Source organism: Kribbella sp. NPDC002412, assembly GCF_053592935.1.
Map to the genome: position 1 here is coordinate 1 of NZ_JBSFBL010000021.1, position 54,040 is coordinate 54,040.

General features: G+C 69.5%; 57 protein-coding genes. 20 read left to right on the top strand and 37 right to left on the bottom strand.

Annotated features, from left to right (window positions below):
• From ACWCOV_RS18455 to ACWCOV_RS18465, 3 genes are all read right to left on the bottom strand, one after another.
• Positions 1 to 295, bottom strand: a 295-nt coding sequence (locus ACWCOV_RS18455) for an FAD:protein FMN transferase (RefSeq protein ID WP_449830483.1), incomplete at its 3' end; no start/stop codon positions are given.
• On the bottom strand, positions 292 to 591 hold the full coding sequence (locus ACWCOV_RS18460; RefSeq protein ID WP_449830484.1) for a hypothetical protein: 300 nt from the start codon (positions 589 to 591) through the stop codon (positions 292 to 294). The genes ACWCOV_RS18460 and ACWCOV_RS18455, both read right to left, overlap by 4 nt.
• 135 nt (positions 592 to 726) lie before the next feature.
• Positions 727 to 1,218: a MarR family winged helix-turn-helix transcriptional regulator gene (locus tag ACWCOV_RS18465; protein WP_449830485.1), complete on the bottom strand. Its 492-nt coding sequence runs from the start codon at positions 1,216 to 1,218 to the stop codon at positions 727 to 729.
• 94 nt (positions 1,219 to 1,312) lie between these two features.
• Between ACWCOV_RS18465 and ACWCOV_RS18470 the strand changes: the two genes are divergently transcribed.
• A complete protein-coding gene (locus ACWCOV_RS18470; RefSeq protein ID WP_449830486.1) occupies positions 1,313 to 2,275 on the top strand; it encodes an NmrA/HSCARG family protein in 963 nt (320 codons plus the stop codon).
• Between the two features lie 88 nt (positions 2,276 to 2,363).
• Here ACWCOV_RS18470 and ACWCOV_RS18475 read toward each other — a convergent pair whose 3' ends face one another.
• The 4 genes from ACWCOV_RS18475 to ACWCOV_RS18490 form a co-directional block, all read right to left on the bottom strand.
• Entirely contained in the window at positions 2,364 to 3,161 is a 798-nt protein-coding gene (locus tag ACWCOV_RS18475; protein WP_449830487.1) for an ABC transporter permease, read from the bottom strand.
• Positions 3,158 to 4,054, bottom strand: a complete 897-nt coding sequence (locus ACWCOV_RS18480; protein WP_449830488.1) for an ABC transporter ATP-binding protein — start codon at positions 4,052 to 4,054, stop codon at positions 3,158 to 3,160. Before ACWCOV_RS18480 ends, ACWCOV_RS18475 begins: the two co-directional genes overlap by 4 nt.
• A gap of 128 nt (positions 4,055 to 4,182) precedes the next feature.
• Positions 4,183 to 4,848, bottom strand: a complete 666-nt coding sequence (locus ACWCOV_RS18485; protein ID WP_449830489.1) for a response regulator — start codon at positions 4,846 to 4,848, stop codon at positions 4,183 to 4,185.
• Positions 4,845 to 6,014, bottom strand: a complete 1,170-nt coding sequence (locus ACWCOV_RS18490; RefSeq protein ID WP_449830490.1) for a sensor histidine kinase — start codon at positions 6,012 to 6,014, stop codon at positions 4,845 to 4,847. The genes ACWCOV_RS18485 and ACWCOV_RS18490 overlap by 4 nt, the downstream gene beginning before the upstream one ends.
• A gap of 158 nt (positions 6,015 to 6,172) precedes the next feature.
• Here ACWCOV_RS18490 and ACWCOV_RS18495 point away from each other — a divergent pair, with 158 nt between their 5' ends.
• Positions 6,173 to 6,346 (top strand): hypothetical protein, encoded by a 174-nt coding sequence (locus ACWCOV_RS18495; RefSeq protein ID WP_449830491.1) that lies wholly within the window; start codon positions 6,173 to 6,175, stop codon positions 6,344 to 6,346.
• A 101-nt stretch (positions 6,347 to 6,447) separates the two neighbouring features.
• On the opposite strand, the gene ACWCOV_RS18500 is transcribed toward ACWCOV_RS18495, so the two are convergent.
• On the bottom strand, positions 6,448 to 7,518 hold the full coding sequence (locus ACWCOV_RS18500; RefSeq protein ID WP_449830492.1) for an Ig-like domain-containing protein: 1,071 nt from the start codon (positions 7,516 to 7,518) through the stop codon (positions 6,448 to 6,450).
• Between the two features lie 211 nt (positions 7,519 to 7,729).
• Between ACWCOV_RS18500 and ACWCOV_RS18505 the strand changes: the two genes are divergently transcribed.
• On the top strand, positions 7,730 to 8,335 hold the full coding sequence (locus tag ACWCOV_RS18505) for a hypothetical protein (protein WP_449830493.1): 606 nt from the start codon (positions 7,730 to 7,732) through the stop codon (positions 8,333 to 8,335).
• On the opposite strand, the gene ACWCOV_RS18510 is transcribed toward ACWCOV_RS18505, so the two are convergent.
• The gene (locus tag ACWCOV_RS18510; protein ID WP_449830494.1) at positions 8,336 to 9,757 is read right to left on the bottom strand and encodes a S8 family peptidase; all 1,422 of its coding nucleotides are present in this window, start codon (positions 9,755 to 9,757) and stop codon (positions 8,336 to 8,338) included.
• A 41-nt stretch (positions 9,758 to 9,798) separates the two neighbouring features.
• On the opposite strand from ACWCOV_RS18510, the gene ACWCOV_RS18515 reads away from it, so the two are divergent.
• Positions 9,799 to 12,414 carry a CHAT domain-containing protein gene (locus ACWCOV_RS18515; protein ID WP_449830495.1) on the top strand — a complete coding sequence of 872 codons (2,616 nt, stop codon included), beginning with the start codon at positions 9,799 to 9,801 and terminating at the stop codon, positions 12,412 to 12,414.
• 5 nt (positions 12,415 to 12,419) lie between these two features.
• On the opposite strand, the gene ACWCOV_RS18520 is transcribed toward ACWCOV_RS18515, so the two are convergent.
• Positions 12,420 to 12,902 carry a hypothetical protein gene (locus ACWCOV_RS18520; RefSeq protein ID WP_449830496.1) on the bottom strand — a complete coding sequence of 161 codons (483 nt, stop codon included), beginning with the start codon at positions 12,900 to 12,902 and terminating at the stop codon, positions 12,420 to 12,422.
• Complete coding sequence (locus ACWCOV_RS18525) at positions 12,899 to 13,498, bottom strand: RNA polymerase sigma factor (RefSeq protein WP_449830497.1); 600 nt, start codon at positions 13,496 to 13,498, stop codon at positions 12,899 to 12,901. Before ACWCOV_RS18525 ends, ACWCOV_RS18520 begins: the two co-directional genes overlap by 4 nt.
• Positions 13,499 to 13,796: 298 nt before the next feature.
• Between ACWCOV_RS18525 and ACWCOV_RS18530 the strand changes: the two genes are divergently transcribed.
• A complete protein-coding gene (locus ACWCOV_RS18530; protein ID WP_449830498.1) occupies positions 13,797 to 14,366 on the top strand; it encodes a hypothetical protein in 570 nt (189 codons plus the stop codon).
• Here the strand turns inward: ACWCOV_RS18530 and ACWCOV_RS18535 are convergent.
• The 11 genes from ACWCOV_RS18535 to ACWCOV_RS18585 all read right to left on the bottom strand — a co-directional run bounded on the left by ACWCOV_RS18535 (position 14,335) and on the right by ACWCOV_RS18585 (position 25,518).
• Complete coding sequence (locus ACWCOV_RS18535) at positions 14,335 to 14,700, bottom strand: ArsR/SmtB family transcription factor (RefSeq protein ID WP_449830499.1); 366 nt, start codon at positions 14,698 to 14,700, stop codon at positions 14,335 to 14,337. The two genes, ACWCOV_RS18530 and ACWCOV_RS18535, sit on opposite strands and share 32 nt — an antisense overlap.
• Positions 14,700 to 16,625, bottom strand: a complete 1,926-nt coding sequence (feoB, locus tag ACWCOV_RS18540) for a ferrous iron transporter B (protein ID WP_449830500.1) — start codon at positions 16,623 to 16,625, stop codon at positions 14,700 to 14,702. The genes ACWCOV_RS18535 and feoB overlap by 1 nt, the downstream gene beginning before the upstream one ends.
• Positions 16,622 to 16,852, bottom strand: coding sequence for a FeoA family protein (locus ACWCOV_RS18545; protein ID WP_449830501.1), 231 nt, complete (start codon positions 16,850 to 16,852; stop codon positions 16,622 to 16,624). Before ACWCOV_RS18545 ends, feoB begins: the two co-directional genes overlap by 4 nt.
• A gap of 3 nt (positions 16,853 to 16,855) precedes the next feature.
• Complete coding sequence (gene groL / locus ACWCOV_RS18550; protein ID WP_449830502.1) at positions 16,856 to 18,505, bottom strand: chaperonin GroEL; 1,650 nt, start codon at positions 18,503 to 18,505, stop codon at positions 16,856 to 16,858.
• 19 nt (positions 18,506 to 18,524) lie between these two features.
• Positions 18,525 to 19,550 (bottom strand): NAD(P)-dependent alcohol dehydrogenase, encoded by a 1,026-nt coding sequence (locus tag ACWCOV_RS18555; RefSeq protein ID WP_449830503.1) that lies wholly within the window; start codon positions 19,548 to 19,550, stop codon positions 18,525 to 18,527.
• Entirely contained in the window at positions 19,547 to 20,275 is a 729-nt protein-coding gene (locus tag ACWCOV_RS18560; protein ID WP_449830504.1) for an iron-sulfur cluster assembly protein, read from the bottom strand. Before ACWCOV_RS18560 ends, ACWCOV_RS18555 begins: the two co-directional genes overlap by 4 nt.
• Positions 20,272 to 21,303 carry an amidohydrolase family protein gene (locus ACWCOV_RS18565; protein ID WP_449830505.1) on the bottom strand — a complete coding sequence of 344 codons (1,032 nt, stop codon included), beginning with the start codon at positions 21,301 to 21,303 and terminating at the stop codon, positions 20,272 to 20,274. Before ACWCOV_RS18565 ends, ACWCOV_RS18560 begins: the two co-directional genes overlap by 4 nt.
• A gap of 11 nt (positions 21,304 to 21,314) precedes the next feature.
• The gene (gene mimD, locus ACWCOV_RS18570; protein ID WP_360530992.1) at positions 21,315 to 21,650 is read right to left on the bottom strand and encodes a propane 2-monooxygenase effector subunit MimD; all 336 of its coding nucleotides are present in this window, start codon (positions 21,648 to 21,650) and stop codon (positions 21,315 to 21,317) included.
• 2 nt (positions 21,651 to 21,652) lie between these two features.
• On the bottom strand, positions 21,653 to 22,750 hold the full coding sequence (locus ACWCOV_RS18575; protein ID WP_449830506.1) for an aromatic/alkene monooxygenase hydroxylase subunit beta: 1,098 nt from the start codon (positions 22,748 to 22,750) through the stop codon (positions 21,653 to 21,655).
• A 1-nt stretch (position 22,751) separates the two neighbouring features.
• The gene (locus tag ACWCOV_RS18580) at positions 22,752 to 23,792 is read right to left on the bottom strand and encodes an FAD-binding oxidoreductase (RefSeq protein WP_449830507.1); all 1,041 of its coding nucleotides are present in this window, start codon (positions 23,790 to 23,792) and stop codon (positions 22,752 to 22,754) included.
• A 79-nt stretch (positions 23,793 to 23,871) separates the two neighbouring features.
• Complete coding sequence (locus ACWCOV_RS18585) at positions 23,872 to 25,518, bottom strand: hypothetical protein (protein ID WP_449830508.1); 1,647 nt, start codon at positions 25,516 to 25,518, stop codon at positions 23,872 to 23,874.
• A gap of 186 nt (positions 25,519 to 25,704) precedes the next feature.
• Between ACWCOV_RS18585 and ACWCOV_RS18590 the strand changes: the two genes are divergently transcribed.
• Positions 25,705 to 27,393 carry a sigma-54-dependent Fis family transcriptional regulator gene (locus ACWCOV_RS18590; RefSeq protein ID WP_449830509.1) on the top strand — a complete coding sequence of 563 codons (1,689 nt, stop codon included), beginning with the start codon at positions 25,705 to 25,707 and terminating at the stop codon, positions 27,391 to 27,393.
• 111 nt (positions 27,394 to 27,504) lie between these two features.
• On the opposite strand, the gene ACWCOV_RS18595 is transcribed toward ACWCOV_RS18590, so the two are convergent.
• Positions 27,505 to 28,473 carry an alpha/beta fold hydrolase gene (locus ACWCOV_RS18595; RefSeq protein ID WP_449830594.1) on the bottom strand — a complete coding sequence of 323 codons (969 nt, stop codon included), beginning with the start codon at positions 28,471 to 28,473 and terminating at the stop codon, positions 27,505 to 27,507.
• Positions 28,474 to 28,538: 65 nt separating this feature from the next.
• Here ACWCOV_RS18595 and ACWCOV_RS18600 point away from each other — a divergent pair, with 65 nt between their 5' ends.
• Complete coding sequence (locus ACWCOV_RS18600; RefSeq protein WP_449830510.1) at positions 28,539 to 29,141, top strand: TetR/AcrR family transcriptional regulator; 603 nt, start codon at positions 28,539 to 28,541, stop codon at positions 29,139 to 29,141.
• Here ACWCOV_RS18600 and ACWCOV_RS18605 read toward each other — a convergent pair.
• Genes ACWCOV_RS18605 through ACWCOV_RS18615 form a run of 3 tightly spaced genes read right to left on the bottom strand, consistent with a single transcriptional unit; the run spans position 29,122 to position 31,739 of the window.
• Positions 29,122 to 30,426 carry a sensor histidine kinase gene (locus tag ACWCOV_RS18605; protein ID WP_449830511.1) on the bottom strand — a complete coding sequence of 435 codons (1,305 nt, stop codon included), beginning with the start codon at positions 30,424 to 30,426 and terminating at the stop codon, positions 29,122 to 29,124. The genes ACWCOV_RS18600 and ACWCOV_RS18605 overlap by 20 nt on opposite strands.
• 2 nt (positions 30,427 to 30,428) lie before the next feature.
• The gene (locus ACWCOV_RS18610; RefSeq protein ID WP_449830512.1) at positions 30,429 to 31,109 is read right to left on the bottom strand and encodes a response regulator transcription factor; all 681 of its coding nucleotides are present in this window, start codon (positions 31,107 to 31,109) and stop codon (positions 30,429 to 30,431) included.
• Positions 31,110 to 31,133: 24 nt separating this feature from the next.
• Positions 31,134 to 31,739 carry a hypothetical protein gene (locus tag ACWCOV_RS18615; protein ID WP_449830513.1) on the bottom strand — a complete coding sequence of 202 codons (606 nt, stop codon included), beginning with the start codon at positions 31,737 to 31,739 and terminating at the stop codon, positions 31,134 to 31,136.
• Positions 31,740 to 32,141: 402 nt separating this feature from the next.
• Between ACWCOV_RS18615 and ACWCOV_RS18620 the strand changes: the two genes are divergently transcribed.
• Entirely contained in the window at positions 32,142 to 33,680 is a 1,539-nt protein-coding gene (locus ACWCOV_RS18620; protein ID WP_449830514.1) for a sensor histidine kinase, read from the top strand.
• Positions 33,677 to 34,354 carry a response regulator transcription factor gene (locus tag ACWCOV_RS18625; RefSeq protein WP_449830515.1) on the top strand — a complete coding sequence of 226 codons (678 nt, stop codon included), beginning with the start codon at positions 33,677 to 33,679 and terminating at the stop codon, positions 34,352 to 34,354. Before ACWCOV_RS18620 ends, ACWCOV_RS18625 begins: the two co-directional genes overlap by 4 nt.
• A gap of 311 nt (positions 34,355 to 34,665) precedes the next feature.
• On the opposite strand, the gene ACWCOV_RS18630 is transcribed toward ACWCOV_RS18625, so the two are convergent.
• On the bottom strand, positions 34,666 to 35,487 hold the full coding sequence (locus ACWCOV_RS18630; protein WP_449830516.1) for a tryptophan 2,3-dioxygenase: 822 nt from the start codon (positions 35,485 to 35,487) through the stop codon (positions 34,666 to 34,668).
• Between the two features lie 81 nt (positions 35,488 to 35,568).
• On the opposite strand from ACWCOV_RS18630, the gene ACWCOV_RS18635 reads away from it, so the two are divergent.
• From ACWCOV_RS18635 to ACWCOV_RS18660, 6 genes are all read left to right on the top strand, one after another.
• The gene (locus ACWCOV_RS18635; RefSeq protein ID WP_449830517.1) at positions 35,569 to 36,015 is read left to right on the top strand and encodes a hypothetical protein; all 447 of its coding nucleotides are present in this window, start codon (positions 35,569 to 35,571) and stop codon (positions 36,013 to 36,015) included.
• Between the two features lie 9 nt (positions 36,016 to 36,024).
• A complete protein-coding gene (locus ACWCOV_RS18640) occupies positions 36,025 to 36,405 on the top strand; it encodes a hypothetical protein (RefSeq protein ID WP_449830518.1) in 381 nt (126 codons plus the stop codon).
• Positions 36,406 to 36,467: 62 nt separating this feature from the next.
• Positions 36,468 to 37,502: an ArsR/SmtB family transcription factor gene (locus tag ACWCOV_RS18645; RefSeq protein ID WP_449830519.1), complete on the top strand. Its 1,035-nt coding sequence runs from the start codon at positions 36,468 to 36,470 to the stop codon at positions 37,500 to 37,502.
• Position 37,503: 1 nt separating this feature from the next.
• Positions 37,504 to 38,202 (top strand): DedA family protein, encoded by a 699-nt coding sequence (locus ACWCOV_RS18650; protein ID WP_449830520.1) that lies wholly within the window; start codon positions 37,504 to 37,506, stop codon positions 38,200 to 38,202.
• A gap of 178 nt (positions 38,203 to 38,380) precedes the next feature.
• Entirely contained in the window at positions 38,381 to 38,869 is a 489-nt protein-coding gene (locus tag ACWCOV_RS18655) for a DUF2505 domain-containing protein (protein WP_449830521.1), read from the top strand.
• A gap of 72 nt (positions 38,870 to 38,941) precedes the next feature.
• Entirely contained in the window at positions 38,942 to 39,139 is a 198-nt protein-coding gene (locus tag ACWCOV_RS18660; protein ID WP_449830522.1) for a hypothetical protein, read from the top strand.
• On the opposite strand, the gene ACWCOV_RS18665 is transcribed toward ACWCOV_RS18660, so the two are convergent.
• Positions 39,136 to 39,993, bottom strand: a complete 858-nt coding sequence (locus tag ACWCOV_RS18665; RefSeq protein WP_449830523.1) for an esterase/lipase family protein — start codon at positions 39,991 to 39,993, stop codon at positions 39,136 to 39,138. The two genes, ACWCOV_RS18660 and ACWCOV_RS18665, sit on opposite strands and share 4 nt — an antisense overlap.
• A 139-nt stretch (positions 39,994 to 40,132) precedes the next feature.
• Here ACWCOV_RS18665 and ACWCOV_RS18670 point away from each other — a divergent pair, with 139 nt between their 5' ends.
• Complete coding sequence (locus tag ACWCOV_RS18670) at positions 40,133 to 40,777, top strand: TetR/AcrR family transcriptional regulator (protein WP_449830524.1); 645 nt, start codon at positions 40,133 to 40,135, stop codon at positions 40,775 to 40,777.
• Here the strand turns inward: ACWCOV_RS18670 and ACWCOV_RS18675 are convergent.
• Positions 40,774 to 41,841: a hypothetical protein gene (locus ACWCOV_RS18675; RefSeq protein ID WP_449830525.1), complete on the bottom strand. Its 1,068-nt coding sequence runs from the start codon at positions 41,839 to 41,841 to the stop codon at positions 40,774 to 40,776. The genes ACWCOV_RS18670 and ACWCOV_RS18675 overlap by 4 nt on opposite strands.
• Positions 41,842 to 41,918: 77 nt before the next feature.
• Positions 41,919 to 43,631 (bottom strand): L-glutamate gamma-semialdehyde dehydrogenase, encoded by a 1,713-nt coding sequence (gene pruA / locus ACWCOV_RS18680; RefSeq protein WP_449830526.1) that lies wholly within the window; start codon positions 43,629 to 43,631, stop codon positions 41,919 to 41,921.
• A gap of 154 nt (positions 43,632 to 43,785) precedes the next feature.
• On the opposite strand from pruA, the gene ACWCOV_RS18685 reads away from it, so the two are divergent.
• Positions 43,786 to 44,655 carry an alpha/beta fold hydrolase gene (locus ACWCOV_RS18685; RefSeq protein WP_449830527.1) on the top strand — a complete coding sequence of 290 codons (870 nt, stop codon included), beginning with the start codon at positions 43,786 to 43,788 and terminating at the stop codon, positions 44,653 to 44,655.
• Here the strand turns inward: ACWCOV_RS18685 and ACWCOV_RS18690 are convergent.
• From ACWCOV_RS18690 to ACWCOV_RS18705, 4 genes are read right to left on the bottom strand one after another with little or no spacing between them, the layout of a single operon-like run.
• A complete protein-coding gene (locus ACWCOV_RS18690; RefSeq protein ID WP_449830528.1) occupies positions 44,652 to 45,140 on the bottom strand; it encodes a VOC family protein in 489 nt (162 codons plus the stop codon). The two genes, ACWCOV_RS18685 and ACWCOV_RS18690, sit on opposite strands and share 4 nt — an antisense overlap.
• Positions 45,137 to 46,063: a non-homologous end joining protein Ku gene (ku, locus tag ACWCOV_RS18695; protein WP_449830595.1), complete on the bottom strand. Its 927-nt coding sequence runs from the start codon at positions 46,061 to 46,063 to the stop codon at positions 45,137 to 45,139. Before ku ends, ACWCOV_RS18690 begins: the two co-directional genes overlap by 4 nt.
• Positions 46,064 to 46,082: 19 nt before the next feature.
• Positions 46,083 to 46,613 (bottom strand): DUF6912 family protein, encoded by a 531-nt coding sequence (locus tag ACWCOV_RS18700; protein WP_449830529.1) that lies wholly within the window; start codon positions 46,611 to 46,613, stop codon positions 46,083 to 46,085.
• A complete protein-coding gene (locus ACWCOV_RS18705; protein ID WP_449830530.1) occupies positions 46,610 to 48,076 on the bottom strand; it encodes a WS/DGAT/MGAT family O-acyltransferase in 1,467 nt (488 codons plus the stop codon). The genes ACWCOV_RS18700 and ACWCOV_RS18705 overlap by 4 nt, the downstream gene beginning before the upstream one ends.
• A 271-nt stretch (positions 48,077 to 48,347) precedes the next feature.
• Here ACWCOV_RS18705 and ACWCOV_RS18710 point away from each other — a divergent pair, with 271 nt between their 5' ends.
• The 3 genes from ACWCOV_RS18710 to ACWCOV_RS18720 are packed head-to-tail and all read left to right on the top strand — an operon-like array spanning position 48,348 to position 50,910.
• Positions 48,348 to 48,839, top strand: coding sequence for a cupredoxin domain-containing protein (locus ACWCOV_RS18710; RefSeq protein WP_449830531.1), 492 nt, complete (start codon positions 48,348 to 48,350; stop codon positions 48,837 to 48,839).
• On the top strand, positions 48,836 to 50,164 hold the full coding sequence (locus ACWCOV_RS18715; RefSeq protein ID WP_449830532.1) for a hypothetical protein: 1,329 nt from the start codon (positions 48,836 to 48,838) through the stop codon (positions 50,162 to 50,164). The genes ACWCOV_RS18710 and ACWCOV_RS18715 overlap by 4 nt, the downstream gene beginning before the upstream one ends.
• Entirely contained in the window at positions 50,164 to 50,910 is a 747-nt protein-coding gene (locus ACWCOV_RS18720; protein WP_449830533.1) for a nucleotidyltransferase domain-containing protein, read from the top strand. Before ACWCOV_RS18715 ends, ACWCOV_RS18720 begins: the two co-directional genes overlap by 1 nt.
• On the opposite strand, the gene ACWCOV_RS18725 is transcribed toward ACWCOV_RS18720, so the two are convergent.
• From ACWCOV_RS18725 to ACWCOV_RS18735, 3 genes are all read right to left on the bottom strand, one after another.
• Positions 50,867 to 52,096, bottom strand: a complete 1,230-nt coding sequence (locus ACWCOV_RS18725) for a glycosyltransferase 87 family protein (protein ID WP_449830534.1) — start codon at positions 52,094 to 52,096, stop codon at positions 50,867 to 50,869. The two genes, ACWCOV_RS18720 and ACWCOV_RS18725, sit on opposite strands and share 44 nt — an antisense overlap.
• Positions 52,097 to 52,101: 5 nt before the next feature.
• Positions 52,102 to 52,773: an HAD family hydrolase gene (locus ACWCOV_RS18730; RefSeq protein WP_449830535.1), complete on the bottom strand. Its 672-nt coding sequence runs from the start codon at positions 52,771 to 52,773 to the stop codon at positions 52,102 to 52,104.
• A 364-nt stretch (positions 52,774 to 53,137) separates the two neighbouring features.
• The gene (locus ACWCOV_RS18735; protein WP_449830536.1) at positions 53,138 to 53,926 is read right to left on the bottom strand and encodes a DUF4097 family beta strand repeat-containing protein; all 789 of its coding nucleotides are present in this window, start codon (positions 53,924 to 53,926) and stop codon (positions 53,138 to 53,140) included.
• Between the last annotated feature and the right edge of the window lie 114 nt (positions 53,927 to 54,040).

The window sequence follows — 54,040 nt, forward strand, 5'->3', positions numbered from 1 at the left end:
AGGAACCACAACACGAGCTGACGACGGTTGCGCTTGTGCGACCTGACCCGACAATGGACGCGGCGACCAGGCTGACGTCGACCAGGTCGACCAGCAGCCGCGAGACCGGCACCATCGCGCCGGCCCGGGAGTTCACGATCGACAGCTCGGAGTCCGGCCGGAACCGGCTGGCCGCCTTGTCGACCCGGTCCATCAGCGCCTTCAGCTCACCACAGGCGGCGCCGAGTACTGCGGGGTCGTCGACCGTCAGCCGGACCGTGCAGCTCCACGCGGTCCAGGTCCGGGACGCGCTCATGATCCGTTGCTCCCACCCTGCGAGGTGGAACCCGATGACGCCGACCCGAGACCGCTGCCGCTGCTCGAGTCGTCCGTGCCCGAGCTGCTGCTACCCGAGCCTGAGTCGTCGGAGCTGGTGGAGCTCACCGTGGTGCCGCTGCTGCCGGAGTCGGCCTGCCGGGCGGACACGACGGCAACCGACAGACCGGTGCCGCCGATCCCGAGCACCGCTGTCGCGATCGCGGCCGCGGAGGCCCGGCGCAGCCAGCGCCGGCGGGAGGAGTGGGACGCTTCGAACGCATCTGTGGTGACCATGGCCGCAAGCCTCGCGGGAGGCTGCTCAGCCGCACTCCAAGAGAACGTCAAGCGACGATCAAGTTCTCCTGAAAGCTCGCTGAGAACGCTTCTCAGCCCGGCCCCGTCGGCCCAGACCCGGTCAGCTCAGGCCCGTCAGCTCAGGCCGCTGACCTCCGGCGGGCAGTCGACGTCGCAGTGCCTGCCGATGGTCTCGAGGATCTCGTCGGAGGCCTCGCCGAGGGCGACCATCCGGTCCGCGCCGAGCACGTCGACGAAGAACTCGCGGACCCGGGCGGCATGCGCCGGGGCACACGCCTTGATCGCGGCCATGCCCTCCTCGGTGATCACGATCTCGGGGTAGCGGGAGTCACAGGCCTCGCGCCGGATCAGGCCGCGCTTCTCCATCCGGGTCAGGTGGTGCGACATCCGGCTCTTCTCCCACTGCGTCGCCCGGCCCAGCTCGAACGCGCGCATCCGGCCGGACTCCGACTCGGACAGGTTGACCAGGATCTCGAAGTCGGAGCTGGACAGGCCGAACTCCCGCTGCAGGTGACGCTCCAGGTGCGTCGTCAGCGTCTTGTTCATCAGCAGATAGCTGCGCCACGCGGTCTGCTCGTCGTCGTTCAGCCACGGTCCCTTGCTCACGCACCCCATCCTACCCGCATGGGTTGACACATCAACCCAGCGCGCTATGCTGGCCGGGAGTTGACACATCAACCTGAATCGTGGAGTGAACGATATGAGTAAGAAGCTGATCGCAGTCGTCGGCGCCACCGGAGCACAGGGTGGCGGGCTCGCCCGGGCGATCCTGGAGGACGGCGAGTTCGCCGTACGTGCGCTGACGCGGGACCCGCAGTCCGCCAAGGCGCAGGCGCTCGCGGCGGCCGGCGCCGAGGTGGTCGCGGCCGACCTGGACGACGAGGCGAGCGTGCGAGCCGCCTTCGAGGGCGCGTACGGCGCCTTCGTCGTGACGAACTACTGGGCTCCGCGCAGCCCCGAGCAGGAGGCGGCGCGGACGGCCGCGGAGATGGAGCTGTTCCAGGCGGAGACCGCCGCGCGGGCTGCTCGCGATGCCGCCGTACAGCACGTCATCTGGTCGACGCTCGACGACACCCGCCCGTTCTTCGACGGCCGTGACGACGTGCCGTGGCTGGACGGCGACCGGTACACCGTCCCGCACTTCGACGCCAAGGCCGAGGCGGACGAGCTGTTCACGAAGTACGCCGTACCGACGACCTTCCTGCGGACGACGTTCTACTTCGACGCCTTCACCGGCGGCATGGAACCGGTCCGCGGCGAGGACGGCACGCTGACCATCTCGATGCCGATGGCCGACAAGCCGCTGTCCGGGATCGCCGCCGACGACATCGGCCGCACCGCCCTCGCCGTCTTCAAGGACTCCGGCCTGATCGGTGACACGATCAGCATCGCCGGCGACCACCTGACCGGCGACCAGTACGCCGCCGCCCTCACCGAAGCCCTCGGCGAGAAGGTTGCCTACCGCCCGCTCCCCTGGCCCACCTACCGCAACCTCGGCTTCCCGTACGCCGTCGAGTTCAGCAACATGTTCCAGTACTACGCCGAGAACCACGAACAGTTCACCGGCGACCGCAACCTCGACAAGGTGCGGGAGCTGAACCCGGCGCTGCAGTCCTTCACCGACTGGCTGGCCAAGCACAAGGACGCCATCCCGGTGAAGTAGCTCAGCTCCGACCGTCGAGGACTGACCGAGCTCGGGCCCTGCCGCTGAGGCGAGCGGCAGGGCCAGAGTCGGTCTGGGCGGGGTGGTGTCACTTGACCTCTGACTTCATGACCAGGCGAAGTCCGAGGAGCGCCGGCAGGAGGATCCAGGCTGAGGCTGTGACGGCGACGTTGGCCCACTGCTCGGCGGTGAGGGTGCCTTCGAACAGGGCAGCCTGGGCATAGTTCAGGTCCACCCACGGCTGCAGGTCGCGGAACGACTCCTGGCTGGCGGCCAGCACTCCGGAGACGGTGGGCAGCAGGAAGGCGTAGACGAAGTACGCCACCAGTGCCCCCGCCGACCTGCGGATCAGCATGCCGAGCATGGTGCCGGTCAGCAGGCAGAGCAGGCTGCCCAGCACGATGCTCAGGCCCTCGGCGACCGACACGTCCCACACCAGGTCCGTCCCGGCGATCGCGGTTCCGACCACGTTGCCGACGGCTCCGATCACGAAGGCGAACAGCATCGAGACGACGGCCACGGCGACCGACGAGACCACCTTGGCCGCGACGATCCGGGTACGGCGGGGAACCAGCGTGAACGTCGTCAGACCGCTGCGCTGGCTCCACTCACCGGTGATCGACAAGATCGCGATCATCGGCAGCACCACCGTCATCGGGAATCCGATCGCCTTGGCGAAGGTGTAGTACGTGAGGCTCGCGTCGGGAGCGAACGCGATCGTTCCGATCGTGGTCAGCAGGGCGGTGATGACGATGCTCGCCATCAGCCAGAAGCCGGAACGGGTGTCGAACATCTTGCGCAGTTCGACGCTGACGACCCGTCCGAACGGTACGGCGCCGACGTCGGCGCGCCGGTCGGTCTCGGGGCGGACGGCGATGGCGGTCATGCTGCTTTCCTTTCTCGTTGGGTGTCGGCGGTGAGCTGCAGGAACATCTCCTCCAGTCCGCCGTCGGCGGTGCGCAACTCGACGAGAGCCACGCCCGCCTCCTGAGCCACTCGTCCGACCCGCGTCGGGGGCGCGTCGGTGCGCAGGGCGCCGTCGTCGGAGACGGTGGTGTCGACACCGGAGATGTCGAGGGCCCGCTTGAGGGCGTACACGTCCGCGGCCCGGGCGACGGTGCCCGCGGTCTGCAGGAGCTGTGCCTTGGAGCCCTGGCAGACGATCTTGCCCTTTCCGATCATCACGATGTCGTCGGCGACGACCTCGATCTCGCGCAGCAGGTGCGAGGACAGCAGGACGGTCCCGCCCTGGTCCGCGTAGTCGCGGAGCAGGTCCCGCATCCAGCGGATGCCGGCCGGATCGAGCCCGTTGGCCGGCTCGTCCAGAATCAGCACGGCCGGGTCGCCGAGCAGGGCGGTGGCGATGCCGAGCCGCTGGCGCATCCCGAGCGAGTAGGTGCCCACCCGACGGTCGGCCTCGGTGTCGGCGAGGCTGACCAACTCGAGCATCTCGTCGACCCGGCGGCCGGGCAGGCCCATCATCCGCTGCGCGATGGTGAGGGTCTCCCGCCCGGTGCGGCCGGCGTGCTGGGCGGAGGCGTCGAGCATCACGCCGACCTCACGTCCCGGGTTCGGGAGATCCGCGAACCGGCGGCCGGCGATGGTGGCACGGCCCGAGGTCGGCGTGGTGAGGCCGACCATCATCCGCATCGAGGTCGATTTGCCGGCCCCGTTCGGCCCGAGGAAACCTGTCACCCGGCCGGGCGGGGCGACGAAACTGATGGTGTCGACGACCGTGGTGCCGCCGTACTTCTTGGACAGCGAGTCGATGGTGATCATCGGCGACTGCTCCTAGCGTGGTTGGGATTGGTTGCCCCCGTACCTCAAACGCTAGGAACGCGACGGCCTGAGCGCGTCGTCACGAGGTCGCGACCACCTCAGACCAGCCGACGAGCCGGATGTCCTACTCAAGGAGGACCCGGATCGGAGGCGTCGAACAGGCCCGTCTGGTAGGCGAGCACGATCGCCTGCGCCCGGTCGCGCAGGTCGAGCTTCTGCAGCAGGCGCGTGACGTGGGTCTTGACGGTCGTGTCGCTGATGAACAGCTGCTGCCCGATCTCGGCGTTGGAAAGGCCCTGCGTGATCAGGCGGAACACCTCCAGCTCGCGAGTGGTCAAGGTGTCCACGGCCTTCGGCGGCGCCTGGGGGTGCAGGCGGGTGAAGTGCTGGATCACGCGCTTGGTGATGGTCGGCGACAGCAGCGCGTCCCCGCGGGCAACGGTTCGCACCGCGGCGATCAGCTGTTCGGGAGGGTCGTCCTTGAGGACGAAGCCGCTCGCGCCGGCGCGCAGCGCCTGGTAGACGTAGTCGTCGAGGTCGAAGGTGGTGAGGATCAGAATCCGCGCGGACGCATCGGCCGCCAGGATCCGCCGGGTCGCCTCGAGACCGTCGAGCTCGGGCATCCGGATGTCCATCAGGATGACGTTCGGGTGGAACCGGGCGGCCTGGGCCACGGCCTCGCGGCCGTTGCTCGCCTCGGCCACCACCTCCAGGTCGGGTTCATCGGCCAGTAGCAGCCGGAATCCCGCCCGGACCATCGACTGGTCGTCAACCACGAGAACGCGGATGGTCATCTGCCACCGCCGTCCAGCGGAAGCCGTGCGCGGAGCACGAAGCCGCCGCTCTGCGCAGCACCCGCGGTCATGTCCCCGCCGAAGATCTTGACCCGCTCGCGGACGCCGACCAGCCCGTGGCCGAGACCGGCTTCGGCGGACGGTCCACCCGGGCCGTCGTCGCGGACTTCGAGCACGAGCTCGGTGGCGGAGTAGTCCACGTCGACCTCCGCCTGGCTCGCGCGGGAGTGCTTGAGGGCGTTCGTGAGCCCCTCCTGCACGATGCGATAGGCGGACAGGTCGAGGCCTGGCGGCAGCGGGAACGGTTCACCCCGGATCTCGACCTTCACCGGCAGCCCAGCGGCCCGTACGTCGTCCACGAGCGAGTCGAGGTTGTGGAGCCCCGGGTGCGGCAGGAGTTCCAGCTCTTCCCCGTCCTGCCGCATCGCGCTGAGCAGTCGGCGCATCTCCGCGAGCGCCGTACGTCCGGCCTGCTCGACGTTACTGAGGGTCTCCCGATCCTCCGTATCGGTGACCGGCATCCGGTGCCGCACGGCTCCCACTTGGAGGACCATCACGCTGACGGCGTGCGCGACGACGTCGTGCAGTTCTCGCGCGATCCGACCGCGCTCCTCGGCCACCGCGACGCGAGCTGCCGCCTCCCGTTCCCGCTCGGCCCGCAGCGCGCGTTCCTCGGCGGCCTCGGTCCGCTCGGTGCGCTGCCGCAGCGCGAAGCCGAGGAGCCAGCCGATCGCGAACAGCACCGGCGTGAAGATGACGTCGGCGGGCTGGTGGTACGGGTCGTTGTAGACGACGACCGCCGCGCCGCTGAGCACGATCGCCAGCCCGGCCCGTGCCTGCCGGTCGTTGCGGGAGTTGCCGAGCAGCAGGGCGGCGCCCATGCCGGCGAGGAACAGCCCGGCCTTGTCGACGATGAGCCGTCCATCCGCGAAGGACAGCGCCGCACTCGCCAACCAGGTGACCGCCGGTGCGGCGAACGGGAAACGGCGGCGGGCGAGCAGAGTCAGAACGATCGCGGCGACCGCCAGCACCTCGAGCCACAGCACCAGGCCGGTCGGGTGACCCGGGTCGTCGCGCAGCGCCGTACCGATCGCGCTCTCGACCGCCGCGATCACAATCAGCAGGTCGAGACCGTTCTTCGAGAAGAACAGCCGCGCTCGGCTCACCTCGTCAACGTACGACAACACAACGTTGTCTGCGTCCTACCAAGGTAGTACTGCCGTTCATCGCTTGGTGCCCGCGCGGACACGGCCTTCCGACGACGCGCCGCAAGGTGCCGGCGGCCTAGCGTCGTGACCATCGGAACCTGAAGGAGGTGGACGAGATGACAGGATCGTTGATCGTCGAGATCGAGACTGGCACCTGGACCGGTTCGCTCCACCCGCACAACGGCTACTACGCCGGCGACTTCAGCGACGCTCCCGCACCCACGCAGACCGATCTGGACGCAATGACCACCGTCTGCCGCGACCTGACCCAGGCGCACCCGCACTCCTGACCGAGAGGATCGACAGCGGTCAGCAGGAAGCCTTCGGCACTTGGGTCACGAGGAGAACTGACGGGCGGATCGGGCTCCCACCACCCGACCCGCCCGCAGGCTTAGTGGGCTACTCGCTCTGAGTGCAGCTCGTTGAGGCGTTGAGCGGCGGTGCGCTCTTCCGGGGTGACGCAGATGTGGTCGCCGGAGACGGCTTCGCGCCAGACGTAGCCGTCGACGCAGGTGCCGTCGGTAGTGGCGAGGTGACCTCTGATGTGAGCGCTGTTCTGTTGCTGGGTGAGGGCTCGCTCGTCCGGGGTCACGCAGACGGTGTCGTCCGGGGTCGCGCGACGGAAGAGGTAACCGGTCAAGCAGGCGCCGGTCTCGGAGCCGGTGGCATTGCCGGTGATGGTGACGCGGCGCTCGACATTCCCGGGATTCAGGCGTACGACGAGGACGGCTTCGTGGGCGCCTACTCCCATCGGCTCGAAGCGCAGTCGGATCGAGCAGGCCGTGCCCGGCTTCAGGGTGCCGTTGCACACCTTGGTGAGGGTGAAGGCGGAGGCCTGGTCGCCGTCGAGGCTGACGGTGGCGATCTCGACATTGGCGCTGCCGGTGTTGCGGACTCCGATCTGCTTGCAGGTCTTGGCCTCGCCGGCCGGCACCTCGGGACACTGGCGGTTCACCGGCAGGTCGACCAGCAGTCCTGTCGGCGAGGCCGGCGGGGTGGTCGGAGCCGGCTTGCTGGTGGGCTGCTGCGTCGGCTGCTGCGTCGGCTGCGTGATCGTTGTGGGTTTCCTGGTGGGCGGTGCCGCCTGGGTTTGCGGTGGTGTCGGCGTCGGGCCGCGTTTGGTGGTCACGAAGGTGCCGGAGCCGGTTGCGGTCAGGGATCCGTTGCCGGCGATCGCCTCCGGAATCGTGAACCCGCTGATCGTGATCAGGAGCGCGATCGCGCTCAGCGAAGCGATCCCGATGCTGCGGGCCAGCCCTGGTCCCTGCGTGCTGATGACGGCCACGACCAGCGGACTGAGCGCGGCGCCGAGCACCGTCGCGGTCCGTCCTGCGCCCAGCGCCGGAACGATCGCCGAGCACACCACGGACGACAGGACCGCGAAGAACAGCGACTTGCCGCTGAAGCAGTGCGTGTCCTTGATCTGCCGGCCGAGCGGCCGGCGGTTCTGCTGCGATTCCATGGTCTTCCACCCCCGAAGACGGCCTTCGCCGACCGGAGGCCCGGCCACTCGTTCAAATACGTCCGCCGGCCGATGTATTTGACGGCCGGTTCCCGACTCCGACTATCAAGTCCGGGGGGAGGGCTGGCGCGGTGCGCGGGTCGCCTGGTGACACACCAGGGGGAGGCGGCTCCGCACCGCGTCGGGGAACCAAGGAAGCAGAGGGATCGACGTGACCACCACAGCAGCACCAGGGCCGCGGCCGCGGCGCGCACCGGCGATGAAGCCGTTCACCCGGCGGATGATCGGCACCATCAACTTCGCCGAAGCCATCCTGACCCTCGTCGGCCTCGTCGCCGCGTACGGGATCGCCGAGCGGCTGGTCTCCGCGCAGGAGCTTGCCGGACCGGGCGATGTCGCGACCCGGACGGTGCACTGGTGGGGGCCCGACTTCACCACCACGCTGAACATGTCGCTGCTGATCGTCGGGGCAGCGGCCGGCGCAGTCGGCAGCGTCATCCACCAGAGCATGGTCTTCGCACAGCGAGCCGGTCTGGAGACGCTCGAACGCGGCTTCGTGTGGTGGTACCTGCTCCGCCCGGTCTGGTCCGCACTGCTCGGCGCAGTCGTCGTCGTTGCCGTCAACACCGGACTGATCAGCATCGGCGACGAGACGACCTCCACGGCCGGCGTCACGGTCCTGGTGATGATGGGCTGCCTGGCCGGCCTGTTCACCGACCAGGCAATGCGCCGCCTCCGGCCGATGCTCGGCGCGACCCCGCCCGAGGAAACCCAGGTCCCCGACGACGAAACCGACCCAACCACCGACCGGCGATGACTACTCCGGGAGCAGCACGGCTCCGACACCTGCTTGTGCCGCCGCCTGAGCCTCGGCGATGAGGGCGGCGGCCGCGTCCTGGCCGTTCTCACCGGTCCGCGACATCCGGGCCGCGATCAATCCCGAGACGACCGGCGTGCTGAACGACGTGCCACTCCACTTGGCCATCCCGTAGAACTGCTCGACCCGCGGTGGTTGTCCGGTGATGGCGTGCGGCGGCTCGTCGTACGTGTAGGTCCCGACGGGGAACGCGTTCACCAGGTCCTGGCCGGGCGCGTAGACGTCGACCCAGCCGCCGAAGTTGCTGAAGTCCGCGCGACCCCGCCAGTAGGTGCCGAGCGCGCCGACCGACACCGTGTACGGCGCGGCGGCCGGCCAGAACGGCTTCCGGTCACTGTCGTTGCCCGCCGCAACCACCATGACGACGCCCTTGTGGTGGCTCAGCCGGCGTTCGTGGAACACCGGGAAGGTCAGCAGCCCGGTCGCGTCGTAGGTGTACGTCCCGGCCGACATGCTGATGATGTCGGGGTGGTGCTCCTCGAGTACGTCGTCCAGCGCCTGCACCAGATCGGACTCCAGCACCCCGTCCCCGAAGCCGAACACCCGTTTGACGTAGACCTCGGCCTGCGGCGCGATGCAGCGGATGATCCCGGCGATGAACGTCCCGTGCCCGGCGTACTTGTCCACGGTCGTGCCGTCCGCGCCGAGGTCGCGCTGGCCCCGCACGCCCTTCAGCCACCTGCTCCGTTGTCGCGCCGACCTGTCGAGACCGGTGTCGACGACAACCACCTTCACCCCCTCGCCGGCGCACCGATCGGAGGTGAAGCCGGGGTACGGCGCACTCCCGGCCGGCATCGGCTCGGGTTCAGCCGCGGGGCAGCCGCCGCCGTTGCCGGTGATGTGCATGAGATGGTTCAGGTTGGCCGCGCCCGCGCCGAGGCCGGTGACGATGACCCACGGCCGGTCGTCGTACCCCTCCGCTCGCTCGACCTGCTCCGGACCGCCTTCCGGCTGGGGCCGGTTGATCTGGATGGCGCCACCGTCGCGGATCAGGTTCAGCACCTCGATCGTGTCCAGTTGCGGGTTGACGTCCGTGCGGAAGCGGATCAGCCGGATACCGGCCACCACGGGCTCCGGTCGCCGGCCGTCGCCCACCGGGAACAGGTAGAGCTGTTCGAGGATGAGCCGCACCTGCTCGAAATGCTCTTCCCGCACGAGCAGGGCGCCCTGCTCGTACAGGAAGTCCGCCCCTGTCGTGGTCTTGCGGCTCCGCCCCTCGTCCACCTTCCGCCGCTCCTTGGCGTCGCGGTCGAAGGTGTCGCGCAGCCGCTTGCGCTGAACGTGCTGTCGTGTGCCGGTCAGGTCGTCCGCACCTGTCACTGCAGGCTCGTCCCCCGTGCCGGTCGTGTCGTTCGATGCCATTGCCCCTCCCAGTTCCGCATCGAGTTCCTTAGACTCCTTGAATGTCAGCCGGCCGGAGGCAGGAAGGTCACGAGTACCTGCTGCCGCTCGCGCTGTCCCGGCCCGCCGAAGCCTTCACCTCCGCCACCGCGCTGCTCGACGGGTCGCCGGACGCCGCGACCGCGTCGATCGCCCATCAGGCCAAGGCGATCGTGCTGCGCGACTCCGGCCGTCAGGCCGAGGCCGTCGCCGAGCTCCGCCGTGCCTTGCGCCAGGCCGAGAAGTCCACGGATCCGGCCCGCATCGCCGACGTCCAGGCCACGCTCGGTCTCACCCTCGGCCTCGGCGGCAGACCCAACGAGGGTCTCGCCATACTCGGACAAGCGATCGCCAACAGCAAGGGAGTCGCCGCTGGGCGGGTTCTGACGCGGCGGGGGTATCTGCTTCGGGTGGTCGGGCGGTATGACGAAGCGCTTGCGGACTTGCGGCAGGCGATCACGTTGCTGCGGCGTGGTGGTGATCAGGTGTGGGAGGCCCGGGCCCGCACTCATCGGTTTCTTGTGTACGCCGCCATGGGACAGGCAGCCCACGCTGACCGCGATCTGGTGGTGGCCGAACGTCTGTCGGCAGCCACCGGGCAGGAGCTGGAGTCGGCGATGCTCGTGCACAACCGCGCGGACGTGGCCTTCCAGGCCGGTGATCTGCCCGCGGCGCTCGGCTTCCTCGACGAGGCGGCTGCACGCTACGCCGCGCTGCAGACCGAGTGGACGAGTCTCGCGATCGACCGCTGCGCCGTACTCCTCGCTGCCGGCCTCGCGACCGAAGCGGTGACGGCGACCGAGAATGTCCTGCAAGACCACTTGCATCGCCGCAGCAAAGGGGCCGAGACAGCCGAGTTGCTGTTCGCCGCGGCGCAGGCCGCGCTGGCCGCCGGCCGACTCGATCTCGCCGAGGAACGCGCGCTGGCCGCCGCCGAACTCTTCCGGCGACAGGACCGGCAAGGCTGGCTCGCCCGCGCGACATTCGTCATGCTCCAGGCGCAGTACGACGCCGGACAGCATGGCGCCCGCCTCAGCGCCAAGGCCGGGCGACTCGCCGACCAACTCGACGAGCTGAACGCATCGGAAGCACCCGCGGCGCACCTGCTGGCCGGCCACCTCGCCGCCGCCGGCCACCCGGAGGACGCCGACCGGCATCTGGCCCGCGCAGCACGCTTCCGCCATCGGGGCCCCACCTTCGGTCATGCGGCCGGCTGGCTTGCCCAAGCACTGCGTGCCGAGGGCCGCGGCGCCACGGCGGCGACTCTGATCGCCTGCCGGCACGGGCTCGAAGCGGCCGCCGACCATCAGCGATCGCTGGCCGCGCCGGAGTTGCGCGCCCACGCTGCGGGCTACGGCATCGAGCTCGCTGCCCTGGCGCAGCGGCACGCCGTACGACGGAACGACGCGCGGATGCTGTTGCGCTGGAGCGAGCAATGGCGGGCAAGTGCGCTGGCGTTGCCGCCGGTCCGCCCGCCGGACGATCCGGAGCTGGCGGCGGACCTCGCGGCGCTGCGCAACGTGGCGCGCCGACTGGACGCGGCGCTCGGAGCGGACGGAGACACTGATCGCCTCCGGCTCGAACGCAGCCGGCTCGAGTCGTCCATCCGGGCCCGGACCAGACGCCTTCGCACTCGCGAGTCCGATGCGCAGCGGCGCGACAGCACAGCCGATGTCGGCGCGGTGGTCGACGGACTGGGCGACCACCGGCTGGTCGAGCTCGCCGCCGTCGACGGCCTGCTCTACGCGATCACGGTCGTCGGGCGGCGGGTGCGGATGTATCCGGTCGGCCCGGTCGGCACCGCCGTACGGGAGCTCGAGCTCGCGTTGTTCATGCTGCGCCGGCTCGCCCATGGCCGAGTGCCTGCTGGGGCTCTCGAACGACTGGATGCTGCGGGGCTGCGGCTGCAGCAGGTGCTGTTGGGACCGGCCGCTGATCGTCTCGGCGACGGGCCCGTCCTGGTCGTGCCGCCGGCGGCGTTGCATGCGGTGCCCTGGGCGATGTTGCCGGCGTTGCGATCGACTCCGGTCGTGGTCGCGCCTTCGGCGTCGGTCTGGTTGCGGGCCGGCCGGCTGCCGGTCCCCCGGCACCGCCGGGTCGCGCTGGTCGTCGGCCCCGGGCTCGACGGCGGGCGGAGCGAGATGAAGGAGATCGGGCGCGAGTACCCGGGTTCGGTCGTCCTCACCGACGGCCAGGCCACCGCTGACAACACCCTCACCGCTTTGGACGGCGCGTGGACCGCGCATATCGCGGCCCACGGACTCTTCCGGCGCGACAACCCGCTGTTCTCCGCGATCGCGTTGGACGACGGTCCGCTGACGCTCTACGACCTCGGCAGGCTCCGGCGCGCGCCGCTGCGACTCGTATTGTCCAGTTGCGAGTCCGGCGTCGCGGCTCCGATCGGCGCGGATGAGCTGCTCGGTGCGGTGTCCGCCTTGGTCCCGCTCGGGACCGCCAGCTTGCTGGCCAGCGTCGTCCCGGTCAACGACAAGACGACCGCTGCGTTGATGGTCGACTTCCACCAGCAGTTGCGTGATCGGGCCTCGTTCGGCGTCGCCCTCCACGAGGCCCGCAGCAGGGTCGACGACGACCCGGTCGCGGTCGCGACGGCTTTGTCGTTCGTGGCGCTCGGCCGGTGACGGCGTCACAGGTTGACCCAGGAGGTGGTGACCGGACTCCCGCGGACGGATCGGCACCTGATCCGCACCGGACCACCCCGCCTCCGATCGAGCAGGAAGCGCCCGAGCTCGTCCAGCTCCAGCGATTCGCGGCGGCCGTCGCCGTACTCGAGCTCGCAGCCGTCCGGTGCTGCGCCGACCAGCTGGCCGATGACCGTCAGCCCGTCGTCGCTGGGCATGATCTCAAGCTCGGCCCGGACCCCACCGCCTTCGAACGACAGCAACCGGTCCGCGGTCGCGTCCGGCGTCGCGCGTCGTACGACGTCGTACTGCAGGTCCGGGGTAGCGCCGGACGAGTCGGCGATCAGCTCGGCGAGCTCACCGTCGAGGTCGCGCATCGTGATCGCTTCGCGCGCGGCGGCGCTGACCACCTCCGGCAGCGGGTCCGCCTCGTTGGCGACCTGCCGCAACCACGCGAGCAATGCCTCGTCGTCGTGGTCGGCGCTCATCGGAGGTCACCGCCGCCGGCCTCGGTCATGCCGGCGTCGAACGGGTACGAGCCGGCCACCATGATGTCGCGGAGAGATGACAAGCACCGCTGCCGGGTCGGGCCGACACTTCCGAGCGGCATGTCCAGCGCGGCCGCGACTTCGGTGTAGCTCGGTGGCGGGTCGACCATCAGCACCCGCAACAGCGTTTGGCAGCGCGGCTTCAGGGACCGGAAGGCACGCCACAGCGCCGAGTCCTGCTCGCGTTGCAGCAGCCCGTCGTCCAACGGGTCGGCATCATCCGCGAAGTCTTCCCAGGTCTCCGAGACAACCACTCTGGATCGGCGTCGCAGGGCCGCAAGGCATTCGCGTCGCATCGTGGTGGCCAGCCAGCTGCCGATGCTCTCCGGCTGCCGGACGGTGTCGATCCGCTCCACCAGGCGCAGCCAGGTGGTCTGGATGGCGTCGGCCGCATCCTCTTGGTTGAGGCGCATTCCGCGCGCGATGAACCACAGCAGATTCGTGTAGCGATCCGTCAGCGCCGCCCAGGCGGCGGGGTCGTCGGAACGCACTCCCGCGACCAGCGCAAGATTGTCGAGCTGCCGTTTCTGGTCCATCGCAGTGGCCCCCGGACGGTCGGCTGCCATTCGCCCCCTCCGGCATTCTTGCCGAGAAGAACAGGGCCGTCCACAGGCAGCACTTCGCCCGCAGTTCCGTCGGTGCCGGGCGGTGACGGCGGTGCCGCACGTCGGTCTGGCCATCTCGAACCTCCTTGCGATCGCCGTGATGCCGACAAGAGTCCGAGCCGCTCTTTCTGATACCAGTCCCGTCAAAAACATGCGTTTGAGCGATCTGAATTCAGGTGGTATTTCCGGCGCGCTCCGGACCTCCGCTCGGGTGAAAAGGGAGGGCGCAATGAGCACACCGAACCCCAATCCCCCGGTGAAAGAGAACTGGTGGACCCGCATCGGCACCATGGGCCAGGCGCTGACCGCCGTGGTCGGGCTGATCGCCGCCCTGGTGCCGATCCTGGTGAAGACCGGCCTCCCGGGCCGGGCCGACGACCCGGCGCCGCCGCAGACCCGGATCGTCACCACCCAGACCCCGCAACAGCCCCTGCAACAGACGGTGCAACCCGTGCCGCCGACGGAGCGACGGCAGATCAGCCTGACCGTCTCCGACCAGCTCACCGAAGGCGCGGAAGAGGAGATCATCGTGGTCAGCCTGGAGGGAAAGCAGGTCGCCAGACTGCACGCCACCCGCGAGCGGCCGATCGTGACCAAGCGGATCACCGCGACGAAGGCCGGCAACTACAGCTACGTCCTCGACGCCTCGATCAGGTGGTACGACGCCACCGGCACCGAGCACCTGACGAACGCGACCGGCCGCGGCAGCGTCGCCATCCACGACGGCATGCGACTCGACGTCTACCTGCACGAAGAGCCCAGTGGATTCAGCCTCTCACTCCAGTCAGCCGCCGAGTAACCCGCTCGCGGTCGAGCCGGGGTGGGTTCGGGGCGAGGGTGCCGGTGGGGGTGATGTGGGCGAGGATCTGGTCGACCAGCGTGAGGATGTGGGGGTCGTCGACGGTGTAGATGTGGCGGCGGCCTTCGCGGCGGGCGGTGATCAGGCCGGCCAGGCGGAGTTTGGCCAGGTGCTGGCTCGCGGTGGTGATGCTGACGCCGGCACGGTCGGCCAGGGTGCCGACGTCGTACTCGCCGTCGATCGCGAGCCAGAGCAGGTGCAGCCGGACCGGCGCGACGAGGAGTGCGAGGGTGCGCGCCGCGGCGTCGAGCTGCAGTCGGGTCGGCTCGGTCATCACTGGATCCAGTGCGCGAGGCGGGTCGTCGAGAAGGTGACCAGGAAGGCCAGCGACAACGGCAGCAGGGTGGCGGTGGCGGTCCACCTCAGGCTCCGGGTCTCCTTCCAGATCGTCAGGATCGTCGTACTGCACGGGTTGTGCAGCAGGCTGAACAGCATCAGGTTGACCGCGGTCAGCACCGTCCAGCCGCCGGCGACCAGGACCGCGCCGGCCTCGGCGTCGCCGAGTTCGAGCATCACGCCGTTCGAGGCGCCGTACTCGAGTGGGCCCAGCGTCATCGTCAGCATCAGGATGGTCGGGATGATGATTTCGTTGGCCGGAATCGCGACCACGTAGGCCAGCAGGATGATGCCGTTGAGGCCGAGCGCGAGACCGAGCGGGTCGAGACCGTGCGCGAGGTGGCCGGCGATGGTCGCGTCGCCGATGGACACGTTGCCGATCAGCCAGATCACCGCGCCGGCCGGCGCGGCCATCACGATCGCGCGCCACAGCACCTTGAGCGTGCGGTCGATGACGCTGGTGTAGATCGTGCGCAGGACCTGCGGCGGCCGGTACGGCGGAAGCTCCAGCGAGTAGACCGACGTCGTCCCGCGCAACACCGTCTTCGACAGCCCCCACGAGACGACGAGCGTCGTGACGATCCCGAGTACGGCGACCAGCACCACACCTCCCGCTGCCACCAGGCCGGCCGCGGCCGGTGGCACCAGAGTCCCGATGAACACCGTGCCCATCAGGATCAGCGTCGGCCAGCGCCCGTTGCAGATGCTGAAGTTGTTGGTGACGATCGCGATCATCCGCTCCCGCGGACTGTCGATGATCCGGGTCGCGGTCACCCCGGCCGCGTTGCAGCCGTACCCCATCATCATCGACAGCGACTGCTTGCCGTGGGCGCCGGCTGCGGCGAACAGCCGGTCCAGGTTGAACGCCACCCGCGGCAGGTAGCCGAAGTCCTCCAGCAGCGTGAACAGCGGGAAGAAGATCGCCATCGGCGGCAGCATCACCGCGATCACCCACGCCGTCCCCAGGTAGATGCCGTCCGCAACGAGCCCGGTGACCCACCACGGCGCGCCACCGAGCAGGTCCCGCACGACGGCGTGCCCGTCCTGCACCAGCACCCGATACAGGAAGTCCGACGGTACGGCGGCCCCGGTGATCGTGAACCAGAAGACGCCGAAGAACAGCAGACCCATCACCACGAAGCCCCAGACCCGATGGGTCAGTGCCCTGTCGAGGAACCGGTCGAACGTCAGCCGCGACTGCCCGTCCACGGTCCGCCGTGCGATCCGGGCGGCCTCGGCGAACAACGCCGCCGCCCCGTCGTCCTCCCCCAGGCCGTCCGACCGAAGCCGGCGCCGCGGAGCCCCCGTCTCCCGGGCCACCAGGTCGATCGACTCCTTCAGCTCCGCGATCCCCCGTCCCCGTCGCGCCGCCATCGCCACCACCGGTACGCCGAGCTCGCGCGCAAGGTGACGGGTGTCGACCGAGATCCCGTGCCGCTCGGCCTCGTCGATCAGGTTGACCGCGACCACGACCCGATTCGTCATCCGGAGGATCTGCAGCACCAACGTGAGGTTGCGCTCCAGCCGGGTCGCATCCACCACCACGACGGTCACATCCGGCGCACCGTGTTCGAGATACTCCCGCGCGACCTCCTCCTCACCGCCCGCTGACCGCAGCGAGTACACCCCGGGCAAGTCGACCACCTTGTACCTGTGGTCGTCGTACCCGTAGAGACCTTCCGCCCGCGTGACTGTCGTACCCGGCCAGTTGCCCGACCGCTGCCGCAACCCGGTCAGCGCGTTGAACACCGTGCTCTTCCCGGTGTTCGGGTTGCCGGCGACCGCGACGACAAAGTCGTGGCCGCCGGCAACCACCTGCAACCGCTGCGGGTTCAGCCCACAACTCCCGCAGTCGTGACTCATGTCGTCACCAGATCGACATGGACGGTGCGGGCCTGGGAGCGGCGGAGGACGATCAGGCTGTCGCGAACCAGGTACGCCGTGGGGTCGCCGAGCGGACTGGTCAGGTCGGCTCGGATCTCGGTGCCGGGGAGCAGGCCGAGGTCCATCAGCCGGTGGCGTTCGGCGCCCCGGCTGTCCAGTGCGGTGACGACCGCACCGGAGCCGCGTGGGAGCTGGTCGAGGGTCATGGCTCAGTAGATGTTGGAGGGCCGGACCATGCCTTCGGCCAGGTCGCCGAAGCCGGGAGCGAGGATCGCGCCGGGGTGGCCGATGACCTCCTCCACCACCGCGGTCTCGGTGGTGATCAGCAGCGCCGCGATCGACGCCGCGCTCTCCAGGGCCGCGCGGGTGACCTTGAGCGGGTCCATCACGCCTTCGTCGAACATGTCGGCGTAGTGGCCGGTCAGCGCGTTGAACCCGTGTCCCAACGGGAGCTCGGCGACTCGCGCGACCACCTCGTCGCCGTCGTACCCGGCGTTGATCGCGATCCAGCGCAGCGGCTCGGGCAGCGCCCGGCGAACCACCTCGCGGCCGACCGCGTCGTCGTCGAGCAACTCGACCCGCGACACCGCGTCCTGCGCCTGCACGAGCGCCGTACCGCCGCCGGCCACCACGCCCTCCTCGAGCGCGGCCTGCGTCGCGGCGAGCGAGTCCTCGACCCGCAGCATCCGCTCCTTGAGCTCGACACTCGTCGCGCCGCCGACCCGGATGACGGCCACTCGCCCGGACAGCCGGGCCAGCCGGAGCTGGAGGTTGTCCTGGTCCGCCTCGATCCGGGCCCGCTCGAACTGGGTCTCCAACTGGCCCAGCCGGGCCTCGACCGCCCGGAGGTCGCCGTGGCCGCCGACGATCGTGGTGTTGTTCTCGGTGATCGTGATCCGGTCGCACGACCCGAGGTGGTCGAGCGCGACCTCGCCGAGCTCGAGGCCGGTGTCGTCGGCGATCACGTGCCCGCCGAGCGCCACCGCGAGGTCCTCCAGCTCGGCCACCCGGCGATGACCGAAGCCGGGCGCCCGGACGACGACCGACCGCATCGTGTTGTGCATGTTGCCGCCGACAAGCAACTGGAGCGCGGGCCCGGTGACGTCTTCGGCGAGCACGACCAGCGGCCGGTCCGCGCGCTTGGCCACCTCGACCGCCGGCATGATCTCCTGCACCTGCGTGATCTTCTTGTTGGTGAGCAGGATGACCGGGTTCTCGTACACGGTCTCCATCCGCTCCTTGTCGGTGACCATGTACATCGAGATGTAGCCGTGGTCGAACTCGATCCCGTCGACCACCTCGACCGACAGGCCGATCGAGTCCGACTCCTCGGTGGTCACGACACCGTTGCGGCCGACCCGCTCGACCGCCTCGGCGACCACCTCGCCGATCGACTCGTCGTCACTGGCCGCCAGCGTCGCGATGTGCCGCAGGTCCTGCTTGCCACCGACCTCGGCGGCCCACGAGCGAAGCGTCTCGACGACGACTGGGACGGTCTGCTCGATGCCCCGCCGTACCCGCATCGGGTTGGCGCCGGCGTCGACCGCCCGCAGGCCTTCGCGGACCATCGCCTGGGCGAGCACGGTGGCGGTCGTGGTCCCGTCGCCGACCACGCCGTTGGTCTTCATCGCGACTTCCTTGACCAGCTGCGCGCCCATGTTGGCGAACGGCTCGCGCAGCTGGATCTCCCGGGCGATCGTGACCCCGTCGTTGGTGATCGTCGGCGGCCCGGTGAGCTTCTCCAGGACGGCGTTGCGCCCCTTCGGACCCAGTGTCACCTTGATCGCGTCGGCCAGGGAGTTCACCCCGGACTCGAGCAACCGTCGTGCTTCTTCGTTGAACCGCAGTTCCTTGGCCATGGTCAGACTGCCTTTCAGGTCACGGGATGAGAATCGCCCGGCCGCGGACCCGGCCCGCGTCGAGGTCGTCGATCGCCTGCTGGAAGTCGGCGAGCGGGTACTTGGTGGTGTGCAGGGTGACCTTCCCCTGCGCGGCGAGCACCATCAGCTCCTGCAGGTCGTTGTAGGAGCCGACCAGGTTGCCGATGAAGTTGATCTCGGTGGAGATGATGTCGATCGTCGGGACGTCGATGTTCTCGCCGTACCCGACGACGTAGTAGTTGCCGGCCCGGCGCAGCATCGCCACGCCCTCGGCGGTCGCGCCGCCCTCGCCGACGAAGTCGACCACCGCCTCGGCGCCGTGGCCGCCGGTCAGGTCCAGGACGTCCTGGACCTGGGTGCCGTCGGCAACGATGCCGTGGTCGGCGCCGATCTCGACAGCGAGCTCGACGGCGGCCGGGTTGCGGTCGACCACGACGATGGTCGCGGCCGAGATCGCCTTCAGCACCTGGATGCCGATGTGGCCGAGACCGCCGGCGCCGATCATCACGCAGACGTCCCCGGGCCGGGTGGCGCGGGCTGCTTTGGCGGCCGCGTGGTACGCCGTCAGCCCGGCGTCCGCGAGCGCCGCGACGTCGGCGGGTTCCAGGTTGTCGTCGATCCGGACCACGCTGCGGGCGGTGGTCCGCAGGTACTCGGCGTACCCGCCGTCGGTGTCGATCCCAGGGAACCCGCTGTGCTGACAGTGCACGTCGTCGCCGGACCGGCAGGCCCGGCACAGACCACAGGTGATCAACGGGTGCAGGATCACCTTGTCGCCCACGGCAACGTTCGTCACCGCGGAACCGACCGCGTGCACCCAGCCCGCGTTCTCGTGGCCGATCGTGTACGGCAAGACGACACCGGACTTCTCCGCCCACTGCCCTTCCAGGATGTGCAGATCCGTCCGGCAGACACCCGCGCCGCCGATCCTGACGATCACGTCGAGCGGACCCTCGACGGTGGGCTCCGGTACGTCGGTCAGCTGCAATTTCGTGTGGTAGCCGACGACTTGGACCGCTCTCATGCCGTGCTCCTCAGGTTCGTGATGCGGGTGGACGTGCCGGTGTCGGCGTACCGGGTCGCGAGCAGTCCGCGGCAGAAGTGCGAGTTCCCCTCGATCGATATCCGCACGGCCTTCGCGAACCGCAGCCGCAGTGGGACGGCCTCCGGCTCGAGCGGGCCGCCGTACTCGTCGACCACCACCGGAGCACCGGGATCGACGCCGAGTCCGATGGCGGACCGACGCCGTACCAGGGCCTCCTTGAAAGAGCCCTCCGGCAGGTCGGCGAGCGTGATGCGGTGCAGCTCGTCGACCTGCAGGTCGGTGTCACGGAGCAGGGCGGCGGCGCAGCGTTCCATCGCCGCGGTGTGCGCCTTGCGGAGGAAGATCGCGCGCAGCTCGTCCAGGCTGGTCTCGGCCTCGACACCGAAGGTGCCGACGTACCCGGCGTCGGCGGCCAGGCCGGCGTTGATCTTCTCCGAGTCGTGGTGGTCGTCGAGCTGCACCACGACCCGGCCGAGACCGTCGATCCGGCGCAACGCGTCCTGCGCGTCCGACGCCATCAGGTAGGCGAAGTTCGGCGAGCAGAACGACGTCGGCAGCCGCAACCGCACGGTCACCCCGGCGTCGTCGATACTCACCGCCCGGACGAACCCGAGGTCGGTGATCGGCTCGTCGAGCTCCGGATCCATCACCGTCGACAACGCCGCCAGCACCTCGTGCACCAGCGACGTCGCGACCGTGCTCATGAGCGTGCGCCCGCGGCCACCTCGACCGGGGTGTCACCGGCGTCGGTCGGCAGCCGCAGCTCTGCCGGTACGTCGAGGCCGTACATGGCGGCCGCGTTGAGCCCGAGGATCTTCTTCTTCGCCTCGGTGGTGATCGGCGCGTACTCGGTCATGTCCGCCGGGATCTGGAAGTCGACGAACTGCTCGATCAGCCACTTCGGCGTCCACAGCGCGTAGTCGCTGGCGAAGAAGATCTTGTCCTCGCCCAGCCAGTAGAGCAGCTCGCCGATGATCTGGGCGAAGTACTTCGGCCGGGTGTGGATGAACGGCATCGCCACCGCCAGGCCGCCGTACACGTTGGACTCCTGGGTGGCGATCCAGCAGAAGTCCTCCAGCCGTGGCAGCCCGACGTGCTCGACGATGAAGTTCAGGTCGAGGTAGTCGGTGGCCACCTTGTCGATGTCCGCGACGTCGAAGGCGTCCCGGTCCAGCGGCCGGATCGTCGGGCCCTTGTGCACGTGGATGTTGGTGATGCCGAGCTTCAGGCACTCCTCGAGGTACCGGCGCGACCACGGGTCGTCGAGCTTGTAGCCGCGGGAGTCGCCGTGCCACTCGGCGGTGTACAGCTTGACGCCCTTCAGCTTCATCCGGTCGGCGTCCCGGCGGAGTTGCTCGAGGCCCGCTTCGCCGTGCCGCGGGTCGTAGGCGTGGTTGTAGGTGAGCTTGTCCGGGTGCTCGGTGGCCAGCCCGAACGCCTCCTCGGTCTGGCCGAACCCGTTCTTGTAGAAGTCGCTGAGCAGGGTGGCCTGGAAGATCGCGTGGTCGACGTACCCGTCCTCGAACAGGTCCTTCATCAACCGCTGGCCGCCGTAGTAGGTGTAGGTGTCGTAGTCCCAGACGACCTCTTCGGGGCTGAGGTTCTTGTGGTAGTCGTAGAAGCAGTCGATGAACTGCTTGCCGTGCACGTTCTTCAGGTTCGACTCGCGGCCGTCCCAGATGTGCACGTGGGCGTCCACCACGTAGTAGTTCTCACCGTCCTTGGAGTACATGCGTCCTCCTCTCAGTGCGCGGTGAGGTCGAAGCCGATGTACTCGGCGGCGTCCTCGGGACTGGCGAACAGGATCGTCTTGTCGTCGAGGTGGACCATCCGGCCGTAGTGGGTGGAGCTGATCTCCTCGAAGATCGAGCCGTCGAACTCCGAGCCGAGCGCGTCGGTCAGCTCGGCGTAGTCGAAGTCGAGCAGGCCGACGCCGTCGACCCGGATCATCGACGGGTACTCGGTCAGCTCGACGCCGTCCTTGGCGCCCATCACGTCCGCGACCACCCGGCCGACCGGCGTGTTCATCAGGGTCACGCCGCACTTGTTCGAGAACGCGGTCTCGGATCCGAACTGCATCGTCACTGGTCCAGCTCCTTCGGAGAGTCGAGCCCGAGCTCGTCGAGCAGCGAACGGAACTTCTGCTTGGCGGCGTCGAAGCTCGCCGCGAACGTGACCGCCTTGTCGGCCGGCTGCGACCAGATCGGCTGCAGCGCCTGCGCGGCGGCCAGGCCGCGCGGCACCCAGGTCCCGAGCCACTCGCCGAACAGTTGCTTGTTGCTCTCGCCGTACTGCTCGTCCCGGGTCAGCAGGCGGAACAGGTTCCGGGTGTAGGCGAGGTCGCGGTCGTAGTCGTGCTCGCCGGTGCCGACGATCGTCGGCGTGATGTAGTCGCCGTTGCGGGCCGCGATCTGCATCACCAGCTCGCTGCGGAACAGCGAACCGACCAGCTGCTCGAAGACCACGTTGGTCGCGAACAGCAGCTCGCACCAGTCGCCGACGGCGGTCAGCCGCTCGACCAGCTCACGGGTCGGCTGCCACTCGGCCGCGTCCTTCCAGACCTCCTTGTGCGCCGAGCCGTCGAATGGTACGTCGGCCTCGGAAAGGTCGAGGTTGAACAGCGCGAGGTCCTGGGCGAACCGCAGCTTGTGCGCCGCGTTCACCGCGACCGCGGTGTTGATCATGTTGGTCGGGCCGGACCGCTGCACCGCGGTGAAGACGTGCAGGCCGAGGCCGTTCTCGGCGTGCATCCAGGCGCCGAGGTTGCGTTCGATGAACTTCAGCCAGGCCGCGTTCCAGCCGTCGTACGCCCGGGCCCGCTTGGCGTTCTGCAGGCACAGGTCGACCTGGCGGACCACCGCGGAGTTGTTCCGGTAGATGGTCTGGTCCCACTCCTCGTTCGGGTCGAGGAACGCGTGCCAGTTGGACGACTGCGCCTTCGTCCACTCCTTCGGGTAGCCGCCCGGCCCGTCGCCGAACCCGTAGATCCAGCCCTGGGTCAGGTGCCGGTCGGGATCGGGCTGCACGTCGACGGTGACGTCCTCGTACATCGTCGCCCGCAGCTTGGCCGGCCGGTAGTAGTTGTAGCTCCGGCTCTTCGAGCTCGGGAACTCCAGCGCCCCGGCCTCCGAGTCGGTGAACTCGATCCGCGGGAAACTGCGCTGCTTCGTTTGCGCCATCTCAGACTCCATCGGTAGTCGCTGGGCTGGTGAACTTGTCGTAGAAGACCTGGTCCTTCGGTACGTCGTGCGTGTCGAGCAGGGCGAGTGCGGCGTCGACCATCGGCGGCGGGCCGCAGAGGTAGATCTCGTTGCGGTGCAGCTCCGCCTCACGCCGCTCGACGATGTCGGTGACGTTGCCCTGCTCGACCTGCAGCTCGCCCGCGCCGTCGGCCGACTCGGACAGGCAGGCGACGAACTCGAAGCCGATGAGGTCCGCACCGAGCTCCCGGATCGCGTCGAGGTAGAACAGGTCAGCGGCGGTCCGGGCGCCGTAGTAGAACCGGACCGGACGGGTGCTGCCGGTCTCCCGCAGGTGCCGGAGGATGGACAGGATGGGAGCCATCCCGGCCCCGCCGGCCACGCAGACGACCGGCAGCACGTGACCGTCCTTCAGCGTGGACGAGCCGTACGGCCCGGTCAGCGACAGCTCGTCGCCCACCGCGAGCTCGCCGTCGAGCAGTGCGGAGAACCGTCCGCCCGGGTACTTCTTGATCAGGAACTCGAGCTGGTCCGGTGTCGACTGGGTCGTTGCCATCGAGAACGACCGGTGCTCGTCGGTGCCCGGGATGGTGAGGTCGGCGTACTGCCCCGGCCTGAACTCGAACGGACGCTCGGTCCGCAGCCGCAGCGACACGATGTCCCGGGTCACCGGCTCGACCGCCTCGACCCGCGCGGTCACGGTCTGGATCGGGATCCCGCCGAGCAGCTCCTCCTCGTCGAAGTTGAGCAGCTCGATCGTGCAGTCGCTGAAGGCGTGCGCCCGGCACAGCAGGACGTAGCCCTCGGCAACCTCGGCGTCGTTGCACGCGAAGGTGGAGTAGCGCTCCATCTGCAGGTCGCCTTCCAGCACGTACGACTTGCAGGCGGAGCACTGGCCCTCCTTGCAGCCGTGCATCAGGTGGATGCCCTGCCGGAACGCCGCGTCGAGGATCTTGTCGTCCTCGGTGACGTCCATCTCGATGTCGACCGGCTCGAACCGGATCCGGTGGGTGTCGGCCACGTCGGCCCTCCTCACGCTGGGTGGAAGCGGCTGGTGGCGGCGCTCATCCCCGGCGGCGCCACCAGCCTGTCTCGGTGGGTCAGGCGACCGAAGATTCAGCCACCGTGCCGTTCGCGCGGTACTCGGCGATGTGCGCCTCGCGCTCGGCGTCGGACATCTCGTTCAGCAGCACGTTCGGGCTGTTGAACGTGTTGCCGCGGACGTCGTCGAGGGTCCACATCTTCTTCGGGTCGTCCAGGTCCAGGTGCGGCTGCCCGATCAGCGTCTTGCCGTCGTCGCGGACGTAGCCCAGGTCGGACACGATGTCGGCCAGGTCCTTGCCGTGGTGCAGGGTCTCCCACTCGCGGAACCCGGTCAGCCGGCCCATGTTGGGTGTCGGGCGGCCGTCGTACTCGCCGCGGAACGCCACCGCGTCGGTCCAGTAGCAGGTCTCCGAGCAGTACGTGCGCCACTGGTCGTCGACCTTCTCGACCACGATGTCCTCGTGGATCAGCGCCGGCACCATGCAGGTCCAGCAGCGGTGCGGGTACTGATAGCCGACGTCCTCGAAGGCGATCGGCTTGTTCCGGCCGGGGTAGGCGAGCCGGTTGTAGTTCTCCCACCACTTGCCGTACTTCGAGTACCAGCCGGGGTACTTCTCCTCGAACCACTCGAAGTCCTTGTCGGTCATGGCGTCGATCCGCCAGTAGTTGACCGGCCAGCCGGTGGCGAAGAACCGGGCCACCTCGTGCACGTAGCCCTTGTCCACGATCCGCTTCCAGGCCTCCTCGACCAGGTCGTGCGGAATGACCAGGCCGTACTTCTCCAGCGGCAGCAGGTAGCTGCGGTAGTAGTCGTCGTAGATCCAGCGGCGCCACATCTCCGCATAGCTCTCCCGGTCCTTGCGCCGGTCCTTGGTGCCGTACTCGATGAACGTGCCGATCGCCGCGTCGACGACGCAGTGGTTGTTCCACCACGCGTAGCGCAGGTCGCGCTCGAGCAGCGGCCGGTTCCGCTCGTCGGCCAGCGCCATCAGCAGGATCGAGTAGCCGTTGCTGATGTGCCGTGACTCGTCGGACTGCACCGAGTGGAAGACGGTCGGCAGCAGGTAGTCGCCGTTGGCCGCGGCCTCGTCCGGCATCGCCACGAACAGCGTGTTGGTGAAGGCGGTCTCGGCCACCACGGTCAGGTAGATGTTCGCCGCGGTGATCGCGTCGCCGGTGATGAACCCCTCACCGAACTGCCGGCCGATGGTGCCCGCGTAGTTGTTCGCGAACGCCTTCTCGGTCATGTCGAAACCGGCCGGGTCGATGTAGTTGTTCATGTAGAGCCGCTTGAGGTTCATCTGGATCGTCGAGTGCCGGACCTCGTCGATCATCTGCACCGCCAGCCCGTTGTGGATCTCCGGGTTCGGCACCGCGTCGATCGCCATCGGCATCGCCCGGGCGGCGGAGATCTCCGGGAACGGGATGATCGACAGGAACAGCTTCTGCCACTCCAGCCAGCGCTGCTGGACCTGGCGGAACATGTTCCCCCGGATGGCGCCGTCCATGGCGCCGTACACCCGGTTGTCCTTCTCCTCCTCCATCGGGAAGTACGACCGCATGATCTGCTTCAGCGGGTCCTTCTTGGGAGCCTTCTCGAAGGTGTAGTCGGTGCCGAACCGGGTGGCCGGCGTCGCGAACGTGGGCTCCCACGAGAGCTCGGTGATCTTGGCATGCGCCTTGGTGAGACTCTGCCTGCTCAATGTCTGCCTCCAGGGTCGGGAGCCGGTGTCTGCCGGCTCCAGCGGTACGGCTGAGCTGCGTTGGAGAGATGAAAGCCGTGCGGAGGCACAAGCGCTGTCTCAATGTGAGACGGGGGTCACAGGGTTGCGCAGTACCGTTGATCGTGTTCCGCTGTCGAACAGCGCCGCCGAGCGGAAGGAGCCGGGATGGCCACCGACCTGCCGGTCCGGAACTCGATCCGGATGTCGTGGCAACGCTCTCAGGCCTCGGCGGTCGACACCGACCAGCCGGCCCCGGCGTACTTCCCCGGCATCGACTTCGACACCACGCTGAGCCGGGCCGCGCGGCCGGTCCTCGACGCGCTCTCGTCGGAGCTGACCGACGAGCCGGTGTGCATCATCCTGACCGACGCCAAGGGGATCGTGCTGGACCGCCGCGGCGGCGACCGGTCCCTGATCCGGCGCCTCGACGCGGTCGACCTGGCGCCGGGTTTCCGGTACGCCGAGTCCGAGGTCGGCACCAACGGCATCGGTACGGCGCTCGAGGTCGGCGGACCGATCCTGGTGCTCGGCGCCGAGCACTACAACGGTGGCCTCCGCAACTTCGCGTGCGCCGGGGCGCCGATCACGCACCCGATCACCGGCGGTCTGCTCGGCGTCCTGGACATCACCACCCAGGCCCGGAACTCCAACGCCGTGCTGCTGTCGGTGGCCAAGCTCGCCGCGCGGCGGATCCAGGAGCGCGTCATCGAGGAGGCGAACGCGCTGGACCAGGCGCTGCTGAGCGAGTACTACGCGGTCTGCCGGCACACCGGCGGCTCGGTGATCGCGCTCGGCGACGAGGTGTTCATGATCAACGCGTACGCCCAGCAGCACTTCGACTCCACCGACCAGGCGGCGCTCATCGACCGCACCCGGGACGCCCGCGGCGGCACCAAACCGCTGACGTTCATCGCCGACCTGCCGAGCGGGATCAGCGCCCGGCTGGCCTACCAGCCGACGTTCCTCGGCGACACCCTGGCCGGCGGCATCATCCAGATCCGGGAGCAGCGGTCGGCGCCGCGCGCCGGGACGCGGGTCCCGGCGGTGCCTGGGATGGCCGGGACCAGCGCGTTGTGGCGGCACACCACGCAGGAGGTCCTGGACGCGTGCGGTCGTTCGGAATGGCTGGTGGCCGAGGGCGAACCGGGGGTCGGCAAGACCACGCTGCTGCGTGCGGTCCACGACTACACGACGCCGACCCGGCGGCTGGCGGTCCTGGACGCCGACGATCCTGAGCTGGTCGCAACTGCCGCGAGTGAACTGGAGTCGGGCGCCGACCTGATCGTCCGGCATGCCGAAGCGTTGTCCGACGAGGTCATCCACGGCTTGGCCGACCTGCTCCAGACTGCCCGGGACGGCGCGATCGGCCGCGACCCGTGGATCGCGCTGACCATGCTGACCGGTCGCTCCGACGAAGACGCGCTCGGGACTCAACTGCTCAGCTTTTTCCCGCGGACCGTCGCCGTACCGCCGCTGCGGCATCACCTCGAGGACGTCCCGGCCCTGGTCCGGCACCTGCTGAGCCGAGCCGGCATCACCGGGGTGAGCCTTTCCGCCAGCGCGATGAACCAGCTGATGCGGCTCCCCTGGTCCGGCAACGTCACCCACCTGCGGACCGTCCTCACCGACGTCGCCCGCCGGCGCCGCTCGGGCGTCGTCGAACTGGACGACCTCCCCGCCGAGTGTCACGCCACCACCCGCCGGCACCTGACCCGGATGGAAGCCCTCGAACGCGACGCGATCGTCGGCGCCCTCGCCGCCCACAACGGCGACAAGACCGCCGCCGCCACCGCCCTCGGCATGTCCCGAGCCACCATCTACCGCAAGATCCGCGACTACGGCATCCTCAGCTGACCTTCGCCAGGGCGGGCTGGATCAGGTTCAGGGTGTAGGGCACGGAGTAGATCGTCGGGTTGCCCAAGCCGGCGGCGTTGTCGTTGCTGAGTTCTTCTCCACGTCGGCAACCTAACTAGACGCCAGGAACTTCTCCAGGTCGGCCGCGAGCTCGTCCGGGTGCTCACCGTTGATCGCGTGCGACGCCTCGGGATACACCCGCACGGTCTTGTTGCGCAGGGCCCGTTGTGCGGTCTCGATCGCGGTCTTCGGGTCGTGCATCACCGACCGCCCGGCGATGATCGCCAGCACCGGCACCGTCAGCTTGGACAACTCGTCCTCGGTGATCCGCTGCGGTTGCGGCAGCCGCAGCGTGTAGCCGCTCATCCCGGCCTCGATCATGTCCGCGATCGGCTCGTCCTCGACCGGCGCGCCGCCGGCGGTGTACGAGTTGAAGCTGTCCCGCCAGGACTTCGGCAGCCATTTGATGCCCGCTGGAATCGCCCGGATCATCGTCTCGACCGGCATGTTGTCGTACACGTACACCGGATCGATCGTGGCCAGGCTGGCGACGTGTGCAGGCTGGCGCACCGCGAGGTTCGTCGCGGTCCAGCCGCCGATCGACAGCCCGACGAGGTGGAACGTCTCCTCCGGCAAGGCCTCCAGCACCTGGTTCAACCAGGCGGCCTGATCGTCCGCCGAGGTGATCGGCTTGTTCTGCACGCTCATGCCCGGCTCGCCGAGCAGGTCGATGGTGTAGACGTCGGCCACCCGCAGCAGCGAGGGCATGTTGCCGGCCCAGACCGGCGAGGCCGACGACCGCCCGGGCAGCAGCACCAACGGTTCGGCCCGCTTGCTCGGCCCGTCGAACCGGTAGACCCGCACGTAGCCGAAGTCCGTCCGGATGTCGCGGGTGACGGCCGGCTTCGGCAACTCCTCCTTCACCTGGTCGTAGATCCGCACGAACCGGTCGTATCCCTCGGCGCTGTTCCAGTGACCGACCGGCGACGGAGTCCGCAGGACCAGCGCGAACCCCACGACGATCGCCACCAGCACCCCGAGCGTGATCAGGCCTCGCCGTCGCCACCGGCGTTTCGGCATCTCCGTCACGACGTCCTCTCCTAACCGCTTGGTAAGTAATTTGATCGTACGGTAAGTTGAGGGCCGTGCCCAAGCCACGAACCACGCCCACCGGCGAGCGCCGCCTGACCCTGACCGAGCAGGCGCGGCGGGCCCAGCTGATCGACGTGACCATCGGCCTCGTCGCCGAGCACGGGTACGGCGGGACGTCGCTGGCCCGGATCGCGGAGGGCGCGGAGATCACCAAGGCGGCGGTGCTGTACCACTTCCCGTCCAAGGACGCGGTGCTCCGGGAAGCCCACAAGTACGTCCTCGAAGCCCTGGTCGGCACCGTCGCCGCCGCCGTCGAGGCCGCTGCGCCGACCGATCGGCCCGCCGCCTACATCCGCTCGATGATCGGCCACCTGCGCGAGCACCCGCGGCACACCCGGGTGATCATCGAGGCGATGACCGACGCGGGCGACCTGGCGAACACGGCCGACCGCTGGCGCCCGCTCGCCGACCTGCTCAGCGCGGCCCGCGAGCCCGGACTGCCCGACGCGGACGCCCGGACCCTCGCGATCATCATCGGGGGCGGCATCGACTCGATCGTGATGGAGCGCCTCAACGACCCCGGCTACGACACCGCAGCCGCAGCAGACCTCCTCGTCACCCTGGTCGAGCGGTCTCTCAGCGAGTCGCGAGGGTGAGGACGACCTCGTTGCGGCCGATGGTCAGGTGACCGCCGGCGGCTTCGGCGCAGCGGCGGGCGATGTCGAGACCGAGGCCGGTGGAGCCGCGGTCGCTGCGGCCGCGTTCGCCGGCGCCGAGCGGGATCCCCGGGCCCTTGTCGGCGACGACGATGCGTACGCCGTGCGTCTCGCGCGTCAGCGTGATCCGGGCCGGTGTGCCATCGGGGGTGTGCGCGACCACGTTCTCGACCAGGGCGTCCAGCGCGGCGCCGAGGTCCTCGGCGGACGAGCGGACCATGGCCGGCGGGTTCGGCAGATCGAGGGCGAGCTCCCGGCCCTGGTCCTCGAAGAGCGGTTCCCAGAAGGCGACCCGGTTGCGCGTCACCTCGACCGCGTCGCAGTGCGGCACGCGGCCTTCCCGCTGCGGTCGCCGGGCCGCGCTGATCACCGCGGTCAGCGTCCGCTGCAGGCTGTTCACCTGGGTGTTGAGCTCCTCGGCGCGCTCGCGATCCGGCAGCGCCTCGACCTGCAGGCGAAGGGCGGTGAGCGGCGTCCGGAGGCGGTGGGACAGGTCGGCGACGGCCTCGCGTTCGACCGCGATCACCTCGTCGATCCGGTCGGCGAGTCCGTTGAGGGCGGCGCCTACCTTCGCGACCTCGGCCGGGCCGGTCGTCGGGGCGCGGGCGTCCATGTCGCCACGGGCCAGGCGTTCCGCCGTACTGGCTGTTTCTTCGAGTGGGCGGGCGAGGCGGCGGGAGACGAGCTCGGCGCCGACGATGCTGAGCAGCAGGACGAGCAGGCTGCCGCCGACCAGGATCAGGACGCGCGGGACGAGGCCGTCGTACAACTCGTCCGCGGTCAGGAACAGGCAGACGGACGCGGGGCCGTCCTCGGTGCCGACGCCGACCTCGACCGCCATCCCACCGCCGACCTCGCGGTAGTCGGCGTCCCCGATCTTCGGCGGGCCCTTGTTGTCGTCGTCGCCGTCGTCGTAGTCGCTCGGCAGTGGCTTCGGGGCCGAGACTCCACCGGGCGGTGGATTGCCCAGCGTCGTACCGTCGGCCAGCCGCACCGAGATGTTGCCGGGCCCCTCGTTCTCCAGGCCTTCGATGTACGCCGTGATGTCGTCGGGCGTGTGGTCCTTGTCGCCGACGTAGTACGCCACCGACTCGGCCCGGTAGCGCGCCTGCTCCTTCGACTCCGACGCGGTCGTGCTCCGCAGCAGGATGATCAGCGGTACGGCGAACGCCAGCACGACCAGCGTGGTCATGCCGACCGACAGCAGCAGGATCCGCCGGCGCATGGTCAGCCGCCCGACAGCTTCACGCCGACACCGCGAACGGAGTGCAGGAACCGCGGTTCGGCCGCCGTCTCCCCCAGCTTGCGGCGCAACCAGGACAGGTGGACGTCGACCGTACGGTCACCGCCACCCCACGGCAGGCCCCACACCTCGGCGAGCAGCTCACGCTTGCTCACTACCGCGCCGGGCCGGCGGGACAGCGCGAGCAGCAGGTCGAACTCCTTGCGGGTCAGGTCGACCGGCGCGCCGTCGACGGTCACCTCGCGGCTGCGCGGGTCGATCCGCAACGCTCCCAGGTCGACGATCGTTTCCCCTTGCTGGTCCTGGCCGAGCCGGCGCAGGACGGCGCGGATCCGGGCGTCGATCTGGGCCGAGCTGAACGGCTTGATCACGTAGTCGTCCGCGCCAGCGTCGAGCAGCTTGACCACGCTGGCGTCGTCGTCCCGCGCCGTGGCCACGATCACCGGTACGTCGCTCACCGCCCGGACCATCGCCAGCACGTCCCGGCCGTCCAGGTCGGGCAGGCCGAGATCGAGCAGCAGCACGTCGGGACGGTCGCGGGCCACCACGGCGACCCCTTCGGCGCCCGCGCTCACGGCCGTGACGACGTGCCCGGCCGCCGTCAGGGACTTGCCCAGCGACGTCCGGATCGCATCATCGTCCTCGACCAGCAACACCCGCGCCATGCGATGAGAGTAGCTGCGAGGTCCTTACGAGGGGGCTTTCAGGCCGGTGCTGCGGAGCTCCAGGTCGGCGAGCTTGCCGATGATGTCGCGGTCGCCCTCGCGCCAGGCGGCGACCGGGTCGTCGGAGATCTTGGCCAGCCGGTGCATCGGCTGGTTGGCCATCGCGCGGAGCGCGAAGAGGTCCAGGTCAGCCGCGTTGTCGATGAACTTCTGGGCGGCGGTCGCCCGCCGGGAGAACCGGATCCGCCGCGGCAGCCAGAGCAGCAAGGCGAACAGCACCGGCAACCCGATCGTCACGCCGGCCAGCACGTAGGCCAACTGCTCCACCGCATCCGCCTGGTCCCGCCCGGCCTGCGCGAGCCGCCCGGCCGCCGCCGCTGCTCCATCCACCGGCGACCGCAGCTGATCGCCGACCGCCGGGACCTTCCCGATCGGCTCCGACAGCTTCCGCAGGTCGCCGGCCAGCCCGTCGCCCGCCTCGGCCGCCTTCCGCCCGGGGGTGCCCAGCGCGTTGGTGACCCGGAAGATCAGCCGGCCGAGCTCCACGCACAGCCAGACCCACCCGACCAGCATCAGGTCGCCCAGCACCTGCCCGAACCGCTGCGAGCCGACGTCGGAATAGACCTTCACAAGCGGTTCTCCTCGAGGCGGGGCGGTCGATGAAGGGATTCTCATCCAGATTTCATGGGGGCGCCTGCTGGGCGCGCCATAGTCTGAGCATGCTCTTGTCTCCCAGGCTAGTGACGTTGGCGCTGACCGGAGCGGCGGGTTTCGGGGTCGCGGCGGCCGCTCTGTTCGGCGCGAAGGCTGATCCGCCCGATCTCGGCGATCCGTTGGTGCTGCCGGGACCGAGTACCCCGACCGCACCACCTCACACGGTCACGCCGACACCGGAACCGGCGCCTACTCAGACAGCGACGACCCGGGCACCGGCGCGGACCCAGGCGACCGCGCCGAAACCGGCCCAGAAACCGGCACCGAAGCCCAGTCAGCCGGTGCGGTCCGGCACCCGTGAAGGCATGGACGATGATGATGACGACGGCAACGGTAGTGGAGACACAGCGGACGGGGACGACGACGAAGCAGGCGGGGACGGCTGAGCAGCCGGCCGGGGTCGGCCGGCTGGTCGGCGCGGGCTCGGAGGTCGTCCGCTCGGTCCGGGCCCGGATCCTGGCCTGGGTCATCGTGCTCACCGCCCTCGGCATGGCCGGCGCCGCCGGTACGGCGTACCTGCTCGAGACCGAGCGCATCGACGTCCGGATCGACCGCTCGCTGGAGCAGGAGATCGCGGAGTTCGCCGAGTTCCACCGGACCGGGATCGATCCGGGCACCGGGCAGCCGTTCACCAGCGTCGACCGGCTGCTCCAGGTCGCGATGAGCCGGAACGTGCCGGACGAGCACCAGACCATCGTCGCGTTCCTGCCCGACCAGACCTTCACTCCGCGCGGCGCCCTGCCGCTGCACCGCGATCCGGCGTTCCGGGCCGCGACGACCGGCTCGGAGGTCCCGGTGTTCGGGAGCTACGACTCACCGGACGGACCGGTCCGGTACGCGACCATGCCGGTCAGCCAGTCCGATCGCCAGGGCACGTTCGTGGTCGCCTACTTCACCGCGTCCGAGCACGGCGAGTTCGCCGACGTGATCCGCACCTACCTCGCGGTCGCGGTCGTCGCCCTGGCCGTGGTGGCGCTGGCCGCCTGGCTGACCGCTGGACGCTTGCTTCGACCGATTCGCGACGTACGGCGGACCGCTCTGGCGATCAGCGACACCGACCTGACCCGCCGGATCGACGTCACCGGGCACGACGACGTGTCGGAGCTGGCCCGCACGTTCAACGCGATGCTGGACCGGCTGGAGGACGCGTTCGCCACGCAGCGGGAGTTCCTCAACGACGCCGGGCACGAGCTGCGGACGCCGATCACGATCGTCCGCGGCCATCTGGAGCTGCTGGACGAGTCGGACCCGCAGGACGTCGCCGAGACGCGGACACTCCTGGTCGGTGAGCTGGACCGGATGAGCCGGCTGGTCGAGGATCTGGTGCTGCTCGCCCGGGCGCAGCGGCCGGACTTCCTGCGCACCGCCCCGGTCGACGTCGAGATGCTGACCGACGAGGTGTTCGACAAGGCTCGTGCCCTCGGCAAGCGCCAGTGGCGTATCGATCAACGGGCCCAGGCGACGATCGCCGCCGACGCGCAGCGGCTGACCCAGGCGCTGGTCCAGCTGGCCGAGAACGCGGTCAAGTTCACCGGACCGGACGACGTGATCGCGATCGGGTCGTCGGCGAACGCGAGCGTCGTCCGGTTCTGGGTCCGCGACAGTGGGCTGGGGGTTCCGCCCGAGGACGCGACCCGGATCTTCGAACGCTTCCGGCGCGGGCGCGGCGGCCAGCGGGCGGAGGGATCCGGGCTGGGCCTGGCGATCGTGCAGGCCATCGCCGAAGCCCACGGCGGCCGTGCGTGGGTCGAGTCCCCGCCAGGCAGCGGCGCGACGTTCCGGCTGGAAATTCCGCGTACGGCGTCGCCGTACGAGGTCCGTGGGGGCACCTCAGTGAGTCACCAGGACCTCTCGTGAACCGCATCCTGATTGCGGAGGACGAGGAGCTGATCGCCTCGTTCGTCGCCAAAGGCCTGCGGGCGAACGGCTTCACGCCGACGACTGTGGGCTTCGGGCAGGTCGCCCTGGATCGCGCGCTGACCAGTGAGTTCGACCTGCTGGTGCTCGACCTCGGTCTGCCGGACCTGGACGGATTCACGGTGCTGGCCCGGTTGCGCGCGGCGGGCAGCACGATGCCGGTCGTCATCCTGACCGCGCGGGACTCCGTCGACGACACCGTCGCCGGGCTCGAAGGCGGTGCGGACGACTACATCCCCAAGCCGTTCCGGTTCGAGGAACTGCTGGCCCGGATCAGGTTGCGGTTGCGCGACGACCGGACGGCGGAACCCACGGTGTTGCGATGCGGCGACCTCTCGCTCGACCTGCGCAGCCGGCGTGCCTCCGCGGACGGCCGGGTGGTCGAGCTGACCGCCCGCGAGTTCGTGCTGGTGGAGATGTTCCTGCGCAATCCCGGCCAGGTGCTGTCCCGGCAGCAGCTCCTCAGCCACATCTGGGGATACGACTACGACCCCGGGTCGAACATCGTCGACGTCTACGTCCGGTACCTGCGCAAGAAGCTCGGCCCAAAACGGATCGAGACCGTGCGTGGGATGGGCTACCGCCTCGCGCCCGGTCCGGAGTCGCTGGACTGACAGACGAAGGGGCCGCCCGGTGGGGGGTGAGTCCGGGCGGCCCGTTCGGAGCCTCGTCAGCAGGAGGAGGGACGGCTGCAGGGGCCGCTCCCGCGGAGGCTCGGCACCGGCGGCATTTCGTTGCCACCAGCAACCAGGTTGGCTGTCGCCCGCCGAACATCGGTGGGTTCCAGCCAGCGGGTCGGCACGGCGATCGTGGGCCAAGCGGACATTCCTCGAAGTCCTTTCGCGGGTTCGTCCGCAGCCTGGCAGCCGAAGCCACCGGCCTGGATGAGTCCACGATGAGAGTCCTCTCATCCGGAGCTCGGGGGTCAGAGCGCCGAGCGCAGGTCCCAGAGCAGCGGGTAATAGCGCAGGTCGAGGCGGCTGCGCAGGTAACCGGCGCCGGACGAGCCGCCGGTGCCGGGCTTGGTGCCGATCATCCGCTCGACCATGACGACGTGCCGGGCGCGCCAGGCGGCGGCGAGCTCGTCGTGCTGGACCAGGGCCTCGGCGAGCTCCCAGACGGCGGCGTAGTGCCCGCGGTCGCCGGCGACCTTGCGGAGGGCGTCGCGGACCGCGTCCTCGGAGTCGGTGGCGAATCCGGCCTTCTGGAGTACGGCGAGATAGGCGTCCCAGAGCGTGGGCGCCGTCAACCGCTCCTCGAGACGGGCCTTCTCGGCGTCGGTCAGGCCGCGGAACCGCTTCACGAACGACGGGTCCTTGGCGCCGGAGAGGAACTCGATCTCGCGGAACTGGACCGACTGGAAGCCGCTTGCCGGGGACAACCGGTTCCGGAACTCGCCGAAGTCCTGCGGCGTCATCGTCTCCAGGATGTCGACCTGCTGGATCAGCGTCCGCTCGATGGTGTGCACCCGGCGGAGCAGGTGCTCGGCCAGCCACAGCTCACCGGACAGCATCGCGTCCCTGGACGCGGTCAACTCGTGAAGCACCTGCTTGAACCACAGCTCGTACACCTGGTGAATGGTGATGAACAGCAGCTCGTCGTGCGCCGGCGGATCCGACTCCAGCCGCTGCTGCTCCAGCAGCTGCCCCAGCCGCAGGTAGCTGCCGTACGTCAGCCGCCCACCCTCCTCACCGAAGTGGATGTCGACCCCGCCCCACCGCCCGGCCACCTCGTCACCAGTGCTCATGAGGCCGAGAGTAGCTGACGCGTCCGTGACCGGTCAGGGATTCGCTCGTTGGGTGTGAGGTACGCCAATTCGAGGAGTTGCATGTCCGCCACGGTCCAGACCCCACTTGTGCCGGGGCCCATTCAGGGACCCAGGCGTGAGGAACCTCAGATCGAGGCGTTGCTGCCCGACGACTACGCCTTTCTGGTCCACCTGGCCTACCTGATCCTCCCGCCTTCGATCAGCCGGCCCCGACGGGTGACTGCGGCGCACGCCGTCGTCCAGCGTGCGCTGCCGCCCGACACGTCGTACCCGCGCGAGGTCATGCGGCAGCGCGTCATCCAGGAGGCCGCTCACCAGGCCTCCCGCCGTACGCCGCTGTGCCGCCTGAGCAGCGCGCTCGCCCCGCGGGACGCCGCCGACTTCACCCCGTGCGCCCGGACCCTCGACCGCACAGCGCTGCACCACCGCACCACCCGCGGCCGCCGCCTCGCCATCGCCTTCACCCTCCTCACCACCCTGGCCATCCTCGCCTCGCTGCTGACGTAACGTGCCGGTATGGCGCGGCGGGAGACGTTGTTGCGGGTGGAGCGGGCGAACGGGTGCATCTTCACGTTGACGTTGACTCTCGATCCTGAAGGTGGCGAGCGAGGGATCACGTTCACCGAGTTCTACGACTACGGGCCGCTGGGTGACGATCCTGGGCGGGAATACGGCTACAGCGTGCACGCGCCGTACGACGCTCTGGACGCGCTCGCGGACCACTACGCGCCGGGCGTGCCCGGGTCCGCGGCGGATCGGCTGGTCGACTCGCTGCGGGCGCTGCTCAGCGACGGCGATCGGCTCGGGCTGAAGGGAAACCAGCACCGCGTCCTCGAAGGGTTCGAGCTGGCCGGGGTCGCGGCCACCACGAGTGTGTGGAGCTGGATCAACGACTGAGCCGGATTCGAACCTGCTCGAATCTGCTCCCCTTGGCCGGCGTCGCTCGGCATACTGCACTGATGGCGATTCACCTCACGATGACCGCGGACCAACTCGGTCGATCCCGCTTCGCCATCTCGCCCGCGCAGGAGGTCGTCAGCACGGTTCGGCTCCGCGACCGGCATCCCGCACAGCACGCGAGGACCTGGTACTCGCGTGCGCGGTCTGTGATGCCGGCCAGTGAGCTGGCCCTCCTGGAGGCGCTGGTACCGGCTGACCACGACTACGCCCCAGACTTCCTGACGCCACCACCCGCACGGCCTACGGTGGCGATCGAGGAGCAGGCCCGGATCATCGCCCGGACCTCCCCCGACGACATCGACCGTCAGCTCGACATCAGCCTGCGCGGCCGGCCGGTCCGAGACGATGTCGTGGCGCTGTTCGGCGACGAGGAGACCTACCTGAGGTGGCGTCGTACGGCGCCGGGGCCGCTCGAGCGCATGATCGCCGAGGGCCCGGAAGCGGTCGCCCTGGCCGCCGCCAAAGCGCTGCAGCTGTTCTTCGAGCTCGCGATCGAACCCGACTGGAACCGGACCACAGCCGTCCTCGAGGACGACGTACGACGGAAGAGCGACCTGCTCGCCTCCCACGGGGCCGTCGCCATGCTGAACGATCTCGGCCGCGGCATGGTGTGGGACGGCGAAGGCATCGTCCTGGACCGGCCGTACGACGTCACCGTCGACTGGGCGGACGACGGCGTACTGATGATTCCGACCTCGACGCACGTCGGACCGGTGCAGTTCACGGTGAAGTGTCCGGAGCAACCAGCGGTCGTCTACCGCGCGAACGGGATCGGGCGACTCTGGCAGCGCGACGTCCAGGCGCCCAACCGCGCGCTGGCTGATCTCCTGGGCGAGACTCGCGCAGCGCTGCTGACCGAACTCGGCGAAAACCAGTCGACGAAGGAGCTGAGCAGTCGACTGCCGTGGAGCGCTCCGACGCTGTCGTACCACCTTCAGGTCCTCCTCCGGGCGGGCCTGGTCGGTCGGTCCCGACGCGGCAACAGCGTGGTCTATCGCCGTACCCCGGTGGGCGACTCGCTGCTGGGGGCGTGAGGTGGCTTCCGAAACTCAGCAGGACAAAGCCCCCGCCTGGCGTCGCTTCGTGCCCTGGCAGGGCCGCGCGACCCGGGTCGACGTTGCGCTGATGGGCGCGATCCTCGGTGTCGTCGCCCTCGGGCTCGCGTTGCGGCCGCTCAAGCCGTTCCTGGTCGCGTCGCATCCGGTCGCACTCGCGTTCCTGACCGGGGATCTGGTCTCGATCGGCGCCGCGGCGGCGTTCGCCCGGATCGGGGAAGCGCCGCTGTGGCTGGTCGTCGTCGCGGGTGCGGCCGGCATGGTGAAGTTCGACTGGCTCACCTGGTGGACCGGGCGGCAGTGGGGTGAAGGCATCATCCGGATGTTCACCACCAGCCAGCGCGTGTTGCGTTTCGCCGCCCGGACCACCGAGCTCCCGCCGTGGGTCCTTCGAGTCGCCGTGCTGCTCGCCGTACTGCCGGGCGTTCCGACCGCGGTGGTGTACGCGATGGCCGGCTGGGCCCGGATGCGGCTGTCCGTCTTCCTCCTGCTGGACCTCGCCGGCGCCTTGCTCATGACCGGCGTGGTCGCAGCGCTCGGCTACTGGAGCGGTCAGCAGGCCGTCGACATCGTCCTGCTCGTCGACAAGTACGCCTCCCTCGTCAGCCTGTCCATGATCGGCGTCGCCCTGCTCATCCCACTCGTCAAGCGCCTGATCCGCCGAGCCTCAGCACAGTGACCGCATACCGGTCCGGCGGCAAGAACGCACAACACCACCAGACAACCCAAGGCCGCTCTCTACCTCGCCTACGGCGGTCGCTGAGCACGACATGCTCGCGGCAAGCGATTGCGTGCCGGGAGTTACCTGACAGGCCGGCGGGGGTGGCTGACCGACCGGTGATGCCATGATGTCCGGCATGGAACTGAAGCTGTCGGCGTCGTACGACGCCACACCCGAGGAAGTGTTCGCGATCGTCACGGACGCCACCTTCCGCGAGCAGGCGTGCCAGAAGACCAAGGCGCTGTCGTACTCCGTCGAGGTGACCGAGTCCGGTGGCGACACGATCGTCAAGGTGCAGCGCGAGATGCCGTCGGACGACGTTCCGGACATCGCCCGGAAGTTCGTCGGCCAGACGCTGACCGTCGTACAGACCGAGACCTGGCACCCGGCGGCCGCCGACGGGTCCCGCAAGGCCGACGTCTCCGGCGAGATCAGCAACACCCCCGTCACCCTGAAGGGCAAGGCCGAGATCACCCCCACCGGCGCGAGCACGGTGCAGGCGATCGACCTGGACGTGAAGGTCGCGATCCCGCTGATCGGCAAGAAGATCGAGCCCTTCGTGGTCGACGCCATCCGGTCGGGCCTGCAGAAGGAGCACGAGCTCGGCCGGGATTGGACCCACTGAGTGTCGCTCCGCTGACGGGCTCACCTGCGGTGGCAACCTGAGAGCAAGTGTTGCTCCGGAGGTGAGCCCGTCATGCGGAAGAAGCGTCAGCGCGCGGAGCCGGCCGGCGAGGACTCGCAGTACTGCGTGTTCTGCGCGACCGTGATGCCGTTCGAGCGGATCGAGGCCGCCGATCACCTGGTCGACGAGCCTGACGAGTGGATCTGCGTCCAGTGCGGATCCGCCCTCCTGGTCGACCCACCACTCCAAGAGCTCAACCGCACCGCCTAGAGCGGCGGTCCGAACGCGCACACCACCTGCTTGGCGTGCGCGGGGTCAAGCGCGTTGGCGACCAGTTGCGCGACCGTCGGGTCGAACGCCAGCCCGACGTGGCCGACCGGATCGAGCGGGCAGACGTCCTGCACGAACTTGTCGGTGACACCCGGCTCCCGGATGAACGACGTCTCGTGCGGAGTCACCAGCGCGTCGAAGCGGGACGCGATCACCGTGTACTCCACCCCCGGCTGAGCGATCGGGCCGGCGGTCAACTGCTCCACAGCCGAGCCGCCGACGATCAGTTCATCGCACGCCGGGCAGCCGAATTCCCGCAGTACCTGGTCCACCAACGGCCGCAGCCCGAGGTAGTCCCCCACGCTGACCAGGCCGCCGAACGTCGTGCCGTGCGTCGGTGGCGCAAGCGCGATCACCTTGCCGACCTGGTCGGCGTACCCACGGATCTTCGGGCCGTAGATGCTCTGGAAGCCGCCCTCGGAGTGGCCGACGATGTCCACCGTCGCGGCGCCGGTCGCCTGCCGGACCCGCTGGACGAACGCCGCGATCTCCGCCGACGACTGGGTGATCGAGACGGTGCCGCCGACCGGGATCGCCGGAGTCGCCTGGCCGTAGGTGAGGGTGAAGGCGCAGTAGCCCTTCGCGGCGAGGAACGGGCCGAGGTACGAGTAGTTGCCGGGGCCGTTGCCGCCGAGGCCGTGCAGCAGAACGAGCGGGTTCGGATGCGCCGCGGACGGCTTGCATGACCAGTTGTCGAAGCCGGACGACGGGGCCGCGGTCGCCGTGGTGGCGCCGGTGCTGAGAAGGGCGACGGCGAGCAGCGCGGTGGCGACCCGGCGGATCAGGTTTGGCATGGCGGCTCCCCGTGGCTGTATCGTGCGGTGATCGGTGCGTCACGGACAGTGGAGCATGAACTCCGGTTCTGAACAAGAGGTCGTGTTCAGAACCAGTTCACTTGGTTACCGATCAAATACCCGGGGTAGCGTGCAGCGCATGGGACGGACCATCCGAGGGCTCGACGCCGGGCAACGCCGGGCCGAGCGCCGCGAGCAGCTGCTGGACGCCGCCTTCAAACTCTTCGCCGCGAACGGGTACATCAACACGTCGATCGAGCAGATCTGCAGTACGGCGTACATCGGGACGAAGAGCTTCTACGAGGTGTTCAGCAGCCGCGAGGACTGCTACGTCGCGCTGCTGCAGCGGACCTCGGAGCGCCTGCAGGAGCAGGTCGCCGGCCAGGCCGCGCAGGCGCTCGGCAACGAGCGGGAGACGGCGCCGAAGCTGATCCACATCTTCGCGCACGCGCTGCTCGACGACCCGCGGGTCGCCCAGGTCACCTTCGGCATGGCGGCGGGCATCTCCCCCGCGGTCGAGCGCCAGCGCCGGACCAACCGGCGCTGGGCCGCGGGCTTCCTGGAGCTGCTCTGGGACCAGTACGACGGCGCGCCCACCGGACCGGACGCCGACGACCAGCGGGCGGTCCGGCACAGCGTCGCCATCGGCCTGGTCGGCGGCCTGTTCGACCTGATCTCGGACTGGATGCTGGACGCCGACCTCAGCAAACCCGCCCAGATCGAGACCCTGATCGACGACATGACCACGTACTACATCGTGGTCCGCCGCGGTCTGGTGACCTAGTCGAACACCAGGGTCCGGAGGGCGACGTGGCCTTCCTCGTCGATGACGTAGTGGGCGTGGCCCTCGTGGTCGACGGCGACGCCTTCGACCCGGCGGATGTCGCCGAAGTGGTGGACGACCTTGGCACTCACGACCCCGCCGGCGACGTCGTTCGGAAGCTCGAACCGGACGTGCTCGGAGGCGGCGTTGGCGCCTTCCGGGTGGTCCTCGAGGACGGTGGCCGACTTGCCGGACGCGTCCAGGTCACCGATCACCGCGTCGAAGCGGTCGCCGCCGTGGGTGTCGAGACCCCGGAACCCGGCCGGCGCCTCGACACTGCCGACATCGCCGAGCACCCAGACGTTGCCACACCGCGGTACGGCGTTCGGGTCGTCGAACAGCTCGTCGACGTTCTCGAGCTCGACCAGGATCGGGTGCCCGTCGGCGGTCACCGGGTAGCGCAGGCCGAGCAGCAGCCGGCCGTCGGCGCGGAACTCGGCGGCCTCGATGTTGACCGGGCGGTCCGTCGGGAGGACGGTCCCGGCCCAGCGCTTGGCCTTCTGCTCACCGATCGCGATGGTGGCATCGACGTACGCCTGCCGCTCGAGCTCGCCCATCGGCAGCAGCTCGACGTCGGCGAGGGCGTCGTTGATCGCCCGGTGCAGGGTGAACCGCAGCCGCACGACCTCCAGGGTCGCCCGGCCGCCGGTGTCGACTGCGTCCACCAGCGACTGCTCGCTGACCCGGGCGATCCAGGAACGCTTGGCCGCGAGCGGACCCGCCTTCTTCCCGAACTGCGAACCGACGACGTAGACGTAGCCGTCCCGGGAGGCGCACGCCTCGGCGTCCTCGGTCTTGCCCGTGTGCACCCCGGCGTCCGCGAACACGCGCATCGCGGACCACTCGTCGTCGAGCGGCGCCCCGGCGGTGTGGACGAGCAGCGCCAGCGCGTCCTCGGCCGTCGCCTCGTCCAGCACCGTCACGAACGCGCGGTCCCAGCCGTGGCGGTCGAGGACGTCCGGCCCGAACACGCGGCAGAGGTCGGACGCTTCGTTGGGCTCCAGGTGCAGATCGGTTTCATGCATACCCGGGAAACGACGCAGCCGGCCTACCTACTCCCGATCTCGCCGATTCCCGGGTAAACCCCGACCGTCCCTGATGGTCAGCCCTGGTGCGGGTAGCGGTAGTCGGTCGGCGGCGCGAAGGTCTCCTTCATCGACCGCGGGCTGGCCCAGCGGATCAGGTTCCACATCGAGCCGGCCTTGTCGTTGGTCCCCGAAGCCCGCGAGCCACCGAACGGCTGCTGCCCCACGACCGCTCCGGTCGGCTTGTCGTTGACGTAGAAGTTCCCGGCCGCGAACCGCAGGTACTCGCTGGCCGCGGCGACCGCGTGCCGGTCCTGCGCGATCACAGCACCCGTCAGCCCGTACGGCGCCGCGCTCTCCATCTGCTGGAGCACGGTGTCGTAGTCGGCGTCGTCGTACACGTGCACGCCGAGGATCGGGCCGAAGTACTCGGTGGTGAAGATCTCGTCGGTCGGGTCGTCGGACACGATCAGCGTCGGCCGGACGAAGTACCCCTCGCTGTCGTCATAGGTACCACCGGCCACGACGTCGAGCGCGTCGGTCTGCCGGGCCCGGTCCAGCGCCGCCTTGTGCTTGGCGAACGCCCGGTCGTCGATCACCGCGCCGATGAAGTTCGACAGGTCGGTGACGTCGCCCATCGTCAGCGACTCGGTCTCCGCCACGAGGTCGTCCCGGATCTGGTTCCACACACTGCGCGCGACGTACGAACGGCTCGCGGCCGAGCACTTCTGGCCCTGGTACTCGAACGCGCCACGCACCATCGCGGTCTTCAGCACCGCCGGGTCCGCCGACGGGTGCGCCAGGATGAAGTCCTTGCCACCGGTCTCACCGACCAGCCGCGGGTAGGTCTTGTACGACGCGATGTTCGCACCCACCGTGGACCACAGCGACTGGAACGTCTTGGTCGACCCGGTGAAGTGGATACCGGCCAGGTCCGGGTGGGTCAGCGCCGCCTTGGACACCTCGATCCCGTCACCGGTGACCAGGTTGATCACACCGGCCGGCAGGCCCGCGGCCTCGAGCAGCCGCATCGTCCAGTGCGCCGCGAACTGCTGGGTCGGCGACGGCTTCCACACCACCGTGTTGCCCATCAGCGCAGGCGCGGTCGGCAGGTTGCCGGCGATCGCGGTGAAGTTGAACGGCGTGATCGCGTAGACGAACCCTTCCAGCGGCCGGTAGTCGACCCGGTTCCACACCCCCGGCGACGAGATCGGCTGGTCACTCACGATCTGCCGCGCGAACGCCACGTTGAACCGCAGGAAGTCGATCAGCTCACACGCGGAGTCGATCTCGGCCTGCTGCACCGTCTTCGACTGGCCCAGCATCGTCGCCGCGTTCAGCGTGTCCCGCCACGGCCCGGCCAGCAGGTCGGCCGCCTTCAGGAAAATCGCCGCGCGGTCGTCGAACGACAACGCTCGCCACGACTTCGCCGCGCCCAGGGCCGCGATGACCGCCTCCCGGCCGTCCGCCTCGGTCGCGTTGCCCAGCGTGCCCAGCACGTGCGCGTGCTTGTGCGGCTGCACCACCTCGATCGGCGCGCCACCGCCGAGCCGCTGCTCACCACCGATCGTGCAGGTCAAATCGATCGCGCCCGCCGCGGTGAACTCCTTGAGCTTCGCCTCCAGACTCGCCCGCTCCGACGATCCGGGCGCATACCCCCTGACGGGCTCGTTGGCGGGAGTGGGAACGGCGGTGACGGCATCCATCGTGCGGTGCTCCTCGATCAGGGTTGTGGATCGTGCTGGTACGCCGGTGCGGGTGGGCGGCGCGCTCGCTGGTGACACCAGCATGGTGCCATGACTCACCACCGGAAACGAACCTGACCAGCAACCTGACCACAGGCTCGACTGGTCCGCTCGCCGACCCGCCATCCATTTGTAGCATACGTTTCACTTCAACAACTGCTCGTCCCGCGTCGGCCAGCGAGACGGTAGGTTCGGCCGCATGGGTGGGGTCGGGCATTTCGTGAGCGCTGACGCGCAGGCGGCGTACCTGCGGTTGTACGACGTGACGCTGAGGGGAATTCCGGGTCAGCAGGAGTCCCTCGAGGTGGGTACGACGTACGGGCGGGTGCGGGCGTACCGGTACGGGACCGGCGACGGAGTGCCGATCGTGTTGCTGCACGGTCGCGCCGGAACGTCGGTGATGTGGGAACGGAACATCCCGGGGCTGGCCGAAGCGCATCCCGTCTACGCGCTCGACGTCCTCGGGGAGCCCGGGCGCAGTGTGCAGACGGTCCCGATCAGGTCGTCGCGAGAGCAGGCGGTGTGGCTGAACGAGGCGCTGGCCGAGCTCGGGCTGCGGAAGGCACACGTCGTCGGGGTGTCCGGGGGTGCCTGGCTCGCGTTCAACCTGGCGTTGTACGCGCCGGAGCGCATCGCGTCGCTGGCGCTGGTCGAGCCGGCGAACGTGTTCGCGCGGTTCGACTGGCGGTTCCTGCTCGGCGGGTTCGCGCTGGTGCCCGGGCTGCCGGACAGCCTCGGGTCGCGTTACCTGCAGTGGGTCGCCGGACGGGTGCCGATCGAGCAGCCGGCCGGACGCCTGGTGATGGCGGGGTTGCGCGACTACCGGATGAAGCTGCCGATGCCGTCGTACGGGACCGATGCGGCGCTGCGGAGCATCCGTCCGCGCACGCTGGCGCTGCTCGGCGGGCGCAGTGTGGTGCACGATCCGCGCACGGCAGCGCAGCGAGCGCAGACCTTCCTGCCGGACAACCAGACCGAGCTCTGGCCGGAGGCCGGGCATGGCCTGCCGTCCGAGTTCCCCGAGCAGTTCAACGAGCGGTTGCTGACGTTCCTCGCCGAGCAGGCCTAGGCGCGCCAGGGCATGTGCTGGAGGGTCCAGGTGTTGCCGTCGGGGTCCTTGAACCAGGCGTAGTAGACGCCGCCGAGGTCCTCGGTCTCGCCGACGTCCACGCCACGCCCGATCAGCTCCTGGCGGGCGGCTTCGATGTCCTTGACGACCAGGTGCAGGGCCCGCAGCGAGCCCGGCTCCATGTCGGCCATCGGCAGACCTTGCAGGAGGCTGATCGAGCAGAACGAGCCCGGCGGCGTCAGCTGGACGACGCGGACGCCGTCCGCCGGGGAGACGTCCACGTCGACGTGGAACCCACACTGCTCGGAGTAGAACCGCTTCGCCCGGTCGATGTCCGCGACCGGCACCGGGATCAGCTCGAGCAGGAACGCACCCGGCCGGACCGGCGCGGCTGTCGGATCGGCCGGGATCTCCGAGGCGTCCTTGGGAATCTCGGTCTGCGTCGGCGGCGGCTGCGGGACGCCACCTGATGTCTCCTGGCTCATGCCGACTTCTTCGTGGTCTTCTTGGCGGTCTTCTTCGCCGGAGCCTTCTTCGCGGCCGCGGCCTTCTTGGCCGGCGCCTTCTTGGCGGCCGCCTTCTTCGCCGGGGCCTTCTTGGCCGGCTCAGCGGCCTCACCGCCACCGGCGCGGCGCGCCTTCGCGGCCTCGACCGAGGCGCGCAGCGCGGCGACCAGGTCGACGACCTCGGCGCCCTCCGGCTCCTCCTCCTCGGCCTCCGGCAGCGGCACGCCGGCCGCCTTCGCCTCGACCACCTTCTCCAGCGCCGCCCGGTACTCGTCGTGGTACTGGTCCGGGTCGAACTCGCCACGCAGCGTGTCGATGTACGACGCCGCCATCGCCTTCTCCTGCGACCGGATCTCCACGTCCTCACCGGGCGCCGCGAAGGACGCGTCCCGGACCTCGTCCGGCCACAGCATGACCTGCAGCACGAGGATGTCGCCGACCGTCCGGAGCAGCCCCAGGCTCTCCCGGGACCGCAGCGCGACCTTCACCAGCGCGTACAGCTCGGAGCCGTCGAGGGCGTCCCGGAGCAGCACGTACGGCTTGGCGCCCGGCCCGCCGTCGGCCTGCAGGTAGTAGGACTTGCCCAGGTACAGCGGGTCGACCTGGTCCGACGGCACGAACTCCAGCACGTCGATGACCTTCTTGCTGGACAGCGGCAGGTCGGCGAAGTCGTCCGCCTCCAGCACGATCATCCGGCCGTCCGCCATCTCGTAGCCCTTGGCGATGTCGGAGTACGGCACCTCCTCGCCGTCGATCGAGCAGACCCGCTTGTACTTGATCCGGCCACCGTCGGAGACGTGCACCTGACGGAAGGAGATGTCCTTCTCCTCGGTCGCCGAGAACACCTTGATGGGGATCGTCACCATCCCGAACGAGATGGCACCTTTCCAGATCGCCTGCATCGCCACCAACTCCCCTTGGTCAGCTCGAGCCGTTCCGCCCGCCGCGCGGCCCCTCCGCCGCCAGCAGATCGGGAATCTCCTGCGTCGCGTACCACATCAGGTCTTCACCCTCGCACGAATCGAGGGCGAACACCGCGTCGTCGTCACCGTTCTGGGCCGCGTCCCAGAGGTCGGCGGCCTTCCCGACCACCGCCGCCGCGTCGGGCGCGTCCATGTGCACCGCGGCCACCGTGGACCACGGGACCACCACGTTGAGCTCCAGCCGGGCGTCGCCCAGCTCGACCGTGCCGTCCGCCGGCGGGATCGCGCTCACCTCGCAGGCGATCACCACCCGCCTCCGGGCAGTCTCCGGATCGGCGGCCAGCAGTCCCACCGAAGCACGGGCCGCCTGCGCCATCGCGGCGTACTCCAGCTCCTCGTCGTCGCCCTCGGCGTACCACTCCCGCAGCGCCGGGGTGACCGCGTACGCCGTCAGCGGCGGCGGGCCGAACTCGCCGGCGTGGCAGGCCTCGTCGAGCGCCCGCAGCGTGGATGGGAGGTAGATCCTCATGAGCCCGCCTTCTTCGTTGTGCTGCGGGGGTTCTTCCGGCCCCGGGAGGCCCGGTTCCGGCTGCCCCTGGTGGTCTCGAGCAGCTCGTCCAGGGCGTCGGTCACACATTGGGCGAAAACGGCCAGGTCGGGCATCGCGGTGCGGTCCGCGTTCAGCCCGAACGACACCTTCCCGTCGTACGACGTGACGCCGACGGACAACCCCTGGCCGGGCATCAGCGGAACCACCGGGTACGACGCCAGCATCGGGGCGCCCTGCGCGTACAACGGGAACTGCGGACCGGGCACGTTGGTGATGACCACGTCGTCGATCGGCCGGACCGTGGTGGTCGCGACCCGGGCGGCGAGCGCGTGCAGCGTGGTCGGCGCGAACCCGGCGATGCCGACCAGCGAGCGGGCGCTGACCGCGCGGCCGGTGTCCTTGTGCACCTTGGTCTGGTACGAGATCTGGTGCAGCCGCATGACCGGCGAGTTCTCGCCGACCGGGAGGTTCACGGTCGAGGCGATCACGCTGGACCCGAGCGAGGTCGGCTCCTCGTCCTCGTCGTCGCGGATGCTGACCGGCACCACGGCCCGGACGCTGCGGGTCGGCCCGACGCCCTCACCGCGGGTCATCATCCAGGCCCGGAAGGCGCCCGCGACCACGGCCAGGATCACGTCGTTCACCGTTCCGCCGTGCATCGCGCGGACGGTCCGGTAGTCCTCCAGGTCGGTCTGCACGGTCGTGAACCGGCGCTGGCCGGAGGTCTTCACGTGCAGTGAGCTCTCCTGCGCGTGCCGCTGCGCGGCCAGCGAGCCGACCACGCCGCCGAGCACCTCGCGGACCGAGGTGGACCCGGTCAGGCTGGCCATCTCGGCCCGGGCCAGCTCCAGGACGGCCGTCGGGTGCCGGGTGGCGTCCGCGAACACGCCGGCGAGCAGCTCCAGCGCGGACGGCGGGTGGGCCGGCTGCCAGGTGTCGGTCGGCGTCTCCCGCGGGAGCGCGGTCGAGTCCAGCACGACCTGGCCGATGTCGACCGTACTGTTGCCGTCGACAAGGGCCTGGTGGGACTTGGAGATGATCGCGAACCGGTCGCCCTGCAGGCCCTCGACCAGGTACATCTCCCACAGCGGGCGGGCCCGGTCCAGCCGGCGGGACATGATCCGGGCGACCAGCTCCAGCAGCTGCGCGTGCGTCCCCGGTCGCGGCAGGGCGGAGCGCCGTACGTGGAAGGTGATGTCGAACTCTTCGTCGTCCACCCAGACCGGGCCGGCGAACCGGCCGGGCACCTGCTGGACCCGCTGCCGGTACCGCGGCACGAAGGCGATCCGGTCCCGGATCAGCGCCACCAGGCTCTCGTAGTCGAACCCGTCGTCACCGTGCACCGGCGGCTCGAAGATGTCGACCGTCCCGACGTGCATCGGGGTGGCCGGCGACTCGGCCTTGAGGAAGGTGAGGTCCAGCGACGTCAGCCGGTCCGGCATCGGGTCACCTTCCTCTCAGTCGATCAGCTTGTCTGGTCACCCTAGCCCGCGCCGCCGACAGAGCGTGCCGTGTCGGATGTCACCCGAGTGACTGCGGTGTCCAGGCGCGAGGTGCGTGCCTGGGCGCCGCAGGCGCCGGGTGCCATCCGACACGGCACGCCAGGCTGCGACACTGGCTCAACGGGAACACTGAGGTATCGGTGTTCGTCAGGCAAGAGGGTGTGTCCCGCACCCCGAGAACTGAACAGACCCTTGAAAGGCCCCTCGACCGATGCGTACGACGCTCACTCGCGGCACCGCCACCGCTCTCCTCCCCGCCCTGGCCGTGCTGGTCCTGGCCGGCTGCGGGAACGAAACCGACAGCGGCGCGAGTCCGAGCACGACCCCGTCGGCGACCGCGCCCTCCAGCACCCCGACCGACCTGCCGACGATGACCGAGACGCCGGGCAAGCCGAACCCCAGCAGCCCGTCGAACACCGCCGACCCGTCCGGTGAGCAGGCCGACGTGACCATCAACGTCACCGTTGCCAACGGCAAGGTCAACCCGAGCGGCGCGTCCATCAAGGTGACGGCCGGCCAGACCGTGCTGGTGACCGCGATCAGCGACGCGGCCGACGAGGTGCACATCCACGGCTACGACAAGGAGCTCCCGCTGACCCCGGGCAAGCCCGCGTCGGTCAAGTTCACCGCGAACATGAAGGGCACCTTCGAGATCGAGACGCACGAAAGCGGCAAACTGGTCGCCAAGCTCGTCGTCTCGTGATCACTCAGCTGCTCCCGCTGCACGGGATCGGTGGCCGGCAGGACCTGCCGATCCCGTTCGGCCTGGCCGTCGGCGGCGCCGCGGTCGCGATCGCGTTGTCGTTCGTCGTCCTCGCGCTGGCCTGGCGGAACCCGAAGTACCGCGGCAACGCCTCCGGGAAGCCGTTGCCGGCCGCAATCACGCGGACCGTCGACGCGAGCTGGTTCCGCTGGATCGTCCGGCTCGTCGGCCTGGCGACCTTCCTCTACGCGATGGTCGCGCTGCTGTTCGGCGTGGACCGGCTGACCAACCCGATCTTCGGCTTCGTCTACATCCTGGTCTGGGTCGGGCTGGTGCCGATCTCGCTCCTGCTCGGCCCGGTCTGGCGCACCCTGAACCCGCTGCGGACCGTCCACCTGCTGCTGTGCAAGGCGCTCCGCCAGCCCCCGTCGAAGGGCCTGCTCGTCCTCCCGCCGTGGCTAGGCCTCTGGCCGGCGACGCTGGGCATCTTCGCCTTCACCTGGCTCGAGCTCGTCGCCCCGGACCGGGCCACCATCCCGGTGCTCCAGGCGTGGATCGCGCTGTACGTCGTGATCATGCTGTTCGGCGCGATCCTGTTCGGCGACCGCTGGTTCTCGACCGGCGACCCGTTCGAGGTCTACGCGACCCTGATGGCCCGGTTGTCGCCGTGGGGCCGCCGGACCGACGGAGTGCTGGTGGTCCGCCGCCCGCTGGAGAACCTGGACGGCCTGAAGCCGCAGCCCGGACTCGTCGGCATGGTGTCCGCCCTGCTCGGCTCCACGGCGTACGACGGCTTCTCGAACTCGTCGGCGTGGATCGGCTGGGCGCAGAACACCGACTACTCGATGACGTTGCTCGGCACGCTGGCGCTGATCGCCTTCATCCTGTTCGTGCTGGTGACGTACTCGGGCGCCACGCTGCTGGCCGGGCGGCTGTCGCACAGCTCGCGCCGGGCGCTCCCCGGGCTGTTCGCACACTCCCTCGTACCGATCGCCCTCGGGTACGTCGTCGCCCACTACCTGACCCTGTTCATACTCGAGGGACAGCGGACGCTCATCTACCTGAGTGACCCGCTCAGCAACGGGGCGAACGTGTTCGGCACCGGCTTGCTCGCGGTGAACACCGGCATCACCAACCACAGCGGGACGATCGCGGTCCTCCAGGTGCTGGCGGTGGTCTGTGGTCACCTGATGGGCGTCATCTCGGCTCACGACCGTGCTGTCGCGCTCTTCCCGCGGAACAAGGCTCTGGCCGGGCAGGTGCCGTTGCTGGTCGTCATGGTCGGCTACACCACGGGCGGTCTGCTCCTGCTGTTCTCTACGTGATGTACACGGCTGCGGAGCGGGAGGAACTGCGGGACGAGCTGGTGGCAGCGGCCCGGGCGGACGAGCGTGTCGCCGGCGCTGCGCTGACTGGCTCGGCTGCGCTGGGCACTGAGGACGAGTGGTCCGATGTGGACCTTGCTCTTGGATTGACGGCTGGTGCGTCGCAGGACGCCGTACTGGCTGACTGGACTGACCGCATGTACACGTCGTACGGCGCTGTGCACCACACGGACGTGTGGTCGCGGGACACGGTCTATCGGGTGTTCCTGCTGGGGTCCACGTTGCAGGTGGACATTGCCTTTGCGCCGGCGGGCTCGTTCGGTGCGGTTGGGCCTAGCTTCCGCCTGCTGTTCGGCGAGGCTGTCGAGCAGCCGGCGTGGGGTGATCCCGCTGCCGTAGACCTGGTCGGCATGGGATGGCTGTACGCGTTGCATGCGCGGTCCAGCATCGCGCGGGGCAAGGTGTGGCAGGCGGAGTACATGATCAGTGGCGTCCGGGACCACGTGCTGATGCTGGCCTGCTTGCGGCACGGTGTCCCGCACTCACAGGGGCGCGGCCTTCACCTGTTGCCCTCCGCCACCACTGCTCCGGTGGAGGCGACGCTGGTGCGGGCGCTGGAGCCTGCTGAGCTCCAGCGTGCGTTTCGAGCGAGTGTCGACGTACTGCTGGCTGAGGCCGCGTACGTCGACGCCGAGCTGGCTGTCAGGCTCGCTCGGCCGTTGCGGGCGTTGCTGGAGACGGCTTAGGCAGGCTCCGGCTGGTGACCGCCAGGACGATGAACGCGATCATGCCGAGGATCAGGTGTGAGTTGCCGGGGATGGACTGCCAGAACGTCCAGTCCAGCTCACGGTCGTCGCGGAACGGCACCCACCAGATCGACCGCAGGACGAACAGGCCGTAGAACAGCACACCGGTCACCACTGCCGGGTTGAGGCCCCAGACCCGGTTGACCGCGCGGATCAGGCTCACGCCGAGCGGGATGATCCAGACCCAGTGGTGGCTCCAGGTGACCGGCGACGCGTACAGGACGGCCAGGGCCATCACGGAGATCGCGGTGACCCGCTCGTCGGCGAGCCAGTACCGCCGGGCCATCCACAGCACCAGCAGGCCGAACACGGCCGAGAGCAGGAACCACGTGGGCTGCACCCAGCCCGCGTCGTTCCCCAGCCGGTGCAGGAAGCCGTTGAACGACTGGTTGCCGGTGTACGCGAGGCCGCCGACCCGGTTGGCGTCGAGGATCACCTCGGTCCAGTACCGCCAGGACTGGTTCGGCACGATCACGAACCCGACCGCCATCGTCGCCAGCAGACCCAGTACGGCGTTCCGCAGCGCCCGCCACTGCTTCGTGACCACGAGCAGCGCCAGGAACGGCAGCGGGGTCAGCTTGACGCCGATCGCCACACCCAGCCAGAAGCCCCGCAGCCGCGCGTCCTGCGGCCGGACCAGGTCCAGCAGGATCATTGCGGTCAGCAACAGGTTGATCTGGCCGAACTGGATCGTCTGCCAGACCGGTTCGAGCAGCAGCGACAGCGCGGTGAGAGCGACCAGCACGGCGGTGCGCTTGCGCTGCGTGAAGAACGACCAGGCCGTCTTCGGCAGGCTGGTCCGCCAGAGCGCGGTGATGCAGAGCACCGACAGCGTGGTCCACACCACCAGCGCGACACCCCACGGCACGGCGGCCAGCGGCACCATCGCGATCGCGGCGAACGGCGGGTAGGTGAACGGCAGACCTGAGCCCGGCAGCTTGGCGTCGTACAGCGAACCGCCGTCGAGCAGCACCGAGCCGCCCATCCGGTACACACGGAGGTCGATCATGCCGCCGAACAAGCCGTAGGCCCAGGCGCCGAGCGCCACCAGGGCGGCGCAGGCGACGACCCCGATGACGATGCGGCGTGAGACGAGCAGGCGGGACGCAGGGGAGGAGGTGGACATCACGGTCACGTCAGGTCGACTCCGAACAGGGATTGCAGCGCACTCAGGGTGTCGTCGTACGAGGTGTGCAGGACGCCGGTCATGCCGAGGGCCTTCGCGCCCTCGACGTTGAGCTCGAGGTCGTCGACCAAGACGCACTGCTCGGGCTTGAGGTCCAGCCGGCGGGCCGCCAGCAGGAAGATCTCCGGCTCGGGTTTGCGCAGCCCGACCTCACCGGAGATGACGATGTCGTCGAACATGCCGTCCCAGGTGTCGCGCGGGTAGGTGTTGCCCCAGGAGTTCGACAGCAGCGCGGTCCGGATCCCGTGCTGGCGGGCCCGGCGGACCAGCGCGGACATCGCCGGCTGGTGCTCGAAGTGCGCGAACATCCGCTCGATCAGACCCTCCGGGGGGACCGGGGAACCGTCGTGGCGGACCAGGATCGAGGCGAGCTTGCGCTCGAAGTCGGGGACCGCGAGCTGGCCGCGCTCGAGCGCGTGGATCGGGTTCAGCTCGGCCTCCGCGACGGCCTCGGCGGGGCTCTCCGCGGGCAGCCAGGCCATCACGGCCTGCACGTACGAGTCGAAGTCGAACCCGTCCACCTCGGCCCACCGCCGCAGCGCATCCTCCAGCCCGGAGGTCAGCACACCGCCCCAGTCCACCAGCAACCCACGCGGCACACCCGCCTCCACCAACATGCCCGCAAGCCTACTCAGCACAAACCGCAGCTAACCCTCACGACCCTCCCCCTAACTCCCCGTAACCACCCGCACCACCCCACAGGCGGGCTATCCACCCGCAGCCGAGCACCCCAGCCAGCAGCCAGCCGCCGGCACCCCACCCCCTGCATCCCCCGCAAGGGTGCGATCCGTCCACAGCAGAGCACCGGCCCCAGCCGCCAACTGCCGGCACCCCGCACTTTCACCCCGCAGGGGGTGAGTGGTTGTACTCGATGGTTACGTCGCCGAAGGGCGCCCTCACCCGCGCCCTCCTACCTCCCGCACACCCCGCAGAGGTGCGCTCCGAGGACCACCGCCCTTGTTACCCCTCACAGGGGTGTGGTCAGTGGTTGTACTCGATGGTTACGTCGCCGGAGGAGGTTTTGGCGTCGATGGTGCGGGTGGCGGACGGGTCGCTGCGGATGTTCGCGGTCTCGTCGCCCGAGGAGGTGTCGGTGTCCAGCTTGTACGTCTCGGTCCCGGACGGGAGCCGGATCGTCACGTCACCCGAGCTCGCCTCGGCGTCCACCGACTGCGGCGCGGAGGTGAAGTCCAGCTCGGTGCTCCCCGAACTGCTCTGCGTGCTCACCGTCGTCGCGCTCAGCCCCCGCGCCTCCAGGTCGCCCGAGCTCGACTCCAGCCACAGCGATCCCCCGACGTCATGCGCCTCGATGCTGCCCGAGCTCGACTTCAGGTTCGCCCCACCCGGCAGCCCGGACACCTTGATGTCGCCGCTGGAACTCTCGACGGTCAGCTTGACGTCCTTGGGCACGGTCAGGATGTAGTTCGTGTCGCACCCGAACGACAGGAACCCGCAGCCGCTGTCCCGCAGCTGCAACTTCCCGTCCTCGTAGTCCTCCTTCGGGTCCGACCCGAACACGTTGCGCTCGAACGTCCGCTCGACCTTGACGTCCGGCCCGTCCCCGGACCGCACCTCGACGTCCACCGAGGTCGTCTGGATGGTCAGCGAGTCGCCCGCAACCGGGTAGCTGTCCTGGGTCGTCTTGCTCTCCTCGGTCAGCCCGGTCAGCGCCCAGTAGACCCCACCCAGAATGAGCGCCACGGAGATGGCGATCCCGTACCGCCGCTCCGTACTCATCGTGCCGGCCGGCCGGCCCTGAACCTCGGACATGCGTTCCCCTAGGTGCGTTGACTACTCCCCAACCCTGGCACATCCCCATCCCCGTGTCGGTGGGGTTTCCCCCCAATTCCCCACCGACCCAACCCTGACCCAGGCACTCCCCGG

Bases quoted from the DNA above. Each gene is read 5' to 3' on its own strand.
- ACWCOV_RS18460 (WP_449830484.1), bottom strand. From the start codon at position 591: ATGGTCACCACAGATGCGTTCGAAGCGTCCCACTCCTCCCGCCGGCGC.
- ACWCOV_RS18470 (WP_449830486.1), top strand. From the start codon at position 1,313: ATGAGTAAGAAGCTGATCGCAGTCGTCGGCGCCACCGGAGCACAGGGT.
- ACWCOV_RS18475 (WP_449830487.1), bottom strand. From the start codon at position 3,161: ATGACCGCCATCGCCGTCCGCCCCGAGACCGACCGGCGCGCCGACGTC.
- ACWCOV_RS18480 (WP_449830488.1), bottom strand. From the start codon at position 4,054: ATGATCACCATCGACTCGCTGTCCAAGAAGTACGGCGGCACCACGGTC.
- ACWCOV_RS18485 (WP_449830489.1), bottom strand. From the start codon at position 4,848: ATGACCATCCGCGTTCTCGTGGTTGACGACCAGTCGATGGTCCGGGCG.
- ACWCOV_RS18495 (WP_449830491.1), top strand. From the start codon at position 6,173: ATGACAGGATCGTTGATCGTCGAGATCGAGACTGGCACCTGGACCGGT.
- ACWCOV_RS18500 (WP_449830492.1), bottom strand. From the start codon at position 7,518: ATGGAATCGCAGCAGAACCGCCGGCCGCTCGGCCGGCAGATCAAGGAC.
- ACWCOV_RS18510 (WP_449830494.1), bottom strand. From the start codon at position 9,757: ATGGCATCGAACGACACGACCGGCACGGGGGACGAGCCTGCAGTGACA.
- ACWCOV_RS18515 (WP_449830495.1), top strand. From the start codon at position 9,799: ATGTCAGCCGGCCGGAGGCAGGAAGGTCACGAGTACCTGCTGCCGCTC.
- ACWCOV_RS18520 (WP_449830496.1), bottom strand. From the start codon at position 12,902: ATGAGCGCCGACCACGACGACGAGGCATTGCTCGCGTGGTTGCGGCAG.
- ACWCOV_RS18525 (WP_449830497.1), bottom strand. From the start codon at position 13,498: ATGGACCAGAAACGGCAGCTCGACAATCTTGCGCTGGTCGCGGGAGTG.
- ACWCOV_RS18530 (WP_449830498.1), top strand. From the start codon at position 13,797: ATGAGCACACCGAACCCCAATCCCCCGGTGAAAGAGAACTGGTGGACC.
- ACWCOV_RS18535 (WP_449830499.1), bottom strand. From the start codon at position 14,700: ATGACCGAGCCGACCCGACTGCAGCTCGACGCCGCGGCGCGCACCCTC.
- feoB (WP_449830500.1), bottom strand. From the start codon at position 16,625: ATGAGTCACGACTGCGGGAGTTGTGGGCTGAACCCGCAGCGGTTGCAG.
- ACWCOV_RS18545 (WP_449830501.1), bottom strand. From the start codon at position 16,852: ATGACCCTCGACCAGCTCCCACGCGGCTCCGGTGCGGTCGTCACCGCA.
- groL (WP_449830502.1), bottom strand. From the start codon at position 18,505: ATGGCCAAGGAACTGCGGTTCAACGAAGAAGCACGACGGTTGCTCGAG.
- ACWCOV_RS18555 (WP_449830503.1), bottom strand. From the start codon at position 19,550: ATGAGAGCGGTCCAAGTCGTCGGCTACCACACGAAATTGCAGCTGACC.
- ACWCOV_RS18560 (WP_449830504.1), bottom strand. From the start codon at position 20,275: ATGAGCACGGTCGCGACGTCGCTGGTGCACGAGGTGCTGGCGGCGTTG.
- ACWCOV_RS18565 (WP_449830505.1), bottom strand. From the start codon at position 21,303: ATGTACTCCAAGGACGGTGAGAACTACTACGTGGTGGACGCCCACGTG.
- mimD (WP_360530992.1), bottom strand. From the start codon at position 21,650: ATGCAGTTCGGATCCGAGACCGCGTTCTCGAACAAGTGCGGCGTGACC.
- ACWCOV_RS18575 (WP_449830506.1), bottom strand. From the start codon at position 22,750: ATGGCGCAAACGAAGCAGCGCAGTTTCCCGCGGATCGAGTTCACCGAC.
- ACWCOV_RS18590 (WP_449830509.1), top strand. From the start codon at position 25,705: ATGGCCACCGACCTGCCGGTCCGGAACTCGATCCGGATGTCGTGGCAA.
- ACWCOV_RS18595 (WP_449830594.1), bottom strand. From the start codon at position 28,473: ATGCCGAAACGCCGGTGGCGACGGCGAGGCCTGATCACGCTCGGGGTG.
- ACWCOV_RS18605 (WP_449830511.1), bottom strand. From the start codon at position 30,426: ATGCGCCGGCGGATCCTGCTGCTGTCGGTCGGCATGACCACGCTGGTC.
- ACWCOV_RS18610 (WP_449830512.1), bottom strand. From the start codon at position 31,109: ATGGCGCGGGTGTTGCTGGTCGAGGACGATGATGCGATCCGGACGTCG.
- ACWCOV_RS18620 (WP_449830514.1), top strand. From the start codon at position 32,142: ATGACGACGGCAACGGTAGTGGAGACACAGCGGACGGGGACGACGACG.
- ACWCOV_RS18630 (WP_449830516.1), bottom strand. From the start codon at position 35,487: ATGAGCACTGGTGACGAGGTGGCCGGGCGGTGGGGCGGGGTCGACATC.
- ACWCOV_RS18635 (WP_449830517.1), top strand. From the start codon at position 35,569: ATGTCCGCCACGGTCCAGACCCCACTTGTGCCGGGGCCCATTCAGGGA.
- ACWCOV_RS18640 (WP_449830518.1), top strand. From the start codon at position 36,025: ATGGCGCGGCGGGAGACGTTGTTGCGGGTGGAGCGGGCGAACGGGTGC.
- ACWCOV_RS18645 (WP_449830519.1), top strand. From the start codon at position 36,468: ATGGCGATTCACCTCACGATGACCGCGGACCAACTCGGTCGATCCCGC.
- ACWCOV_RS18655 (WP_449830521.1), top strand. From the start codon at position 38,381: ATGGAACTGAAGCTGTCGGCGTCGTACGACGCCACACCCGAGGAAGTG.
- ACWCOV_RS18660 (WP_449830522.1), top strand. From the start codon at position 38,942: ATGCGGAAGAAGCGTCAGCGCGCGGAGCCGGCCGGCGAGGACTCGCAG.
- ACWCOV_RS18665 (WP_449830523.1), bottom strand. From the start codon at position 39,993: ATGCCAAACCTGATCCGCCGGGTCGCCACCGCGCTGCTCGCCGTCGCC.
- ACWCOV_RS18670 (WP_449830524.1), top strand. From the start codon at position 40,133: ATGGGACGGACCATCCGAGGGCTCGACGCCGGGCAACGCCGGGCCGAG.
- ACWCOV_RS18675 (WP_449830525.1), bottom strand. From the start codon at position 41,841: ATGCATGAAACCGATCTGCACCTGGAGCCCAACGAAGCGTCCGACCTC.
- pruA (WP_449830526.1), bottom strand. From the start codon at position 43,631: ATGCTGGTGTCACCAGCGAGCGCGCCGCCCACCCGCACCGGCGTACCA.
- ACWCOV_RS18685 (WP_449830527.1), top strand. From the start codon at position 43,786: ATGGGTGGGGTCGGGCATTTCGTGAGCGCTGACGCGCAGGCGGCGTAC.
- ACWCOV_RS18690 (WP_449830528.1), bottom strand. From the start codon at position 45,140: ATGAGCCAGGAGACATCAGGTGGCGTCCCGCAGCCGCCGCCGACGCAG.
- ku (WP_449830595.1), bottom strand. From the start codon at position 46,063: ATGCAGGCGATCTGGAAAGGTGCCATCTCGTTCGGGATGGTGACGATC.
- ACWCOV_RS18700 (WP_449830529.1), bottom strand. From the start codon at position 46,613: ATGAGGATCTACCTCCCATCCACGCTGCGGGCGCTCGACGAGGCCTGC.
- ACWCOV_RS18705 (WP_449830530.1), bottom strand. From the start codon at position 48,076: ATGCCGGACCGGCTGACGTCGCTGGACCTCACCTTCCTCAAGGCCGAG.
- ACWCOV_RS18710 (WP_449830531.1), top strand. From the start codon at position 48,348: ATGCGTACGACGCTCACTCGCGGCACCGCCACCGCTCTCCTCCCCGCC.
- ACWCOV_RS18720 (WP_449830533.1), top strand. From the start codon at position 50,164: ATGTACACGGCTGCGGAGCGGGAGGAACTGCGGGACGAGCTGGTGGCA.
- ACWCOV_RS18725 (WP_449830534.1), bottom strand. From the start codon at position 52,096: ATGTCCACCTCCTCCCCTGCGTCCCGCCTGCTCGTCTCACGCCGCATC.
- ACWCOV_RS18730 (WP_449830535.1), bottom strand. From the start codon at position 52,773: ATGTTGGTGGAGGCGGGTGTGCCGCGTGGGTTGCTGGTGGACTGGGGC.
- ACWCOV_RS18735 (WP_449830536.1), bottom strand. From the start codon at position 53,926: ATGTCCGAGGTTCAGGGCCGGCCGGCCGGCACGATGAGTACGGAGCGG.